General features: G+C 73.2%; 51 protein-coding genes, 1 tRNA gene and 1 pseudogene (1 of these 53 only partly in view). 22 read left to right on the forward strand and 31 right to left on the reverse strand.

Annotated elements, in window-relative coordinates; genetic code table 11:
• Positions 1-608: 608 nt before the first annotated feature.
• Positions 609-1,772 (forward strand): metallophosphoesterase family protein, encoded by a 1,164-nt coding sequence (locus ACZ7FF_RS29895; RefSeq protein ID WP_470815912.1) that lies wholly within the window; start codon positions 609-611, stop codon positions 1,770-1,772.
• 72 nt (positions 1,773-1,844) lie between these two features.
• Here the strand turns inward: ACZ7FF_RS29895 and ACZ7FF_RS29900 are convergent, their stop codons facing one another.
• Entirely contained in the window at positions 1,845-2,900 is a 1,056-nt protein-coding gene (locus ACZ7FF_RS29900; protein WP_470815913.1) for a zinc-dependent alcohol dehydrogenase family protein, read from the reverse strand.
• A gap of 249 nt (positions 2,901-3,149) precedes the next feature.
• Positions 3,150-3,560 carry a VOC family protein gene (locus ACZ7FF_RS29905; RefSeq protein WP_470815915.1) on the reverse strand — a complete coding sequence of 137 codons (411 nt, stop codon included), beginning with the start codon at positions 3,558-3,560 and terminating at the stop codon, positions 3,150-3,152.
• 260 nt (positions 3,561-3,820) lie between these two features.
• On the opposite strand from ACZ7FF_RS29905, the gene ACZ7FF_RS29910 reads away from it, so the two are divergent.
• Positions 3,821-5,092 carry a serine hydrolase domain-containing protein gene (locus ACZ7FF_RS29910; RefSeq protein WP_470815917.1) on the forward strand — a complete coding sequence of 424 codons (1,272 nt, stop codon included), beginning with the start codon at positions 3,821-3,823 and terminating at the stop codon, positions 5,090-5,092.
• 34 nt (positions 5,093-5,126) lie between these two features.
• Here ACZ7FF_RS29910 and ACZ7FF_RS29915 read toward each other — a convergent pair whose 3' ends face one another.
• Positions 5,127-5,711, reverse strand: a complete 585-nt coding sequence (locus tag ACZ7FF_RS29915) for a helix-turn-helix domain-containing protein (RefSeq protein WP_470815919.1) — start codon at positions 5,709-5,711, stop codon at positions 5,127-5,129.
• A 117-nt stretch (positions 5,712-5,828) separates the two neighbouring features.
• On the opposite strand from ACZ7FF_RS29915, the gene ACZ7FF_RS29920 reads away from it, so the two are divergent.
• The 4 genes from ACZ7FF_RS29920 to ACZ7FF_RS29935 all read left to right on the forward strand — a co-directional run bounded on the left by ACZ7FF_RS29920 (position 5,829) and on the right by ACZ7FF_RS29935 (position 8,593).
• Positions 5,829-6,665 (forward strand): EamA family transporter, encoded by an 837-nt coding sequence (locus ACZ7FF_RS29920; RefSeq protein ID WP_470816221.1) that lies wholly within the window; start codon positions 5,829-5,831, stop codon positions 6,663-6,665.
• 44 nt (positions 6,666-6,709) lie between these two features.
• A complete protein-coding gene (locus tag ACZ7FF_RS29925) occupies positions 6,710-7,357 on the forward strand; it encodes an FMN-binding negative transcriptional regulator (protein WP_470815920.1) in 648 nt (215 codons plus the stop codon).
• A gap of 49 nt (positions 7,358-7,406) precedes the next feature.
• Positions 7,407-8,114, forward strand: a complete 708-nt coding sequence (locus ACZ7FF_RS29930) for a B3/B4 domain-containing protein (RefSeq protein ID WP_470815922.1) — start codon at positions 7,407-7,409, stop codon at positions 8,112-8,114.
• Positions 8,115-8,188: 74 nt separating this feature from the next.
• Positions 8,189-8,593 carry a hypothetical protein gene (locus ACZ7FF_RS29935; RefSeq protein WP_470815923.1) on the forward strand — a complete coding sequence of 135 codons (405 nt, stop codon included), beginning with the start codon at positions 8,189-8,191 and terminating at the stop codon, positions 8,591-8,593.
• A 266-nt stretch (positions 8,594-8,859) separates the two neighbouring features.
• Here the strand turns inward: ACZ7FF_RS29935 and ACZ7FF_RS29940 are convergent, their stop codons facing one another.
• From ACZ7FF_RS29940 to ACZ7FF_RS29955, 4 genes are all read right to left on the reverse strand, one after another.
• Complete coding sequence (locus ACZ7FF_RS29940) at positions 8,860-10,218, reverse strand: Cys-Gln thioester bond-forming surface protein (protein WP_470815925.1); 1,359 nt, start codon at positions 10,216-10,218, stop codon at positions 8,860-8,862.
• A 354-nt stretch (positions 10,219-10,572) separates the two neighbouring features.
• Positions 10,573-11,031: a single-stranded DNA-binding protein gene (locus ACZ7FF_RS29945; RefSeq protein ID WP_470815927.1), complete on the reverse strand. Its 459-nt coding sequence runs from the start codon at positions 11,029-11,031 to the stop codon at positions 10,573-10,575.
• A 474-nt stretch (positions 11,032-11,505) separates the two neighbouring features.
• Positions 11,506-13,959 carry a YfjP family GTPase gene (locus ACZ7FF_RS29950; RefSeq protein WP_470815929.1) on the reverse strand — a complete coding sequence of 818 codons (2,454 nt, stop codon included), beginning with the start codon at positions 13,957-13,959 and terminating at the stop codon, positions 11,506-11,508.
• A 3-nt stretch (positions 13,960-13,962) separates the two neighbouring features.
• Positions 13,963-15,579, reverse strand: coding sequence for a dynamin family protein (locus tag ACZ7FF_RS29955; RefSeq protein WP_470815930.1), 1,617 nt, complete (start codon positions 15,577-15,579; stop codon positions 13,963-13,965).
• Positions 15,580-15,899: 320 nt separating this feature from the next.
• Between ACZ7FF_RS29955 and ACZ7FF_RS29960 the strand changes: the two genes are divergently transcribed.
• Positions 15,900-15,975 (forward strand) — tRNA-Arg (locus ACZ7FF_RS29960).
• A 165-nt stretch (positions 15,976-16,140) separates the two neighbouring features.
• Here ACZ7FF_RS29960 and ACZ7FF_RS29965 read toward each other — a convergent pair.
• The 5 genes and pseudogenes from ACZ7FF_RS29965 to ACZ7FF_RS29985 all read right to left on the reverse strand — a co-directional run bounded on the left by ACZ7FF_RS29965 (position 16,141) and on the right by ACZ7FF_RS29985 (position 19,580).
• Positions 16,141-16,530, reverse strand: coding sequence for a hypothetical protein (locus tag ACZ7FF_RS29965; protein ID WP_470815932.1), 390 nt, complete (start codon positions 16,528-16,530; stop codon positions 16,141-16,143).
• 233 nt (positions 16,531-16,763) lie between these two features.
• Positions 16,764-16,973, reverse strand: a pseudogene (locus tag ACZ7FF_RS29970) (replication initiator); the annotation flags it as partial.
• Between the two features lie 33 nt (positions 16,974-17,006).
• Entirely contained in the window at positions 17,007-17,414 is a 408-nt protein-coding gene (locus tag ACZ7FF_RS29975; RefSeq protein WP_470815933.1) for a DUF6416 domain-containing protein, read from the reverse strand.
• A gap of 264 nt (positions 17,415-17,678) precedes the next feature.
• A complete protein-coding gene (locus ACZ7FF_RS29980) occupies positions 17,679-17,915 on the reverse strand; it encodes a hypothetical protein (RefSeq protein ID WP_470815935.1) in 237 nt (78 codons plus the stop codon).
• A gap of 498 nt (positions 17,916-18,413) precedes the next feature.
• The gene (locus tag ACZ7FF_RS29985; protein ID WP_470815937.1) at positions 18,414-19,580 is read right to left on the reverse strand and encodes a PP2C family protein-serine/threonine phosphatase; all 1,167 of its coding nucleotides are present in this window, start codon (positions 19,578-19,580) and stop codon (positions 18,414-18,416) included.
• A gap of 490 nt (positions 19,581-20,070) precedes the next feature.
• On the opposite strand from ACZ7FF_RS29985, the gene ACZ7FF_RS29990 reads away from it, so the two are divergent.
• The 4 genes from ACZ7FF_RS29990 (at position 20,071) to ACZ7FF_RS30005 (ending at position 23,206) form a co-directional block, all read left to right on the forward strand.
• Entirely contained in the window at positions 20,071-20,913 is an 843-nt protein-coding gene (locus ACZ7FF_RS29990; RefSeq protein WP_470815938.1) for a hypothetical protein, read from the forward strand.
• A gap of 100 nt (positions 20,914-21,013) precedes the next feature.
• On the forward strand, positions 21,014-21,586 hold the full coding sequence (locus tag ACZ7FF_RS29995) for a hypothetical protein (protein ID WP_470815939.1): 573 nt from the start codon (positions 21,014-21,016) through the stop codon (positions 21,584-21,586).
• A gap of 199 nt (positions 21,587-21,785) precedes the next feature.
• A complete protein-coding gene (locus tag ACZ7FF_RS30000; RefSeq protein WP_470815940.1) occupies positions 21,786-22,745 on the forward strand; it encodes a D-2-hydroxyacid dehydrogenase family protein in 960 nt (319 codons plus the stop codon).
• Between the two features lie 170 nt (positions 22,746-22,915).
• Positions 22,916-23,206 (forward strand): chaplin, encoded by a 291-nt coding sequence (locus ACZ7FF_RS30005; RefSeq protein WP_470815941.1) that lies wholly within the window; start codon positions 22,916-22,918, stop codon positions 23,204-23,206.
• An 82-nt stretch (positions 23,207-23,288) separates the two neighbouring features.
• Here ACZ7FF_RS30005 and ACZ7FF_RS30010 read toward each other — a convergent pair whose 3' ends face one another.
• From ACZ7FF_RS30010 to ACZ7FF_RS30045, 8 genes are all read right to left on the reverse strand, one after another.
• A complete protein-coding gene (locus ACZ7FF_RS30010; RefSeq protein ID WP_470815942.1) occupies positions 23,289-24,155 on the reverse strand; it encodes a tyrosinase family protein in 867 nt (288 codons plus the stop codon).
• Positions 24,139-24,627 (reverse strand): tyrosinase cofactor, encoded by a 489-nt coding sequence (locus ACZ7FF_RS30015; protein WP_470815943.1) that lies wholly within the window; start codon positions 24,625-24,627, stop codon positions 24,139-24,141. Before ACZ7FF_RS30015 ends, ACZ7FF_RS30010 begins: the two co-directional genes overlap by 17 nt.
• 110 nt (positions 24,628-24,737) lie before the next feature.
• Complete coding sequence (locus ACZ7FF_RS30020; protein ID WP_470815944.1) at positions 24,738-25,256, reverse strand: hypothetical protein; 519 nt, start codon at positions 25,254-25,256, stop codon at positions 24,738-24,740.
• A 125-nt stretch (positions 25,257-25,381) separates the two neighbouring features.
• Positions 25,382-25,966 carry a vitamin K epoxide reductase family protein gene (locus tag ACZ7FF_RS30025; protein ID WP_470815946.1) on the reverse strand — a complete coding sequence of 195 codons (585 nt, stop codon included), beginning with the start codon at positions 25,964-25,966 and terminating at the stop codon, positions 25,382-25,384.
• The gene (locus ACZ7FF_RS30030; protein WP_470815948.1) at positions 25,966-26,457 is read right to left on the reverse strand and encodes a DUF5949 family protein; all 492 of its coding nucleotides are present in this window, start codon (positions 26,455-26,457) and stop codon (positions 25,966-25,968) included. The genes ACZ7FF_RS30025 and ACZ7FF_RS30030 overlap by 1 nt, the downstream gene beginning before the upstream one ends.
• Before the next feature lie 164 nt (positions 26,458-26,621).
• The gene (locus tag ACZ7FF_RS30035; RefSeq protein WP_470816223.1) at positions 26,622-26,912 is read right to left on the reverse strand and encodes a hypothetical protein; all 291 of its coding nucleotides are present in this window, start codon (positions 26,910-26,912) and stop codon (positions 26,622-26,624) included.
• Positions 26,913-27,108: 196 nt separating this feature from the next.
• Positions 27,109-28,323: a hypothetical protein gene (locus ACZ7FF_RS30040; protein ID WP_470815950.1), complete on the reverse strand. Its 1,215-nt coding sequence runs from the start codon at positions 28,321-28,323 to the stop codon at positions 27,109-27,111.
• A 170-nt stretch (positions 28,324-28,493) separates the two neighbouring features.
• Positions 28,494-28,733, reverse strand: coding sequence for a chaplin (locus ACZ7FF_RS30045; RefSeq protein WP_470815952.1), 240 nt, complete (start codon positions 28,731-28,733; stop codon positions 28,494-28,496).
• A 592-nt stretch (positions 28,734-29,325) separates the two neighbouring features.
• Here ACZ7FF_RS30045 and ACZ7FF_RS30050 point away from each other — a divergent pair.
• The 8 genes from ACZ7FF_RS30050 (at position 29,326) to ACZ7FF_RS30085 (ending at position 38,741) form a co-directional block, all read left to right on the forward strand.
• Positions 29,326-30,546, forward strand: coding sequence for a glycosyltransferase (locus ACZ7FF_RS30050; protein WP_470815953.1), 1,221 nt, complete (start codon positions 29,326-29,328; stop codon positions 30,544-30,546).
• Positions 30,543-31,967 (forward strand): exopolysaccharide biosynthesis polyprenyl glycosylphosphotransferase, encoded by a 1,425-nt coding sequence (locus ACZ7FF_RS30055; RefSeq protein WP_470815955.1) that lies wholly within the window; start codon positions 30,543-30,545, stop codon positions 31,965-31,967. The genes ACZ7FF_RS30050 and ACZ7FF_RS30055 overlap by 4 nt, the downstream gene beginning before the upstream one ends.
• A gap of 3 nt (positions 31,968-31,970) precedes the next feature.
• Complete coding sequence (locus tag ACZ7FF_RS30060; RefSeq protein WP_470815957.1) at positions 31,971-33,308, forward strand: O-antigen ligase family protein; 1,338 nt, start codon at positions 31,971-31,973, stop codon at positions 33,306-33,308.
• Positions 33,299-34,951 carry a murein biosynthesis integral membrane protein MurJ gene (gene murJ / locus ACZ7FF_RS30065; protein ID WP_470815959.1) on the forward strand — a complete coding sequence of 551 codons (1,653 nt, stop codon included), beginning with the start codon at positions 33,299-33,301 and terminating at the stop codon, positions 34,949-34,951. The genes ACZ7FF_RS30060 and murJ overlap by 10 nt, the downstream gene beginning before the upstream one ends.
• A complete protein-coding gene (locus ACZ7FF_RS30070) occupies positions 34,935-35,705 on the forward strand; it encodes a polysaccharide deacetylase family protein (protein WP_470815960.1) in 771 nt (256 codons plus the stop codon). Before murJ ends, ACZ7FF_RS30070 begins: the two co-directional genes overlap by 17 nt.
• Entirely contained in the window at positions 35,702-36,859 is a 1,158-nt protein-coding gene (locus tag ACZ7FF_RS30075) for a glycosyltransferase (RefSeq protein ID WP_470815962.1), read from the forward strand. Before ACZ7FF_RS30070 ends, ACZ7FF_RS30075 begins: the two co-directional genes overlap by 4 nt.
• A complete protein-coding gene (locus tag ACZ7FF_RS30080) occupies positions 36,856-37,512 on the forward strand; it encodes a YveK family protein (RefSeq protein WP_470815964.1) in 657 nt (218 codons plus the stop codon). The genes ACZ7FF_RS30075 and ACZ7FF_RS30080 overlap by 4 nt, the downstream gene beginning before the upstream one ends.
• Positions 37,513-37,655: 143 nt before the next feature.
• Positions 37,656-38,741, forward strand: coding sequence for a GNAT family N-acetyltransferase (locus tag ACZ7FF_RS30085; RefSeq protein WP_470816225.1), 1,086 nt, complete (start codon positions 37,656-37,658; stop codon positions 38,739-38,741).
• On the opposite strand, the gene ACZ7FF_RS30090 is transcribed toward ACZ7FF_RS30085, so the two are convergent.
• Positions 38,738-40,069, reverse strand: coding sequence for a glycoside hydrolase family 26 protein (locus ACZ7FF_RS30090; RefSeq protein ID WP_470815965.1), 1,332 nt, complete (start codon positions 40,067-40,069; stop codon positions 38,738-38,740). The genes ACZ7FF_RS30085 and ACZ7FF_RS30090 overlap by 4 nt on opposite strands.
• A 189-nt stretch (positions 40,070-40,258) precedes the next feature.
• On the opposite strand from ACZ7FF_RS30090, the gene ACZ7FF_RS30095 reads away from it, so the two are divergent.
• The gene (locus tag ACZ7FF_RS30095) at positions 40,259-41,515 is read left to right on the forward strand and encodes an NAD(P)-binding domain-containing protein (protein WP_470815966.1); all 1,257 of its coding nucleotides are present in this window, start codon (positions 40,259-40,261) and stop codon (positions 41,513-41,515) included.
• Positions 41,516-41,644: 129 nt separating this feature from the next.
• Here ACZ7FF_RS30095 and ACZ7FF_RS30100 read toward each other — a convergent pair whose 3' ends face one another.
• From ACZ7FF_RS30100 to ACZ7FF_RS30110, 3 genes are all read right to left on the reverse strand, one after another.
• A complete protein-coding gene (locus tag ACZ7FF_RS30100) occupies positions 41,645-42,472 on the reverse strand; it encodes a chaplin (RefSeq protein ID WP_470815967.1) in 828 nt (275 codons plus the stop codon).
• Positions 42,473-42,593: 121 nt separating this feature from the next.
• Positions 42,594-42,845 carry a chaplin gene (locus ACZ7FF_RS30105; RefSeq protein WP_470815969.1) on the reverse strand — a complete coding sequence of 84 codons (252 nt, stop codon included), beginning with the start codon at positions 42,843-42,845 and terminating at the stop codon, positions 42,594-42,596.
• Between the two features lie 294 nt (positions 42,846-43,139).
• A complete protein-coding gene (locus ACZ7FF_RS30110) occupies positions 43,140-43,553 on the reverse strand; it encodes a rodlin (protein ID WP_470815971.1) in 414 nt (137 codons plus the stop codon).
• Between the two features lie 263 nt (positions 43,554-43,816).
• Between ACZ7FF_RS30110 and ACZ7FF_RS30115 the strand changes: the two genes are divergently transcribed.
• Both ACZ7FF_RS30115 and ACZ7FF_RS30120 read left to right on the forward strand, forming a co-directional pair.
• On the forward strand, positions 43,817-44,227 hold the full coding sequence (locus ACZ7FF_RS30115) for a rodlin (protein ID WP_470815973.1): 411 nt from the start codon (positions 43,817-43,819) through the stop codon (positions 44,225-44,227).
• Between the two features lie 218 nt (positions 44,228-44,445).
• Positions 44,446-44,853: a rodlin gene (locus ACZ7FF_RS30120; RefSeq protein ID WP_470815975.1), complete on the forward strand. Its 408-nt coding sequence runs from the start codon at positions 44,446-44,448 to the stop codon at positions 44,851-44,853.
• A gap of 55 nt (positions 44,854-44,908) precedes the next feature.
• Here the strand turns inward: ACZ7FF_RS30120 and ACZ7FF_RS30125 are convergent, their stop codons facing one another.
• The 7 genes from ACZ7FF_RS30125 to iolB form a co-directional block, all read right to left on the reverse strand.
• On the reverse strand, positions 44,909-46,828 hold the full coding sequence (locus ACZ7FF_RS30125; RefSeq protein ID WP_470815977.1) for an AMP-dependent synthetase/ligase: 1,920 nt from the start codon (positions 46,826-46,828) through the stop codon (positions 44,909-44,911).
• 106 nt (positions 46,829-46,934) lie between these two features.
• Positions 46,935-47,789, reverse strand: a complete 855-nt coding sequence (locus tag ACZ7FF_RS30130; protein WP_470815978.1) for an ABC transporter permease — start codon at positions 47,787-47,789, stop codon at positions 46,935-46,937.
• Entirely contained in the window at positions 47,786-50,437 is a 2,652-nt protein-coding gene (locus ACZ7FF_RS30135) for a CocE/NonD family hydrolase (protein ID WP_470815981.1), read from the reverse strand. Before ACZ7FF_RS30135 ends, ACZ7FF_RS30130 begins: the two co-directional genes overlap by 4 nt.
• A 136-nt stretch (positions 50,438-50,573) precedes the next feature.
• Positions 50,574-51,971, reverse strand: coding sequence for an APC family permease (locus ACZ7FF_RS30140; protein WP_470815983.1), 1,398 nt, complete (start codon positions 51,969-51,971; stop codon positions 50,574-50,576).
• Positions 51,972-52,361: 390 nt separating this feature from the next.
• Complete coding sequence (mmsA, locus tag ACZ7FF_RS30145) at positions 52,362-53,864, reverse strand: CoA-acylating methylmalonate-semialdehyde dehydrogenase (protein WP_470815984.1); 1,503 nt, start codon at positions 53,862-53,864, stop codon at positions 52,362-52,364.
• 16 nt (positions 53,865-53,880) lie between these two features.
• Positions 53,881-55,758 carry a 3D-(3,5/4)-trihydroxycyclohexane-1,2-dione acylhydrolase (decyclizing) gene (gene iolD, locus ACZ7FF_RS30150; protein WP_470815988.1) on the reverse strand — a complete coding sequence of 626 codons (1,878 nt, stop codon included), beginning with the start codon at positions 55,756-55,758 and terminating at the stop codon, positions 53,881-53,883.
• On the reverse strand, positions 55,755-56,124 hold the 3' portion of the coding sequence (gene iolB / locus ACZ7FF_RS30155) for a 5-deoxy-glucuronate isomerase (RefSeq protein ID WP_470815989.1). 446 nt of this gene lie beyond the right edge of the window; only the last 370 of its 816 coding nucleotides appear in the window; its start codon lies beyond the right edge, outside the window — the gene reads right to left on this strand; the stop codon is at positions 55,755-55,757. The genes iolD and iolB overlap by 4 nt, the downstream gene beginning before the upstream one ends.

A 56,124-nucleotide genomic window follows, 5' to 3' on the forward strand; every position in this document is an offset into this window, starting at 1 on the left:
AGGCGAACAAGCCCTACAAGGTTTCCGATGTTGTCTAGGCCTACCGTCAAGCATCACCTGGGACCAGAACGTCAGCCATCAGCTGGGACTAGACAGGGATGAGGCGCTTGCCGTCGTGGCTGCGAACGTAGGGCAGTCAGATCATCGCGGTAGTGCCAGGCGCGCTCAGAACCTGCGGCACTCCGGGTCGTGGATGTCCTGGGCTGTCGGTCTGCGGGTGCGGCAAGGAGCCCACGTACCGTCCGCGAACACGGGCCGAACTGCGGGTGCGTCGGACCGTTGCCGCAAGGGACGGGCTGCCGCTGTCCGAGACGTTGTCCCGACCGGACCCTATGACCCCGCAGACGGGCTGACCTCACACCTCAGCGTGCCGGGCGGCGTTGTCCGATGAGGGCTGCTCCGACGCCGACGAAAGCACGCCCTCAAGGGCGGGCGGCCGCTGAAAACGACCGTCCAGAGGTCCCCTTGGACCCGGAGCTCCGTCAGGAACCGATGGACTTACCCAGCTGCGGACGGAGTTCACCGAGCCGTTGGAGCGCGTTTGTAGCAACTACCGGGCCGACTGCCTAGCGTGCGCTGGTCACCCCGGTACTTGGAAGGACACGCACATGAGACGCGCCACCAAGGTCTCCGCCGCCGCTGTCGGCCTGGCCGTCCTCGCGGTCACCGGCACCGCCGTCGCCGCAGCCGACCACAGCGACAACGACTGGCCCTACGCCCAGCACCGCGCGTCGTCGTACACCCTGGCGGCCGTCGGCGACATCGCCTGCGAGCCCGACGACACCGAGAACGCGGCCACCCCGGCGTCGCTCAAGTGCGGCAGCCCGACCCTGGGCGGTATGAGCGCCGAGTTCGCCACCGCCAAGCAGGCCACGGACATGCACCCCGACGCCGTGGCCCTGCTGGGCGACGAGCAGTACCAGGTCGGCAAGTTGAGCGACTTCGAGAAGTCCTTCGAGCAGGCGTGGGGCGGCCTGAAGATGCTCGAACGTCCGGCGCCGGGCAATCACGAGTACTACCCGTACGCCAAGAAGGGCGACAACGAGGCCGGGCAGAACGGTGCCGGCTACTTCGGCTACTTCAACGGCCACGACCAGGCCGGCACGCCGAACGAGCAGGGCCAGGCCGGCGACGACAGCGCCGACAAGCAGGGGTGGTACTCGTACAACCTCGGCAACTGGCACATCGTCTCGCTCAACGCCGAGTGCGACTCCGACGCGTTCAAGCACGACTGCTCCACGACGGACGACGGCCTCCTCGGCCAGGAGACCCAGTGGCTCTCGCGGGACCTGGCCGCCAACACGCGTCAGTGCACGATCGCGTACTGGCACCAGCCGACCTTCAGCGCCACGGCGACCTCGACCGCCACGGTGCCCGCGTCCGCGCCGGGCGCCGGCGGCACCGAGGGCGCGGCGGCCGACGCGTGGTGGAAGCTCCTCTACCAGCACCACGCCACGCTCGTCCTGAACGGCCACGAGCACGCGTACGCCCGGCTGCGCCCGATGAACCCGGCCGGCCAGTACGACCCGGCCCACGGCATCCCGGAGTTCATCGTCGGCTCCGGCGGCGAGGCCCTCGACACCCTCGCGGGCACGCCGGGCAACTACGACAACCCCAACGTGGTCACCGCCCAGGCCGGCGCCTTCGGTGGCATGAAGCTCACCCTCAAGTCCCACAGCTACAGCTGGGACTACAAGCCGGTCCTGCCCGGCCCCGGCTTCGACTCCACGGCGCTGCAGTACGACGATTCGGGCAGCGGCACCTGCAAGTGAGCCCGGCGTGGCCCCTCATCGGCGAAGGACCCGCCGGTGAGGGGCCGTACCGCGGGGCGTGACGGCCGCTTCCTACGTGTCCCCGGTTCGGTCGTCTTCGAAGACGAACAGCGGCTTGGTGCCATGGGCGGGTTTCTCGGCGAGGGAAATGGCTTCGGCGAAGCGTTCGAGCGGGAACGGGCGGCCCTCGGGGATGCTCAGCACCTCGTCGGCGACGAGACCGCGAACCCTGGACAGCGCGCGCAGCGCGTCCTCGGGTGAGGCGGCGCCGAACCAGCGGTTCAGCCAGAAGCCGCGGACCGTTTTCGTCTCGTAGATGACCGAGCGTGCCTGCAGCGGGATCGTCAGCGCTGCCGGGTCGGTCTGCCGGTGGGTGGAGAGCGCGCCGTAGACCACGAGCTCTCCTCCCGGAGCCAGCGCCTGGGACACCTGGGCGCCCACGGGGCCCGCGACACAGTCGACGGCCTTGCGCACGCCGGCCGGTCCCGCTGTCTCGGCCACGCGCTGCACCAGGTCCTCGTCCTCGGTGCAGACGACCACGTCACCGCCGAGCGCCTTGATCTCCTCGACGGCGGCGCGCCGCCGCACCACATTGATCGTGCGGATGCCCAGATGCCTGGCCAGCTGGATGACGAGCCGGCCGACGGTGGAGCCCGCGGCCGTCTGCAACAGCCATTCGCCGGGCTGTACGTCGAGTTCGCGCGTCACGAGGAGCAGCGCGGTCAACGGGTTGACCGCGAGCTGGCAGGCGCTGGAGTCGCTCAGATGGTCGGGGACCGGCAGGAGCCTGCGGGTGTCGGCGAGACGGTATTCCTGCCAGGTGCCTGCCACCTGGGGCCCCGGTACGGCCGGGATCGCGGCGGCCACCACCCGTTCGCCGATCTTCAGTCCGTCGGTGTCCGGGCCCAGGGCCTCGACGAGCCCCACGCACTCCATGTGACCCCCGACGGTGGGAAACTCGGCGGAGAAGCCGTAGCGGCCACGCAGCACGTGCAGATCGCTGGCGTGGATCGGGGTCGCCTTCACCCGGATCAGCGCCTGACCGGCTTCCGGCGTGGGAACGGGCCGGGTTTCCAGCCGCAGGACATCGACAGGCTCGCCGACCTCGGCGGCTACGAGCGCGCGCATGGATCGAGGCATCTTCGGCCCCCTTCACGCCTTCGTGAATCTGTCATTTCACGCTACGCCCGGCCCCGGAAAGATTCCCGGCGGCGGACGACGTGTGCCCTGGCCCGTCCTCGGCACCTGCCGCGGCCCCGGCGCCCTGACCTGCCGGGCGTGGTCGCGCGGCTGACCGGCGCCTTCACGACCGCTCCCCTCAGGTCTTCGCTCAGGCCTTACGCTCAGGTTTTCCGCTCGCGCGGGCCCTTTTTCCGCTCACGCGGGCAGGCTCAGTTGCCAGGAGACACCGAACCGGTCGTTGACCCAGCCGAACTTGGCGCTGAAGCCGTAGTTCCCGAGCGGCATGAGTGCACTGCCCCGCTCGGAGAGGGCCGCGTAGAGGCGGTCGATCTCGGCCTCGTTCTCGCACTGCACGAAGAGTGACATCGCGGGCGTGAAGGTGAAGTCGTGTTCCGCAGGGCTGTCGATGCACATGAACTGCCCGCCCGCGAGCGAGAACGTCGCGTGCTGCACGCTCCCCTCCTTGCCGGGGCCGTCGGTGCCGTAGCGGGTGATGCCGAGGACCTCGGCGTCGTCGAAGAGCGAGATGTAGAAGGTCATCGCCTCTTCGGCGTTTCCCTCGAACATCAGGAACGTGGTGATCTTCTGCGACGAAACGATCTCCATACCGTTTTCTCCTCCGGCGCTGTCGGACAGTCGACGCCCGGCAACGTTAGCGCCGGGACCGCGGGGTTCTCCGGATCATCCGGCTTCGATGCCCCAGGGCTTCGGCGACCCCGAGGTCCGGGCTGACCCTCCGTCACTCGTCGGGGTTCGATCAGGGGTCGCTCAGGGCCGTTCCCTGATGAGCCGGGGTGCCGGCGCGGCGGAGACTCGTGTCGGGCCGGCTGATCGCCGTCCCGGCCACGACGACATGGGGGAACACCGTGAACAGCTCCGCCCGACGCGCCCGTTGGACCACCCTGGCTGTCTCCGGCAGCGTGCTGATGACACTGGCCGCGGGCACGGCCGCTCCCGCCTCCGCCGCCACGTCGAGTCCGGCACGCGCGACCGCTCCGGGCGCGGCGGGCGCCGCCGCCTCCGCGCCGTTGCCCGCGCTGGATCCGAAGGCGCTGAAGGCGGCCATCGCCGGCCTGCCGAACGCGGACGTCACCGGCGCACTGCTGCGGATCACCGGCAGGTCGGGCCACTGGTCGGGCACGTCGGGCGTGGGCAACCTGGAGACCGGGCAGGGCGTGCCGCCCAACGCGCACATCCGCATCGGCAGCATCTCCAAGGTCTTCACCGCCACGATCGTCCTGCAGCTCGCGGCCGAGCACCGGATCAGCCTGGACGAGCCGGTCCAGCGGTATCTGCCGGGCGTCCTGCCCGCCGGTCTGCCGCCCGTCACGGTCGGCCAGCTGCTCAACCACACCAGCGGCCTGCCGCGGGGCGCCGACACCCCGGACTTCGGCGACGGCAGCCCCGAGTGGTTCGCCGCCCACCGCCTGAAGAGCTTCACCCCGCAGCAGGTGATCGACCTGATGGCGGGCCAGCCGATGCAGTTCGCGCCGGGCACCGCGCAGCAGTACAACGGCATGAACTACTACGTCGCCGGTGTGCTGATCGAGAAGATCACCGGGCACAGCTTCGCGGACGAGGTGCGCTCCCGGATCACCCGGCCGCTCGCCCTGCACGACACCTACGTGCCCGACGCCGACGACCCCCGGCTGCCGAGCCCCCATTCCGACGGCTATCTGACGGTCAAGTCCCCCGACGGCACCACGCATCCGGTGGACGTCACCGAGCAGAGCCCCTGGCCCTGGGCCGAGGGCGGGATGATCTCCACCCCCGCCGACCTGGACCGTTTCATCACCGCTCTGTTCCGTGGCCGTTTCCTCCCGCGGGCCGAGGAGGCCGAGCTGTTCACGGTTCCCGACGTTCCCAGCTTCCACAGCAGCCAGTGCCGGACCGAGACCGACGCCGGCCGGGCCTGCATGACCATGGGCCTGATGCGGGTCAAGGCGTCCAACGGCGTCGTGGTCTGGGGCAAGACGGGATCCCGCCCCGGCTACACCAGCGGTGTGTTCTCCACCCGCGACCTCTCCCGCAAGATCGTCTACTCCGTCAACCCGACCAACGTCGACGGCACCGAGATGCGCTACATCCTGCAGATCGCCGCCGCCTCCTTCGGCCCCCTGGTCCCGGCCAGGAACTGACCCCGGGCCCGGCACGTCCGGTAAGCGGCCGGGGTCAGGGCTGGGGCACGGGTCCGGGTGGCAGGTGGACCGTCATGATCAGGTGGCAGGTGCCGGAGCCGGAGCCGCGGTAGGTGTGCGGGGTGTCGCCGTCGAACGTGGCGGTCTGCCCGGCCTCGATGCCGTGCTCGGTGCCGTCGACGACCAGGGTCATACGCCCCGACGTGACGCTGACGGTCTCGACCACTCCGGCCTGGTGCGGGTGGCTGGGGTACTCCTCGCCCGGTTCCAGCCGCCAGCGCCAGACCTCGACGGGGGTCGGGCCCGACGTCGTCAGCATGAGACGGGCCTCGCTGCCCCGTTCCCCGGTCCACAGGGCGTCCACGGCCTCCTCGGACACGACGCGGACCTGGCCCCCGGAGGAGCCCTGCATCAGCGCGGACACCGAGACGCCGAGGGTGTCGGCCAGCCGGACGAGGGTGGCCAGGTTGGGGTTGCCCTGGGCCTTCTCCAGTCCCACCAGGGCGCCCTTGCTGACCTGGGCGCGGCGGCTCAGTTCCTCCAGGGACAGACCCGCGCGCGTGCGGGCCGCCCGGACGTTGTTCGCCACCGTCCGCAGGGCTGCGGCCGTCTCGGCCATGTGGTCTCCGTCCTCGGCACTGATCACTTCACTGCACCGCCCGGTCGATCGGTTGACACCGGCCGGTCGTTCTGTTGTACGGTTCGGTCGTTCCAATGATAGGGGATGCACCGAACCGTGATCGCTCTGCTGCTGGCCCTGGGCAGCTCACTCGCCTACGGATGCGCCGACTTCCTCGGCGGCCTCGGCGCCCGCAAGGCCCATGTGCTGCGGACCGTGCTGGTCGCGGCGCCGGCCAGCCTCGCCGTCGAGCTGCTGCTCTGGCCGGTCCTCGGCGCCTCGTTCAGCACCGCGGCCCTCGGCTGGGGCGCCGCGTCCGGGGTCGCCTCGGCCGCCGCGTTCGCCCTGCTCTACCGCACCCTGGCGATCGGCCCGATGAACGTGCTGTCACCGATCACCGCACTGGTGTCCGCCGCACTGCCCGTGGGGGTCGGTCTGCTGCAGGGCGAGCGTCTGGCCATCGCGGGGCTCATAGGCCTGCCGCTCGCGCTGGTGGCGGTGGTGCTGGTCAGCGCGGGACACGGTGCGGGCTCGGCACGCCCGTCGCGTACGGCGCTGCTGCTGGCCTTCGGCGCGGGCGCCGCCATCGCCCTCCAGCTGGTCTTCCTGCACCAGACGCCGTCCGACAGCGGGGTGGCTCCGCTGATCGTGGGCCGGGCGGTCTCCTCGGCCGTGGTCCTGGCCGCGGCCGGAGTGCTGCGCCACAGGCTGGGCTCCGCGCGGCCTGCATACTCGATGTCGGCGGCCGCGGGAGTGCTGGACTCGCTGGCCAACCTGCTCTTCCTGCTCGCCGCCCGCGGCGGGGACCTCACGGTCGTCGCCGTGATCACCGCCCTCTACCCGGCCGGCACCGTCCTGCTCGCCCGTGGTGTGCTCGCCGAACGCATCCACCGCGGACAGCTCGTCGGCCTGGGCACGGCCGCCGTCGCCGTGAGCCTGCTGGCCCTGACCTGAGCACCTCCCCGCCCCACCCGCACCACCGAACCGAGGAAAGCGGCATGCTGATTCACCCCTGGGACGCCGGCCTGGACGAAGAGGAATGGCAGACCTGGATAGCCGAGGGCCACGACTTCGGACAGCTCGGCGTCAACGGCCTGCCCGGCCGTCCGCCCGTCGTCGTACCCACCCACTTCGTCCGCGACGGCGGTGATCTCCTGGTCCACCTCGCCCGGCCCAACCCGGTCTGGCAGGCGATCGAGCACGACCCGAACGTCGTCCTCACCGTCATCGGCGACTACGCCTTCGTCCCCGGCCCCTGGCGCGCCCCGGCCGACACTCCGTCCCACGAGGGCGTCCCCACCAGCTACTACTCGGCCGTCCAATTCACCTGCCGGGCCGGCATCGTCGACGACCCCGAGGCCAAGGCCGAGCTGCTGCGGCGCCAGCTCGCCCACTTCCAGCCCGAGGGCGACCACGCCCCCGTCGCCGCCGACCAGCCGCCGTACGGGCGGATGCTGTCCGGCATACGAGGCCTGCGCCTGGAAGTCACCGAGGTACGGGCCAAGTTCAAGTACGACGACCACAAGCCCGTAGAGCACCGCACCGCCGTCGCCGACCGTCTCACCGCACGCGGCCAGGGCCTCGACCTGCCCACCGCCCGCCGGCAGCGCAGCCGCCTGGACCGCATGGGCCCCTGGAAGTCCTGAGCCACCGCCCTTCCACCCAACCGGCCCCAGGAAACGGAAACGCCCCCTCATGCCCGCATTCCGCATCGCCCCAGCCGTCGCGGACGCCTTCCCCGAGACCCTCGTCGCCCTGGTCACCGTCACCGGACTGCGCGGCCGTGAACCCTGGCCGCACACCGCGGACGCCCTGGAGGAGCTGGAGCGCCGGCTCGCCGACGGCACCTGGCACCCCGCCGACGAGAACGACCCCCGCGTCGAGACCTGGCACACGGCCTACCGCTCCTTCGGCACCAACCCGCGCCGCATCCGCCCCAGCGTCGACGCGCTCGGCCGCCGCCTCGCCAAGAAGGGCAGCCTGCCGCGCATCAACCCGGCCGTCGACTCCTACAACGCCGTCTCCGTCCGTCACGGCCTGCCCGCCGGCGCCTTCGACCTCGACCACGTCTCCGGTGACGTGGACATCCGCCCCGCGGACGGCACCGAGTCCTTCACCCCGCTCGGCGAACCCGGCACCGTCGAGAGCCCCAGGCCCGGCGAGATCGTCTACGCCGACACCGAGGGCGTGCTGACCCGCCACTGGAACCACCGCGACGCCCACCGCACCCGCGTCACCGAGGACTCCGCGCACGTCACCTTCGTCCTCGAGACCCTCCGGGCCGACCAGGACGGCGACCTCGTCAAGGTCGCGGCGGAGGAACTCCAGGGCCTGCTCGCCCCGCACGCCGACCGCACCGCCGTGCACTACCTCGGCCCGGCCCGGCCCCGCGCGGACGTCTGAGGCGCCGGCGTACTCGGGTGGAGTTGAGTACCCGTGCTCAGGCCGGCGACCGGGCGGGCCGCGACGCTTGAGGCATGAGCCGAGAACTGCGGAACCCCCTCTCCCCTCTTCTGTCGATACTCGGGCAGGCAGCGGCCGCGGCGGCGTTGTGGGCCGCGTGGCTGGGCTGGGACCAGCAGCGTGACGCGGGGCCCGACGGCACCACGACCGGGCCCTACGAGGCGTGGCAGGTGATCGGTCTGGTACTGACCCTGCTGGCGGCGGTGTGCTGGACGGCATCCCGGCGCCATGTCACGGGCGCCGTGGTCGGCACCTCGGGAGGCCTGACCGCCGCCGCCTGTTACGACTGGTCGGACGACTCCAGCGGCCTCTTCGTCATCGGTGTGGGCCTGGTCATGACGGGCAGCCTCGCCGCGACCGCCGTCGTCTCCGCCGTGATCTCCCGTGCGACACCTGACGGACGCCGGAGCGGAGTCTGACGGCACCCCGAGCCGCCACCCGCGCCCGGGTCAGCGGTCGGCGCCCCGCTCCTCTCGCGGAACCTCCCGGACATCGCACACCCGGTCGCTCCGGTCACGGGCCACGAAGGCCGGGCGGCCGAGGGCACGTCTCCGCCGTTCCGGACGCCCGGCACGAGGCCGGGTTCGCGTCCGACCGGAGGTCGCCGGACTCAGGTGGATCGACCCTCTGCGCGGCTGATTCGGGCCGCCGCCACCGGCCGCACCCGGGTGCCGGCCCGGCTCGGTCACTCGCCCGGCTGCTCCCGCTTGCGCAGCAGGACCAGGACCGCGCCGCCGATCACCACGAACCCGATGGCCACGCCCGCTATCAGCGGGGTGATCGCGGAGCCGCCCGTCGCGGCGAGGTCGGTGGCGTCCTCGGTGGCACTGGCGAGGGGGGTGGGCTCGCCCACGGTCTGGGCGGACTTCGTGGTGATCGTGCCCTGGGTCCGGCAGTCGAGGACACCGCTGAAGTGCCGGCTGAAGCCGTTCGGACCGGTGATCGTGAAGTCGTAGGCCTGGTCCTCCTGGAGCGGGACGCTCACCGTGCGGGTGGTGCCCGCGGGGATGGTGTGTCCGGAGCCCAGCAGGTCGAAGGTGAAGGGCTGGTCGCCCTTGTTGACGGCGGTGATGTCCACCGTGCCCTTGGCGCAGTTCTTTCGGGCCGAGACCGCCGGTACGGCGCCCTTGTCCGCCCAGGTGGCGGTCGTGGTCGCCGAGACCGCGGACTCGCTGGAACCGGCCAGGATCTGAGTCTGGCTGCGGGTGTCGGAGGCGAAGGCGCGGCCCACCGGGACGGTCGTCGAGGCCTGCAGGCTCAGCTCGGCGGAGCCGGACGTCGCGTCCTCGGGGACGTCGAAGTAGATGCGGCTGCCGTTCTTCGCCGACGTGAGCACCTTGCCGGTCCTGTCGATGATCCGCACCCCGCTGGTGGCCGCGTCCGCCGGCGGGATCACCGTGACGGAACTGGCGTTGGTGTGCACGGTCACCGGGCCGAGCAGGTCCCCGGGACGGCCGGAGACCGCGGGCGGGTCCAGGGTCAGGGAGGCCGGGGGCTCGGTGCTGTTCCGGGCGCTCTTCTGCAGGTAGTCGGCGAGCTTCTCGGCCTGCGGGTCCACGGCGTCGACCTTGGCGTGATCCGAGTAGCGCCAGATGGCCACCTGGGTGCCGGCCGCCGCGTCCTGCTCGGTGAGGGTGCTCACGCCGGCCCGGCGGGCGAGCGCGGCGAGATCGTTGACCTGGGGGTAGGAGTTGTCCAGGATCCAGCGGATGCGGCCGGCGTCCTTGTTGACGCCCAGCGAGGTGCCGCTCCAGGACGTCTCCTCGTACACGGCGTCGCGCTGGGTGGGGTTGTGCAGGTCGATGCAGTACGTCTGCAGGGTGCCGCCGCCGTCCACGGACATCTCGAAGAGCCCGGCGGCCACCCGCTGGTCGCCGCCGCCCTCGTGTATCACGGCCTCGCCGTAGGTCTTCAGGCCGTCGATCGTGGCCGTCGCGCCGCCCTGGGTCTGCGGTGTGCCGTCGGCCGCGGCCGTGCCCGCTCCGGACAGCACACCGGCCGCCACGAGGCCGGACACCAGCGTGGTGGCGGCGAGGCGGGTCACGGCGGTGGACCGACAGAACCCAGAGAGCGCAGCAGGCACAGATCTCCCCTTCGAGCAGGACCGTTGATGTGGGGGACGGTCCCACCAGCAGAATCAGCAGCCCCTTGGGGCACGCCCGGCATCCTATGGACCAGGCGGGACCTCACCTGCCGGTCCGATGATCCGATGGCCGATCCGATCCGCAATCGTTATCGCCGGGACCGTCCTTGAGCAGTGCATACCGACAAATCCCCCGGTCGGCGCGGGGTGTTCGTGACGTGCCGCACAGGCAGGGCGCGGTCCGGCAAAGGGCTGCCAAAGCCCTGCGGCCGTCCCTCCAGGCGGGGTTGACGTCGCGTCACCGGAGGCGTCAGGTCACGCCACCGGCTCCGCGACCGGTGGCGGCGGAACCTCCGCGGGCACCGGCGTCTCCCAGCTGGGCTCCGGGCGGGTCGCCGCGGGAGGTGCCTCCGGTTTCGCCGCGCGGCGGAAGACAGCGGTGCCCCGGGACAGGTCGTGGCCGATCGCCACGGCGTCGATGTCGGCCGAGGCCCACTGCTGCTGTCCCTCGCGCGCCTCCGTGCGCACCTTCAGCCGGCCCTGGACGACGACCGGCTGGCCCACCTCCACGGACGCGGCCACGTTCACGGCGAGCTGGCGGTTGGCCCACACCGTGAAGAAGTTGGTGTGCCCGTCCGTCCAGGTGCTCTTCTCCCGGTCCCAGTAGCGCGCGGTCACCGCCAGCCGGAACCGGGCCGACGGGCCCGCCGCCGACTCCCGGTAGACCGGCGGGGTCGCCACGTTGCCCACCACACAGACCACGGTCTCGTTCATGTCCTCGCTCCCCTCCCCCGCCCGGCGCGCTCCGGCCGGGCGGACGCGCGTACGGGCCCGTCCCGTACGGCGGTGTCTGCCGTGCGGGCGCGTACGACTGCCGTACGCGCCCGCACGTCCCGCCGACCGCGTGCGCCGTCCGCCGTCCCTCGGGACCCGGACCCGCCGCGCGATCGCCGTGACCTCAGACTGCCTCCGTCGGGCCGGGCCCGCCGAGCACTGTGGAAGGCCCCCTCACCTGTGGAAAACCCCGCCACCCACACGGGTGAGCGGGGCTCCCACACCCCCGTCGACCACCCCCGTCACTCGGCCGGACTCGCGGTCGCGTACCGCCCGTACCGCGGTCCCGCCGATACCGCCCGTACCGCTTGTCCCGCCTGTACCGCCCGTACCGCTGGTCCCGCCCGTACTGCTGGTCCCGCCCGAACCGCCCGTCCCGTCACCAGGCCGTTCCCGCGCCCGGGGCGCCCGTCCTCACCCCACCCCGGCTCCCGCCGACACGACCCGGCCGTACTGCTCCCGCACCTCCTGGTACCGCAGCAGCTCCGAGGCCACGGGGTCGAGCACACGGGCCCGGCCGCAGCTCGCGGACGCCTCCCGCAGCCGCCGTTCCGCGTCCTGGCCGTAGCGTCTCGCCGGTCCGCGGGCCGCCATCCGGCAGCCCCACTCCACCAGCGGCCCACCGACGATCCCGCACACCATCAGCAGCACCGGGACCCCCAGGTTGGGTGCCATGAAGCCCGCGATCTGGCCCACCAGCCACAGGCCGCCCACGATCTGGAGCAGGGTCATGGCCGCCTGCACCAGCACCGCCACCGGCCACCAGCCCGGCCGCGGTGGCCGCCCCGACGGAAGTCCGGCGTTCGCCGCGAGCTCGTCCAGCGCCTCCGACAGCCCCTGGGAGCCGCGTACGGCCGCCTCGCGCACCGCCTGCGCCCACGGCACCGGCAGCCCGGCCGAGGCCCGGTCGGCCACCGTACGGACCGCCTGTTCCACGCGCTGACGTGCCGTCGCCTCCTCGTCGGCCTGCGTACGCACCTGGTGGCGGCCCGTCGCAGCAGCCGCGCCACGCCGCTCGTACCAGCGCCACAGCCGCAGCCAGGGCGTGCCGCAGGCGCGGTTGGCGTTGCGCAGCCAGGCGCGCTCGGCGGCCTCGCCCGCCGCGGTGGCGCCCACCGCGTCCGCGAGCCGCGCGGCGAACTCCTCGCGTGCCTCCTCGCTGAGCCCGATACGGCGCCCCGCGGCGTAGACGGGCTTCAGTTCGGCCGCGGCGGAGTCCAGGTCGGCGGAGACCCGGCGCCCCGCGGCGCCGCGTTCCGCCACGAACTGGTCGAGGGCCTCGCGCAGTTCGCCGACGCCCTCGCCGGTGAGCGCGGACAGCGCGAGCACGGTGGCGCCGGGTTCGTCGTACTCGCCGAGCGCGACGCCGTCCTCGTCGAGCAGCCGCCGCAGGTCGTCCAGGACCTGGTCGGCGGCGTCGCCGGGCAGCCGGTCGATCTGGTTGAGGACGACGAACATGACCTCGGCGTGCCCGGCCAGGGGCCGCAGGTAGCGCTCGTGCAGGACCGCGTCGGCGTACTTCTCGGGGTCGACCACCCAGATCACCGCGTCGACCAGTTTCAGGATGCGGTCGACCTGTTCGCGGTGCTGCACGGCGGCTGAGTCGTGGTCGGGCAGGTCGATCAGGACCAGCCCGCGCAGGTGGGTGTCGCCCTCCGCGGCGTGCAGCGGACGGCGGCGCAGCCGGCCCGGGATGCCGAGCCGGTCGATGAGGCCGGCCGCACCGTCGCTCCAGCTGCACGCGATGGGCGAGGCGGTGGTCGGACGTCGTACGCCGGTCTCCGAAATGGCGACCCCGGCCAGGGCGTTGAACAGCTGGGACTTGCCGCTGCCGGTGGCGCCCGCGATGGCGACGACCGTGTGCCGGCCGGAGAGCTTGCGGCGGGCGGCCGCCTCGTCCAGGACGCGGCCCGCCTCGGCGAGGGTGCTGCTGTCCAGGCGGGCGCGGGAGAGCCCGACGAGTTCGCGCAGGGCCTCCAGGCGGGAGCGCAGCGGGCCGTCGTAGGCCAGCGGGGCGGGGAGGTGACCGCCGACGACCGGACCACGGCTCGTGGTCTCCAGGGCGGAGGCGCGTTCGGCGGCGAGCGCGGCCGCGTTGGCCTCCGTGATCCGCCGGGCGATCAGCCCGTCGTCCCAGGCCTCCGAGGATCCCGGCTCGGGAGCGTCGGCCGCGTCCGGCGCGGGGCGGTCGACCGCCGGCTCCGGTGCGGGGCGGGGGGCCATGGGCTCCGGTGCCGGGCGGGGGTTCGGCGACTGGGGGTGCGGCAGGGCGCCGACGACGGCGCGCACCTCGGGCGGCGCGGGCCTCTCCGGCTCCACGTCCTGGTCCCCGTCCACGCCCCCGTCGGACGCGCCGTCCCGGTTCGCGTACTGCGCGTACTCGGTGCCCGCGTACTCGGTGCCCACGTACCCGCCGCCCGTATCCTCCTCGCCGACGTCATCGGCGCCGTCGGCGCCGTCGGCGCCGTCGCCCACGCGCGCGTGCCGCTCGTCGGCCGGGTCCTCCTCGGGCCCGCCGAGGTACGACGCCGCTGCCGAGCCCCCGTCGCCGTCGTCGCCGGTGTCGTCATCGTCGTCCACGCGCGCGTGCTCGGCCCGGTCCTCGGGGCCGATGGCCGCTCCGCCTGCTGGAGGGCTCGGCTCCCCGGCCCCGAGGCCGCCGTCACGCTTGCCGAGGTCGACGGCGGCGCCCGCACCGGGCAAGCCACCCTCGTCCGGCTGACCGGTACCGGTACCGCTGTGCTGCGTGTGACCGGCGTAGTCGTTCCTGCCCTGCTGCATGTGAACGGTGTAGTCGTTTCTGCCGTGCTCCATACGCCCCATGTGGTCGGTGTGATCCGTGTGGTCCTGGTCAGTGATGGCGGTCACCGGTCACCTCTCCTTCTGCAGTACCGACAGCGCGGCGATGAGTTCGGCCTGGGGCTCGGGATGGACGTCGAGGGCGTCGAGCGGGGCGAGGCGCCGCTCGCGTTCGCGGAGCATGACGCGGTCCACGCGTTCGTTCAGCAGCCGCCCGGCGCGGTCGCGCAGGCGCAGCGCGCCGTGGGCGCCGACCCGCTCGGCGAGTCCCTCGCCCGCGCTGCGGGCCCGGCGCCCGCCCAGCAGAGCGGTGGCGACGAGGGCGGCCACGGCCTCGGGGTCGGGCGCGGAGTTGCGTTCCAGACCGCGCACCTCGTCCTCGGCGTACTCCTCCAGCTCGCGCCGCCAGCGCCGGACCGCGAGGCCGATGCGGTGCTCGGCGCTCTCCAGGGAGGACTCGCGGTCGGCGAGCCCGGGGGCGGCGGCCGCGGGCTCACGGCGCCAGGTCTCGTCCACCCGTTCGTCGGCGGCCGTGACGGCGCACAGCAGCAGGGCGGCCAGGCTCTCCACGAGGGCGTCGAGGAGTTCACCGGCGGCGCAGTCCAGGGGGAAGGCGCGCCAGCGTTTGAGGGCGTCCCCGGCGAGTACGGCGCCGGACTGGAGGCGGGCGCGCACGCGCGCGTGCTCGCTGTCGTAGGCGGTGTCCACGGCGGAGGTGAGCCGTAGGGCGGCCGCGTACTGGGCGGCGGCGGCGCCGGCCAGCTCCGGCAGGCGGGACTTGAGCGAGTCGAGGAGGCCGTAGACCGTGCGGGCCATGACATGCTGCCGCGCGGCGGGATCCTGGACGTGGTGGACGAGCCAGGCCCGCAGCGGCGCGACGGCGGTGGCGGGCAGCAGGCCCGCGCCCCACGCGGACTCGGGCAGCTCGGGCACCGTGAAGCGGGGTACGTCGCCGAGTCCCGCCTTCGTGAGCAGGGCGGCGTACTGCCGGGAGACCTCGGACACGACCTGGTGGGGCACCCGGTCCAGGACGGTGACGAGGGTGACGTCGTACTCCTTGGCGGTGCGCAGCAGGTGCCAGGGGACGGCGTCGGCGTAGCGGGCGGCCGTGGTCACCATCACCCAGATGTCGGCGGCGCAGATGAGTTCGGCGGCGAGCACCCGGTTGTCGGTGATCAGGGAGTCGACGTCGGGGGCGTCGAGGAGGGCGAGTCCGCGGGGGACTGTTTCGGCGGTCTCGACGCGCAGCACGCGCGCGGGGTCGTCGGTGGAGCTCTCGCCGTGGATCAGGACGTCGTCGCGGTCCTGGAGGGGCGCCCACACGCGTGTGAGGTCGGGCAGCACGCGCATCCCGCTGAACCAGTGATGATCCTCCGGGTGGCAGACCAGTACCGGTGTGCGGGTCGTCGGGCGGAGCACGCCGGCTTCGCTCACCCGGCGCCCGACGAGGGAGTTGACGAGGGTCGACTTCCCCGCGCCGGTGGACCCGCCGACGACCGCCAGCAGCGGCGCCTCGGGTGCCCGCAGGCGGGGTACGAGATAGTCGTCGAGCTGCGCGAGGAGTTCGTCGCGGTTGGCACGCGCGCGGGGGGCTCCGGCCAGGGGCAGCGGATAGCGTGCGGCGGCGACACGGTCGCGCAGCGCGGAGAGTGTGTCGAGCAGCTGAGGCCGTACGTCCAAGGTCACCACATGCGAAGAATGCCCAATTTTGAGGGAATTCTGAAGCATATAGACATGTCTGCGCGCCGACGGGACAGAACGGACGGAAGGGATGACCGGGACACGGGCTCGGTCGAGGCATAACGAGTGCACAACACCCGGTGCGTCAGAGGCCAAAAGCGGTGCACGATTCGTACCTGCCTGCGATTATCAGGACCGCTTCACTGAACCTCCACATCGAGCCACGGAGGCGAAGCGGCAGGGTCAGGGAACCGGGAGCCCTATCCTTGTCCCCGGCAACGTCAAGGATCGGCCCACACCAGGGCACCAGACACGAGGCCACACACCAGGCCCCCGTAGCTCAGTGGATAGAGCAGGCGCCTTCTAAGCGCTTGGCCGCAGGTTCGAGTCCTGCCGGGGGCGCCACTGAGAGCCCTCCCTCGGGGAGGGCTTTTTTGCTGCTCAGGGCGGGTGACACTCGACACGCCGAAGCCCCGCAAGCCCCCTTGACGATCAAGGGCGGGCTCCGGGGCCGTCCGGCTGTCACCGGGTTTTCGCGGGTGGCCGTGTCGAAGTTTCTCGCTCGGAGGGTCAGCGGGCGGACGGCCCTTCGGGTAAAACACCGGCAGCTTCCAGCCGCCGCTTCAGATCCGGCAGCTGCCCGTCCACGCACCGCGCGTAGGTCGCCAGGAGCACCACGACGCTGTTCCCGGCCCACTCGGCCACCTGAGCGGGCGGAATCCCGTCGTTGAGCCACTTCGTCAGGCGCGTGTTCCGGTTGTCGTAGACGCGCCGCCCAGTGGGCGACTCGAAGACGTGCGGCGGCAGCACGGCCTTACGGGCGCCCCGCCAGGCCCGGCGGATGACGGAGCCCGCGAGGATGCCACCCGACTCACCCTGGAACAGAAGATCACCCGGCTGGAGTCCCCCATCCGCGATGTGCTGCCGCAGGATGCGCGTCAGGGCGGGATGTCCCGGCACGGTGCGCGTCTCACCCTCTGCACGCCCTTTCAGGTCCCGGCGTTCGTGGATCTCCCCCGGTGTCGGTCCACTGCTTCCCGACCTCCGGCGTCGCCGTGTGGATCAGCAGCTCGCACCGCTGGTCGTCGGCCCCGGGCTCGGGCGGCGTCACGTCCTGCACCCGCATGGCCACGGCTTCCTCGGACCGTGGACCGCACAGCGTGGCGGAGAAGGCGTGGAGCCGGGGGCCACCGCGGGGCCTGGTGGCGGTCGAGTTCGGCGAGTTCGCCGATGCGGCGGTCCAAGGTGCCAGTGTTCTAGGCGGCCTTGGTGGCGTGCTTGGCTACGTACCTAGTGACGGCCTGCCTGTTCCGTGATGTCGGAGCCGTCACCGAAGGCTTCACGGGCCGGATGTCGAGCTGTCGGCCTCAGCGGAAGGTACGAGCGGACTGGTCTTCGGTGGCACGGCCACCTAGGGCCAGTTGTGGCTGTGCAGATCACGCAGCGTCGAGCTGAGCGGCCAAGAACACCGCTGCCACCGAGGGGTGGACTGCGTACGTTGCCCCCGCGCTCCCCTCGGGAGCCTCCCACCAGTAGAACGGAAGCCGCCGCTCACTGTTGCTGTGTCCCTTGCTCATCCCGGACAGCACCCCCGCCACGCGCCGCGCCGGATCACTCTCGTTCGGGCCGCCCAGTGCCTTGTCCACCAGCTCCGTGCAGTGGATCCTCCGGCCCGGGTTGCGCGCCAGGTACTCGAGCACCTGCCGGGCCTGCGGAGCGAGTTCAGCCAAGAACACTACGGCGCGCTGCACGTCCTTCGGACCCCATTCCGGGGCGCCGTAGTGCCCCTCTTCGCCGGAGTGCTCAGCCCACCGCGGATCGACCTCAGACAGATACTCCGTCATGCCCGCCCCCAACAATTGTCGCTCAGCGTGTGCGTCGTTGGCACCGTACAGAGCCACCGGGGCACTGCGTGTCGAATCCGCGTCGAAGAGGAGGACGGGACGCAGCCACAGGGCGCCCTCCAAGCGCTTGACCGCAGGTTCGAGTCCTGCCGGGGGCGCCACTGAGAGCCCTCCCTCGGGGAGGGCTTTCTTGCTGTTCGGAATGGGTGACGTCGGACATGCCGGGGCACGGGGTGGTGGGGCGGGATCCCTCGGGGAGAGCGGTCAGTGGGTGGTCCTGCCGAAGTGCTGGGCCAGCAGGCCTACCGCCACGCCGGCGGTGGCCACTGCCGCTGCCGGGATCGGCGAGTGGGCGTGCACTCCCGGGGTCCACGTCACAAGCATCAGGCCGGTGAGGAAGCTGGTCGCCCAACTGCACGCGGCGTCCAGCATGTTGTCGGCAGCGGGCGAAGGGCGGAGCGAGGCGCGCGCCAGGTGACGCGCCGGCACCGTGATCGCCATGGCCAGGGCCGCACACGGAGCCAGGAGCAGCAGCCCAGAACACGGGCGCCAGTCCCTCGCATTCGATCGTCTGCGGGAACGCGGCAGCGGTGACGAGCAGGACCAGGAGGTATACGACGCCTACGGGGACGAGCGCGAACAGCGTCAGTCCGCCGAGCACTGCTCCGGTGAGGAGTCTCTCCCAGGGAGACTTCGGTTCGTCCTCGCCATCCGTGTCATCGGCAGATGTGGATCGCTCCTCCATCGCAGCTCCGCATCAGTGGGAATCCCGCTCTGACCAAGACGAAGACCAAGGCGACGAGGAGGCGGTGACCCGCCTCTGGTCCTCGGCTCCGTCCGTCACGCCGGGGCCCGTGCCGAGGAACGGGAAAGGGCGTCAAGAAATGTGCGCCCAGCGGCGCGACTCGCTATTCGTAGCCGACATGGATCTTGTGCGGCAACAGTTTTGAGGCTCGCCTGAGCATCCCTGAGGTCGGCGGGAGGGAATCGTCCGCGGGCTCACGAACCGCGGCCGAACCAGTCCAGGCAGAGGACCGTGGCGTCGTCCGGGAGGTGTCCGTCGCAGGCGTCGATGGCCGCCGTGGTCAGCGTGCGGACGACCTCGCGGGGGTGGTCGGTGGCCGTGTCGCGGATGACGCCGGGCAGGTCGACGGTCTCCGCCTCGCGTTCCTGCATGCCGTCGGTGTAGAGCAGGAGGCGGTCACCGGGCCGCAGATCGAGATCCTGGGCCCCGTAGGGGGCGGGCAGCTGCATGCCGAAGGGCTGGTTGACGCGCAGGCGCAGTTCGTCGACCGTGCCGTCGCGCAGGCGCAGGGGCCAGGGGTGGCCGGCGTTGACGACCTGTGCGCCCGTGCCGTCCAGGGCGATGCGCAGCAGCTGGCCGGTGGCGAAGGCACTGCGTCCGTGGTCGAGGAGTGCCTGGTGCATCTGGCAGGCCTGCTCGACCAGGCCGGCTCCGGCCCGGCGCGCGCCGCGGGAGGCGTTGACCAGGAGGGTGGCCATGAGAGCGGCGTCGACGTCGTGGCCCATGGCGTCGGTGACGGACAGGTGCAGTGTGTCGAGGTCGAGGGTGTAGTCGTAGGTGTCGCCGGCGCAGTCGTCGGCGGGGACCAGGGTCGCGGCGAGGGCGAACTCGGGGGCCTCGCACGACGGCGCCGCGGGCAGGAGCTGGCGCTGGATCTCGGCGGCCAGGGTCACCGGCCTGGTGCGCTGGCCCCAGTGGTAGAGGTCGGTGAAGCGGCGGTCGGTCACCAGGACGTACGCCAGCGCGTGCGCCGTCTCCCTGACCTGCTCCAGCACCTCCTCCGTCACCTCGGGCAGGACCAGCTCCAGCACGCCGATGGCGTCGCCGCGGTTGGTGACGGGGGCGAGGACCCGATGCCCCGCACGGGCCTCCGGCGCCTGTACGAGCTTCTGGGTGCGCAGCACCTCGTCGTAGACGCTGCCCTTCAGCAGGACCTGCTCGGCCCGGCGGCCCCGCTGGGAGTCCTCGTCCTCCGTGACCCGCACCATCTCCCGGCCGACGATGTCGACGAACAGGAACGACACGTACCGCGCGTCGAACCGGTCGCTCAGGCTGCGCGCCACCACGTCCAGGGACGCCACCGGCGCCGCGTTCTCCGCCGCGGTCAGAATGTCGGCCAGCCATCTGCGACCCCGCGTCACATCGTCCTCCCGGGGTTCTGCCGTCTCCTCCCCGCAGTACCGCGGGATTCGCAGGTCCATGCATACGTGCCGCGCACGGCTCGGCGAGTAGACCGGTCGTAGGGGCGTTATCGCTGCTCGGAGCCAGTACGAGTCGGAGGCGGCGGGGGCTGCACGGGGCGGGCCGCCGGCTCGTGCGCGGCTCGGCGAAAGGTCTGGTCGTACGGGCGCTTTCGCTGCTCAGAGCGGGTGCGCGTCAGAGTCGACGGCTCGGCGAAAGGTCCGGTCGTACGGACGTTTCCGCTGCTCGCAGCCGGTGCGGACCAGAGCCGAGGGGCTGCACGGGGCGGGCCGCCGGCTCGTGCGTGGCTCGGCGAGAGGTCCGGTCGTCCGGGCGTTTTCGCTGCTCACAGCCGGTGCGGGTCAGAGCCGGCGGGGGCTGTGCGGGGGCGGGTCCTCGGGTGGCGTTTCGTGGGCCCTCGGAACGCCACCCGAGGTCTACGCTCGGGCCGTGGGGCAGCCGGAGCAGCGTGCCGAGGGCGCGGGACCGTTCACCACCAGGCTCACCTGGCACCTTCCCGGCGGTGGCAGCGCGGTGTGGGAGTCGCGGCTCGCACGGCGGCGCGGTGTGCTCGTCGTCCGTCCGCCCGGCGCCGTGGCCGGGCGGCACGCCCGCGCGGACGCCACCGCCATCGGCCGGCTGCGCAGGCTCAACGTCGTCGCGGCCGTCTCCTTCGTCATCGGCGGTGCCCTGTTCGCGGCCGGCGCCGCGGTCGCCCAGTTCGGCTCCGGGGACGCCACCGAGTGCGCCTCGGTCTACTTCGCGGGCGGCCTGTTCTTCAACACCGGCGGCTACGTCTCGCTGCTCCAGGTGATCAACGCGCCCCGCCATGTCGCCGGCGGCCCGGGCCGGCTGGTCACCCGCCGCTGGCGGTGGTGGAGCTACGAGCCGGCCCGCGTGGACTGGCTGGGCGCGTTCGTCCTGTTCGCGGGCACCCTCGTCTTCGCGGTCTCCCTGCTGAGCTCGTTGCTGCGGGGTCTGAGCGTCCGGCAGACCAACCGGCTGATCTGGGCGCCCGACGTGGTCGGCTGTGTGCTCTTCCTGGTCGCCGGGCACCTCGGCCTCGTCGAGATCTGCCACGGCCGGCCCCGCGTCCGCCCGCGCAGCCTCGGCTGGTGGATCGTCGCCGTGAACCAGCTCGGTTCCGTCCTCTTCATGGTGTCGGCGCTCGCCGCCTACACCCGCCCCGCCACCGGCAGCGCAGTCAACGCCGGCATCGCGAACTGGGGCACCCTCACCGGAGCGCTGTGCTTCTCGCTCGCCGGGCTCCTCCAGCTGCGTGAACGGCCCTAGGCTCTGGTCGAACGGCTTTCCGACCCGTGCGCGGGCGGGGAATGCGGCAGGACGGCCATCGCGCGGGAGGGGTGCGTGCGATCGGACAGGGAGGGGCGCCATGAGTGACACCAGGCAGACCGGCCGGCGGAGCGTGGATCCGGGCAGCCGGGGCCCGTGGCCCGAGCCCGCCTCGCGGTTCCCCCGTAGCCTGCGCATATCGATGTTCGCGGTGCTCGGGGCGTTCGGACTCCTCGCCGTTCCGGTCGTGTTGTTCGGCGGCCTGATCCTGTTCGTGGTCGTCGGGCGGGTGCTGGCCCCGCCGCCCGTACCGGAGGGCCACCCCCTCGTGCTGCCGAAGGGTGCGGTCGTGGGCACCTGGCGCGACGACCGTGGCGGGCGGCTGCTGGTCGGCGCCGACGGCACGTTCACCTCGGACGGGGCGTGCGGCGACTTCTCCGACGCGGACCTGAACAGCGTCACCGCCCCGGACTCGGGTTCCGGTTCCTGGCACCGCTCGACGAACATGCCCGGGAGCGGGCACGGCCGCGTGACGACGGTCCAGCTCGAGTTCGCGCCGAGTGCGATGTGGACCGAGTACGAGGTTCGCGGAACGGCCCGGCGTCCCGTCCTGTGGCAGTACATCGGTGATCCGGACGACGGCGAGCTCTGCGTGCTCAGGAAGGAGTCCTGAGCCACGGGGCAGGGCGGGGGGCGGCCCGGCCGGAAGGACGGCAGCAGCGCGCAGACGGGGAGCGCGGCGAAGGAGCCGCCGAGCAGCAGCACGAGGAGCAGGTCGGTCGCCCCGCGCACGCGCAGGACGCCGTCCGGGCCCGCCTCCGGGCGGTGGTTACAGTCACCGCGGGACCGACGGAGGGGAAGGGAGAGACGACGTGCGACTTCGCTGTGCGGTGCTGGACGACTTCCAGGGGGTGGCCACCGAGCTGGCCGACTGGTCGGTGATCGGGGACGAGGTGGAGGTCGTCGCGCTGCGCGAGCACCTCGACGGCGAGGACGCCCTCGCCGCCGCCCTCGCCGATTACGACATCGTCGTCACCCTGCGCGAACGGGTGGCCTTCCCCGGCTCGTTGCTCGCCCGCCTGCCCCGGCTGAGGCTGCTGATCGCGTCCGGGATGCGCAACGGCGTCATCGACTACGCCGCCGCGGAGGCGGGTGGCGTCACCGTGTGCGGTACGCGGAGTTCGGGCACCCCGCCGGTCGAGCTGACCTGGGCGCTGCTGCTGGGACTGGCCCGCGGGATCGTCGAGGAGAGCACCGCGCTGCGCACGAACGGCCCCTGGCAGTCCACGGTCGGCGCCGATCTGCACGGCCGTCGGCTGGGTCTGCTGGGGCTCGGCAGGATCGGCAGCCGGGTGGCCGCGGTCGGGCTGGCCTTCGGCATGCGGGTCTCCGCCTGGAGCCGGCACCTCACCGAGGAGCGCGCGGCCGAGGTAGGCGTCGAACTCGCCGCTTCCAAGGAGGAGTTGCTGAGCGGCAGCGACTTCGTCTCCGTCCACCTGGCCCTCGGCGAGCGCACCCGGGCGCTGGTCGGGGCCGCCGAACTCGCCCTGATGAAGCCGACCGCCTACCTGATCAACACCTCGCGCGCGGCGATCGTCGACCAGGACGCCCTGCTGGCCGCGCTGCACGGGGGCCGGATCGCGGGCGCCGGTGTCGACGTCTTCGACGTCGAGCCGCTGCCCGCCGGTCACCCGATGCGCACCGCGCCACGCCTCCTGGCCACCCCCCACCTCGGCTACGTCTCGCACGCCAACTACACGGCCTACTACGGCCAGGCGGTGGAGAACATCCAGGCGTACCTGGCGGGCTCGCCGCTACGACGGCTGCCCTGAGCGCCGGTCCGGACCTGACCCCGGGGAGCCGCCGCCCCCTCGCCGGGCGGCACCTGCGAAAAGGGTGATCCGGGGGCGGCCCCCGTGACTCGTCCCGCGTGCCGCCGTTGAACGGGGAGTGCGGCTGCTGGTCCTGCCGCCGCGCTTTCCCAGCGACAAAGGAGAACGTGATGTCTCGCATCGCGAAGGCAGCCGTCGTCACCCTCGGCACCGGCGCCGTGGTGATGAGCGGGGCCGGGCTGGCCCTGGCCGACGCGGGTGCCACGGGCGCGGCACTGAACTCGCCCGGCGTGCTGTCCGGCAACACGGCCCAGGTGCCGGTGAACATTCCCGTCAACGTGTGCGGGGACACGGTCGACGTGGTGGGCCTGCTGAACCCCGCCTTCGGCGACAGCTGCGGCAACCTGAGCAGCCACGGCGTCCCCGGCAACCCCGGCCCGGGCAGCAGCTACGGCGACTGATCCGGCCGCCCGGACAGGGAAGGGCCCCGGCACTCGAGGTGCCGGGGCCCTTCGCATGCGCGACGGCGGAACGCCGGCGTGCTCACGCGTACCGGTAGATCCGGCTCAGGTCCTCCAGCTGGTCCGGGGTCTCGCTCCACGGCGGCAGCTTCTGGTGCCGGGCGACGACCCGCGCGTGCTGGGCGTCCCCGGGGCCGGGCGGCGCGGCCGGCAGATAGCGGTGCTCTCGGTGGGCCCGCTGCCAGCGCTGCCACTGCAGGTCCAGGAAGGCGTGGTGCAGCCAGAACACCGGGTCGTTGACGGAGGCGGCGCCCAGCATCGCGCCCCCGACCCAGCGGTGCACCCGGTTGTGGTTGTGCCAGGAGGCACTGCCGCCGCCGGTCCCCCAGCCCTCCAGCTTGTTGCGGAAACCCCGGGCGACGGTCGAGTCCCACGGCCACACGTCGTAGACACGGTCGTCGAGCGCCCAGCGCACATCGTTCTTGGTGGGCAGCTGGATGGGCGCGGCGGCGCGGCCCAGGTCCCGGGTGAGGTACCGGCCGTCGGTGATCCCCTCCTTGATGGTCCAGTGGCCCGCCGAGTAGGCGAACGGCCCGGTCATCACCTGCTGGTCCGAACGCCGCCCGTTGCCGCCGAGCAGGTCCTTCGTCCAGGGCACGGAGGTCGTTCCCCGGTCCCGGGTCCAGTCCCAGTACGGCACGGTCACCGAGGAGTCGACGCGGCGCAGCGCCCGCTCCAGCTCCAGCACGAACCGGCGGTGCCAGGGCAGGAAGGACGGCGCCATGTGGGCGGTGCGCAGTCCGGTCTCGCCGTCAGGGGTGTAGAAGTCGATGTGCATCCGCACGAACTCGTCGTACTCACCGCTGCGTTTGACCGCCAGCAGCGCGTTCACGAACCGGCGCCGCTCGCTCGCGGTGAGCGTCCGGACGTCCTTACGCACGTACGTCATGCCGGTCCCCCATGTCCATGCGCAACCCCGGCAGCACCGTGTCCATCGGCCCCGGGGCCATGTCGCGCAGCCGCTGGCCGGGGCCGATCTCGTCCACCGCCGCGCGGGCCGCCTCCAGCGGGGTCCGGTACGAGGTGTAGTGGTCGACCATGCTCAGCCAGGTGCCGTCCGCCCGGCGCATCAGGTGCAGCGGGCAGCCGTCGATGGTGATCCGCCAGTCGCCGCCGGAGGTGTCGCGCCCTTCGGCCGGTACCTGGACGCCCTGGATGCGGCGGCCCCGGTAGGTCTCGTCGAAGGAGCCGGCGCCGACGCCCTGGGCCGCGGGCCGGGAGGCGGCCACGACCGGGGCAAGGGCCAGGGCCGCGACGGAGGCCAGCAGCCCCCGCGTCACCTCTCTCCGCGCCGGTGCCGTCGTCCCCACTCTGGTCCCCCGCTCCGCGTCCACCGCCGCTCCGCCCATTTCGACGACCATCGCTCGCTCCTCGTCCGGGTTCAGATGTCCGTACGGGCTAACCGATCAAGGGCGTGGGGGGTCACCGCGGAACGGCCATCCGGTGGGTACGGGCGCGGGTGCCGCCGTCCTTACAGCCCGGGGCCCGTGCCGAGGTTCCCGCCGGCGACGGTCCGCAGGACCGGGGCGGCGAGGCCCGCCTGGGGGAGCCTGAGGCCGGGCAGACCGAAGTTCCGCGCGTCGGGCGCGGTCAGTGGGGCGTCCACGTTCAACCCGGGGCCGAGCGTGTGCAGGCCGGATGCGGGGGCTTCGACGCCGACGTGGTCGAACCGGTCGCCGAGCAGCCGCGGCAGGGGCGCCCGCACGCCCCCGCCGGGCAGGGCGCCCTCGACGGGCAGCCGGGGGACGGTCCGGTCGGGCAGCAGCCGGCCGGTGACATAGCGCGGCCCCTCGGGCGCGCCCGGAGTCAGCAGCGGCAGTTGGAGCCCGGCCTTGGGCATCTCCGTGCCGAGGGACTGGGAGACGCCGTTCAGCGGCACCGGGACGGGGACCGTGCCGACCGCGGCGGCGGCGGGGGTGGCCCCGGCGCCCACGGCGGCGGCGACGCCCGTGACGACGGCGGCAAGGGTTCCTCGGGTGGTCGTCTTCATGTCAGGTACGGTCCCTTTCGAGATACGGGTTCGACGTCCGTACCGCACAACTGGCCTGCCACGAACCGGAAAACGGCGTCGGTCCGCAATTCCCCCGACCGCCGTAATGGTCGGTTCGTCATTGTTCAGCTCGTCCAGAAGTCCCACCAGCGCGTCAGGACGAGCATTCCGACGACCCCGATGTGCAGAAGCGGCAGCACCCAGGTGAATTCGGCGAAGAAACCCTTCAGCCAGGCGGGCGCGGGCACATAGCCGCTGCGGACGACGAGGGAGGTGGCGTACCAGAACATCAGGATCGTGGCGACCCAGGCCAGACAGCACCACAGGCACAGCGCGTTGATCCGGTACAGCGACTGGAACTGGAGCCAGGAGACGAAGCAGATGCCGAACAGGCACCCGGCCTCGAACAGCAGCCAGTACCAGCCGGGGAAGCGGGCCCCGGCCAGCAGGCTCACGCCGAGGCAGACGACGACGCCGTAGGCCACCAGGCCCAGCATCGGGTTGGGGAACCCGAAGACCGAGGCCTGCTGGCTCTTCATCACGCTGCCGCAGGACACCACCGGGTTCAGGCTGCACCCGGGGACGAAGTTCGGGTTCCTGAGCAGCTTGAACTCGTCGAGGGTGATGACCCAGGAGGCGAGCAGCCCGGCCGCCCCGGTGAGCGCCAGCAGCAGGCCCAGGGCCTTGCCGCCGGCCAGGGGCGCGCGCATCAGCCGCGCAGGCTGCGGGCCGGAAGGACGACGTGCGCGGCAGCGGTCAGGGTCTCCTCGGCACCGGCGAACGCGGCCAGCGCGGCCGGTTCGACGGTCTCGCCGGGCCGGCCCTCGGGCCAGGCGCGGGTGGTGAAGACGAGATAGGCGTAGCCGCGCTGGGCGACGGCCGCGAGCCACTCCGGCGGCGCGTCGGCCTGGGCGACCAGCTGCGGCATCCGGACGACGGCCTGGCCGGCCTCGACCAGGAGGCCGACGGGGAGGCTGGGCCTGGCGGTGCCGTCGACCACGTCGCCGCCGACCGGCAGCCCGTTGCTCACCAGCAGCTGCTCCACCGCGGCCGCCGTGGCCCCCGGACCGCCCTCGGCGTCCCCGAGGGAGTAGGCCAGCAGGTAGGGCATGTCGGTGCCGTCGGGCGCCTCGCCGCTCCAGGCCAGGACGACGAGCGTGCCGAGGTCGGCAGGACGGATCTGGGTTGAGGTTGAGGTCACCGCGCGACCTTATCGACGGGTCGGCGCGTCGCCCGGCGGCTTCTCACCCTTCCGGACCAGTGGCCCGGGGGGCTCCACACGATTGAGGGAAACGCCCTCGAACGGGCCGGGGCCGGTGCCGCGGGTGCGGTACCGGCCCCGTTCCTGGTGCGGGAGCTGGGGTGTCAGCTCTGCAGGGGCAGGCCGCCGAGCAGCGGGTTGTGCTGGTTCACCGCGCCGGTGGCGCCCTTGACGGTGTTGAGCAGGGAGTCCTTGTTCTCGGTGTCGAGCGCGTCCGACTGGTGCTGCAGCGGCATCACGTCGTGCAGGGTGAGGGGGCCCTTGGTGAGCTGGTTGACGGCGCCGTTGAGGCTGGTGGGCGTCAGGTCGGCGGTGTTGTAGGCGAACGCGGGCGCGGTCACGCCTGCGAGGGCCACGGAACCGGCAACGACGGCGGCAGCCTTCAGGGACTTCATCATGTTCCTTTCTTCGGCAACTCAAGTCTCCCCAGGTATTTCTGGCGTCGTGCCTAACGAGTCCCCGCCGGACCGGAAACCCCGAGCTGAGAAGACATATGAGATCCCCCGGGACTTCCGGAACCTGCCCGCCGGAAAAGCCCTCAGCCGTCGTACCCGGTGGCACGACGGCTGAGAGGGATCGGGCGGTCTCGCGTCACCCGGTCGTGGGCAGGCTCGGCGTCGCCGGCAGGGAGGGCAGTGAGGCGCTGGGGGTCGGCAGTTTGGTGGCGCCGAGAACGGACGACGTCAGCAGGTCCAGCAGGCTGTCCACCACGCTGGTGGCGGACGAGACCACCTGGCCGACGTCGGAGGTGAGCGCCTTCACCAGATTGTCGATCGCGGTGTCCAGCGCGTTGACCGCGTCGCTCGTCGCGTCGCGGGCCACGCGCGCCTTGCCGTCGTCGAACTGCTTGGCCGCGGGGGCCGCGGACGCCGCGGGGGTGGCGGCCGATGCCGACGGGGTGGCGGGGAGCACGGACGGGCTCGCGGACGCCGGCGGCTTCACGGGCGCGGCGGGCTTCGCCGGGGTGGCCGAGGTGGCCGGGGCCGTGGTGGCGGTGGGCGTCGCGACGGCGGCGGGGGACGCGTGCGCCGCGGGGGTCGCGGCGGCCGTCGGCGTGGCGTGGGCGGCCGGAGTCGCCACCGCGGGCTTCACGGGCGCCGCAGGGGTCGCGGTGGCCGCCGCGGGCTTCGCCGCAGCCGCCGCCGGAGTGGCGGTCGCGGCCGGTTTCGCGACCGCGGCCGGGGTCGCCTGAGCGGCAGGAGTGGCGGTGGCCGCGGGCTTCGCGGGTGCCGCCGGGGTCGCGGTCGCCGCGGGTGTCGCCTGCGCGGCCGAAGTCGCCGTGGCCGCAGGCTCGTTGGCGGCCGCCGGGGTCGCGGCGGCGGGCTTCGCGGGTGCCGCCGGGGTCGCGGTCGCGGCGGGAGTGGCCGCCGCGGGAGTCGCCGTGGCCGCGGGGGTCGCGGTCGCGTGTGGCTTGACGGCGGCCGTCGAGGTCGGGGCAACCGTCGGCGTGGCAGCGGCAGTCGGGGTCGCAGCGGTCGGCGTGGCCGGGGAGTGGGGGTTCGCCATGGCGTCGGCGATGGACCTCTTCGCCGCGTCACCGAGCTGCTGGGCCTCGGTGGCGGGCAACCTGCCCTTCATCAGCGACTGGTTGAGCAGATCGACGACCGGGCGGGGAACGGAGCCGGTGGCGCTCAGGGCACTGACCTGGGCGAGCAGCTTCTCCGCTCCGGGGACGACCGCCCGGGGGGCGGTATGGGAGCGTTCGTGCGCCGAGTCGGCCGCGATGGCGGCCGGGCCGGTGACGCCGACCAGGACGGCGGCACAGAGGGTGGTGGACGCAAGACGCCACGCGGGTTGACCACGCATGGGTGTTCCTTTCGGTGAACATCGGGACCTGAGTTCACCGTCGATTCACCGATCGCTCTCCGCAACCGCTCGCTACTTTATGTGATCCGTACGAGGGAGACACAAACCGGCCGCCCGCCCCGCGACGGACACGCGGGACCGGCGGCCGGTCGAAGGGCTGGGCCCTGGCGTCAGTCCGCGACGCAGGTGTCCCCGAAGGCGGGGTTCAGCAGGCCGATGACGTCGACGGTGTCGCCGCAGGCGTTCACCGGCACGTGGACCGGGACCTCGACGACATTGCCCGACAGCACACCCGGGGAGGTGGCGGCGGCGCCGTGCGCGTCGGAGTTGGCGGAGGCCAGGCCGGCGCCGCCGGCGACGGCCGCCACGGCGGCGGAGGTCAGGACCAGACCCTTCGCGATACGCGACATGGAGAGGTGCTCCTTGTAATCGACACAAACATGCGGGCGGGATGCCCGGCGCTGTGTCAACGCGTGGCGCCCCAAGGGGTTGTGCCGCCAAAGGGGTGATGCGTGAGGGACCGGGCCGCCTTCACGTTTCCGACACACTTGACCCTATTCTCCTCATTGGTCCGGTTGGCCACTACAGTTGCGGACCTCTCCAGCACGCGCGAAGGGGCACCGCCGGTCATGTGCAAGTTCCCGGTTCCGCCGCCGAGTTCGAGGGAGGACTCGCGCACGCTCTCCCCCGGCCGCCGGCGTACGCCGGTCGCGCGGCGCGACACCGGCGGTCCCACGGATGACGTACGGAGCACCACGATCGGTGGACCCGGTGGCGTACCGGCCCGGCACCATCCGGCATACGCCGGCACGCCCGGGAGGGACGCCGATGTGTTCGATCCCGGGCCGGCCCGGCGGCCCGGTGGTGACCAGCCGGGCTTCCGGCTCGTTTCCCACCCGGACGCGGTGTGGGCCGGCGCGCGCTTCGCCGCCGTCCACGCGCACGTGTGAGGCGCGTTCCCGACCACACTCCCGAGCGCCCCGTGAGCGAGGTATCCCGCGAATGCACCAGTCAGCACCCGGCTCCCGGCCGCGGATCCTGCACCTCGCGCAACCCGTCGACGGCGGTGTCGCCCGGGTCCTGCTGGACCTGGCCAAGGCCCAGCTCGCGGCGGGCCTGGGGGTGGCGGTGGCCTGCCCCGGCGGCGAACTGGCCACAGAACTCGCGCACATGGGCGCCGAGGTCCGCGAGTGGCGGGCCGGCCGGTCCCCGGGCCCGGGGCTACCGGGCGAGGTACGACGGCTCGCACGTCTGGTCGACGAGGTACGGCCCGAACTGGTGCACGCGCACAGCGCCAAGGCGGGACTGGCGGGACGGCTCGCCGTCCGCGGCCGCGTGCCGACGGTGTTCCAGCCGCACGCCTGGTCGTTCGAGGCGGTCGGCGGAGTCACGCAGGCGCTGGCACTGCGCTGGGAGCGGTGGGGGGCGCGCTGGGCCGACCGGGTGCTGTGCGTCAGCGAGGCAGAGCGCGCGACCGGTCTGCGCGCCGGGGTGCGTGCCGCGTACGCGGTCGTCCCCAACGGCGTCGACGTCGACCGCTTCTCCCCGGCGCCCGCACCGCGCACCGCCGAGGACGCCCCGCACGGGCCACCTGGGGAAGGCGAACCCGGGGCGGCCCCCCTCGTCGTCTGCGTCGGGCGCCTCTGCCGCCAGAAGGGGCAGGACGTGCTGCTGCAGGCCTGGGAGGAGGTCCTCGCCGTGGTGCCGGGGGCCCGCCTGGCGCTGGTCGGTGACGGCCCGGACGGCCAGGCCTTACGTCAACTGGCCCACCCCGCAGTGCGGTTCGCCGGCGCCGTCGCCGATGCCGTGCCCTGGTACCGGGCCGCCGACCTGGTGGTGCTGCCCTCGCGCTGGGAGGGCATGGCGCTCGCCCCGCTGGAGGCGCTGGGCTGCGGGCGGCCCGTCGTGCTCACCGACGTCGACGGCGCCCGCGAGAGCCTTCCGCCCGCCCTCGCCGCACACGGCCTGGTCCCGCCGGACGATCCGGGGGCGCTGGCCGCGGCGGTCGCCCGGCTGCTGTGCGATCCGCCGCTGCGCGCGGCGCTCGGCGACCAGGGGCGCCGGCACGTCCTGGCCACGCACGACGTGCGGCTCACCGCCGGGCGGATCGCGGCCCTCTACAGCGAACTCCTCGGCCGCGAAGCCGGGTTGAACGAGGCCGCGTCGACCGGCGAAACAGCCCCGTCCGTGCCCTCCGAGTGCAGGGAGTCCATCCACTCGTGACTGCGGAAAGCACCGTCCCCTCCCCCGGCGCGCAGCCACGGGACCACGGACTCTCGCCCGTCGCGGTCCTGCCGCGCCGCCGTGCCGCCGGCGGCTTCCGCTTCCCGCTGCGGCGGCCGCCGGCCCGGCCCGCCTCACCGCTGCCGCTGCTCGCCGCGGACCTGGCCGCCGCGCTGGCCGGCGCGGGCGCGCTGCACACGGCCACCCGCCGGCCGCTGCTGGTCGCCGCCCTGGTGACCGGCACGCTGCTGCTGCGCCCGCGGCCGGGCCGGCCGGTACCCGGCGTCCTCGACGAACTGCCCGCGGTGTGCGGCCGGATCGCGGTGGTCTGGCTGGCCGTGGCCGCGCTGCTCGCCGCCCACGACCCGGGGCGCGCTCTCACCGCCCGCGGCCTGCTGCTCGGCTGGGCGCTGCACGCCGGGGCGGCCTGCGCGGGCCGGGGCGTGGTGCACTGGCGGCGCCGGGTGGCGCTGCTGCGCAGGCCGCGCACCGCGCTGGTGATCGGGCCCGCCGCGACCGCGCAGCGGGTGGCCGCCGCGCTGCTGCGGCACCCGCGCTGCGGGGTGCGGCCCGTGGGCGTCGTCGCGGACCACCCCGACGGCAGCGGTGGGCTGCCGCTGCTCACTGCCGGCGAGGAGGTGGAGCGGGCGCTCATCCAGAACGGGGTGCGGGTCGTGCTCACCGTCCACCCGGCCGTGCGCACCGGACAGGAGCCGCTGCTGCGGGCGCTCGCCGAGTCCGGCTGCACCCTGTGGGAACTGGACGCGGACTGCCCGGCGTACGAGATGCGCGACCAGCTCGCCGGGTTCGCCGTACGGCGTCTGGACCTGGGCACGCGGCGGCGGACGAGCCTCGCCAAGCGGCTGCTGGACCTGCTGGTGTCGGGGGCGCTGCTGGTCCTGGTCAGCCCGGTGCTGCTGGTGTGCGCGGCCGTGCTGCGGATCACCGAGGGGCCCGGGGTGGTCTTCCGGCAGGAGCGCATCGGCAAGGACGGGCGGCCCTTCACCCTGCTGAAGTTCCGCACCCACCGCCCGGTCGACGAGCACGAGGCGGCCACCCGCTGGAGCGTGGCGGGCGAGCACCGGATGGGCCGCTTCTGCCGCCTGCTGCGGCAGACCTCGCTGGACGAGCTGCTCCAGCTGTGGAACGTCTTCTGGGGTGACATGAGCCTGGTCGGCCCGCGGCCCGAACGGCCGTACTTCGTCGCACAGTTCAGCGGGACCTACCCGGGCTACGCGGCCCGCCACCGCATGCCGACCGGCATCACCGGGCTCGCCCAGGTCAACGGGTTGCGCGGCGACACCTCCATCGAGGACCGGGCCCGCTTCGACAACGCCTACATCGACAACTGGTCGCTGTGGCAGGACGTCTGCATCCTGCTGCGCACCGCGGCCGCGCTCGTGCGCTCCACGGGGAGCTGACCGATGGCCCTCGTCCTGCCGAACCGCCGCCCCCTGCGGCTCTCCCCGGTGCTGCCCGTGGCGGCCGTGGTCGCCCTGCTCGCACTGCCGGTACCGCCCGACGGCGAGGGCGGCGCGGGCCCCGCCGACGCGCTGTCCGCGCTGGTCGTCGCCTACTGCGCCGTACGGCTGCTGCGCACCCGCGCCCGCCCGCTACCACGGACCGCCGGCGTGCTCCTCGGCCTGCCGGTGGTGGGTGTCTCGGTGGCCGCCGTGAACGCGGTCTCGCCGGGCGCCGGGATCGCCGGACTCGGCCGCTATCTCCAGATCTTCGTGCTGGTCCCCGCGGCCGTGCTGCTCCTCGTCCGCGACCGGCGCGACCTGCGCCTGCTGGCCTGGTCGCTGGTGGCGCTCGCGGGGTGGCAGGGCGCCCTCGGCGTGCAGCAGTACGCCACCGGGACCGGCGCCTCCTACCAGGGCGAGGACATCCGCGCGGTCGGCACCTTCGGCGCGACGGACGTGATGGGCATGGCCACGGTCGTGTCCCTCGGGCTGGTGTGCGCGGTGGGGCTCGCGCTGGGCCGCAGGCCGGTGCGGGAGCGGGTGGTCGCGGCGGGCTGCGCCCTCGCCCTCCTGCTGCCGCTGGCGCTGTCCTTCAGCCGCGGCGCCTGGATCGCCACCGCCGTCACCTTCGCCGTCCAGCTGGTGCTGGCCGGGCTGCGCCGGGCACTGAGGGTCGGCGCGGTCGTGGTGGCCGCGTGCGTGGTCCTGGTGGGCGGCCTCGGCGTCGGTACGGCGATGCTGCAGGAGCGGATCGACAGCATCGGCCAGGTCACCGACGCCCCCGACCAGTCGGTCACCGACCGGTACACGATGTGGGCGGCGGCCGTAGACATGTGGCGCGAGCACCCGCTGACCGGCGTCGGTCTCAAGGGCTTCCCCGACTACCGCGACGGGCACGCCTCGCTCGCGCTGTCCTCGGGCAGCGACACGGAGGGCGCCGGCGTCTCGTTCCACCGGCAGCCGTTGCTCTCCCCGCACAACATGTATCTGCTGGTGCTCGGCGAACAGGGCCTGACCGGGCTGCTCTGCCTCGCGGGCGGCTGGCTGGCGCTGCTGGTGTGCGCCCTGCGCGGCCTGTGGCGCTCCCGCGCCCTCGGCGGCCGGGGCCTGGACTGCGCGCTGGTCGCCTGCGGGCTCCTGGTCTGGCAGCTCGTCGACTTCCTCTACGCCGACATCGGCGGCCCCTCGACCGTGCTGAGCGCCGTCTGCCTCGGCCTCACCGCCTGGTGGGCCCTGGTGGGCGGCGACGCCCTGGCCGACGAGGCGCTGCCGGGGGAGGCCGCCCTCCGATGCCGCTGAGCGCAGGCGGTCCCGCCCCCGCCGCCCCTAAGCCGCACGCCGGCCAGCCGGCCTCCTCCCCCGCCCCCGAGCACGCGCCGCCCACCCGGCGGTTTCTCGCGAAGGCCGCGCTGGTCACCGCCTCGCTGTCGGTCGCGGGGGCGCTGCTGGGGCTGGTGCGGGACCAGTCGCTGGCGCGGCTGTTCGGGGCCGGGCGGGACACGGACGCCTTCCTGGTGGCGTGGACGGTGCCGGAGTTCGCGGCCACGCTGCTCATCGAGGACGGGCTGGCCTTCGCGCTGATCCCGGCGTTCAGCGCGGCGCTGGCCCGCCGCGCCGAGGGCGCCCCCGGGAACCCGGTCCGCTCGCTGGTCGCAGGGACGCTGCCGAGGCTGGCGCTGGCGTTCGCGGCGGCGGGCGCGCTGCTCGCCCTGGCCGCTCCCCGGTTCGTGGCGGCGCTCGCGCCGGGCCTGCGCGATCCCGGCCTCGCCGTGGACTGCACCCGACTCACCGCGACCTGCGTGCTGAGCTTCGGTCTCGCCGGGTACTGCAGCGCGGCCCTGCGCGCCCACCGCCGCTTCCTGGCACCGGCCGCGATCTACGTCGCCTACAACGTCGGCATCGTCACGGCGATGTACGCCCTCGGCGGTCGCTGGGGCGTGCGCTCGGCCGCGTTCGGGGTCGCGGCGGGCGGCTGCCTGATGGTCGCCGTCCAACTCCCCTCCCTGATGAGGCAGTTGTTGGGCAGGCGCGGTGCGGAGGCCTCGCAGGAAGCCGTCGGCGGGGCGCAGCCCGTGAACACCGTGCTCATGGCCACCGTGCTGCTGTTCGCGCTGTGCCGGCAGTCGCAGGTGCTCATCGAGCGGTTCCTCGCCTCCGGTCTGCCCGTCGGCGCCATCTCGCATCTGAACTACGCGCAGAAGGTCGCCCAGATCCCGATGACGCTGTCGATGATGCTGTGCACGGTCACCTTCCCGGTGGTGGCGCGGGCGCTGGCCGAGGGCGACACCGAGCGGGCCCGGCGCCGGGTGGAGCGGGACCTGGCGCTGGCGGCCGGGGTGGTGCTGCTCGGCACGGCCGTGGTCGTGGCGTGCGCCCCGCAGCTGATCGGACTGCTGTTCCAGCGGGGCGCGTTCACCGCCGGGGACACCGCGGCGACCGCCGGGGTGATGCGGGTCTACGCGCTCGGGCTACTCGGCCAGACCCTGACGGGCGTCCTGGTCCGGGCGTACTTCTCGGCGGGCCGCGCCACCTGGTACCCGGTCGGCGCCATGGCCGTGGGGATCGCCGTGACCTCCTGGATCGGCGCCGGAACGGTCGGCTCCCGGGGGGTCACCGGGATCGCCGCCGCGAACGCCGCCGGCATCACCGTGACCGCCGTCCTGCTGCTCGCCGGCACCCGGCGCCGGAGCGTGCCCGTCCGGACCGGGCCCGTGCTGCGCGCGCTGGTCCGGCCGCTGTGCGCCGCGTCGGCCGCCACCGCGGCCGGCGCCCTCGTCGCGGGCCTGCCGGCGGCACCGCTCGGCGGACTCGCCGCCGGGGGCGCCACCGCGACCGTCGTGTTCGTCCTGCTCGGCCGGCCCCTGAGCGCCCGGGACCTGGCACCCGCACTCCGTTCCGCACGCACCCTCACCCGAAGGCTCGCCCATGTCGTCCTCCGTTGAGTCCCCCGCCCGCGCGGGCCGGCCGACCCCGGCCCGGCCCGGTCCGGTCCCGTGGATCGCCATGTACCACTCGGTCGGCGACTGCTCGGACGACCCCTACCGGGTGACGGTCGGCCCCGGCCGGCTGGAGCGGCAGCTGCGCTGGCTGCGCGGGCGGGGGCTGCGCGGGGTGTCGGTGGCCGAGCTGCTCGCGGCCCGGGCGCGGGGCGAGGGCCGGGACCTGGTCGGCCTCACCTTCGACGACGGCTATGCCGACTTCCTCGCCAACGCCGTTCCCCTGCTGGTCCGTTGGCAGTGCACAGCCACCCTGTTCGTGCTGCCGGGGCTGCTGGGCGGCGACAACGCCTGGGACCCCCTCGGCCCGCGCAGGCCGCTGCTGACCGCCGACGGCATCCGGCGCGTCGCCGACGCGGGCATGGAGATCGGCTCGCACGGCCTCACCCATGTGGACCTCACCCGGGCCGACGACGACCTGCTTCGGGCCGAGACCGCGGAAAGCCGCGCCGTCCTCGCCGAGTTGACCGGCCGTCCCGTCGCCGGGTTCTGCTACCCGTACGGCACGGTCGACGGGCGCGCCGTGGCCGCCGTGCGCGAGGCGGGCTACGGCTACGCCTGCGCCATCGACCCGGGCGCCCTGAACGGCACGCACGTCCTGCCGCGCGTGTACGTCGGGCAGCGGGACAACGCCGTACGCCTGTATCTGAAGTACCGGCTGCACCGCTTGCGCCGCCGTCCCGTCGAGGGGCTGCGGTGAGGGCGCTGCACGTCATCACGGGCCTCGGGGTGGGCGGCGCCGAGCAGCAACTGCGGCTGCTGCTGCGGCACCTGCCCGTGGCCTGCGACGTGGTGACGCTCACCAACCCCGGGCCGGTCGCCGAGGGCCTGGCGGCCGACGGGGTGCACGTGGTGCACCTGGGCATGACCGGCAACCGCGATCTGACCGCGCTGCCCCGGCTGGTCCGGATCATCCGGCGCGGCCGGTACGACCTCGTGCACACCCATCTGTACCGGGCCTGCCTGTACGGGCGGATCGCCGCCCGGCTGGCCGGGGTCCGGGCGGTCGTCGCCACGGAGCACTCCCTCGGCGACTCGCAGATGGAGGGCCGGCCGCTCAGCACCGGTGTCCGCGCGCTGTACCTCCTGGGCGAGCGGCTGGGCCGGTCCACGGTCGCCGTCTCCCCCACGGTCGCCACCCGGCTGGCCCGCTGGGGCGTGCCGAGGCCGCGGGTGGCGGTCGTGCCCAACGGCGTCGATCTGGCGCGGTTCGCCTTCGACCCGGCGGCCCGGCGGCACACCCGCGACCTGCTCGGACTGCCCGCCGACGCGTTCGTCGTCGGCGGCATCGGGCGGCTCGCGCCCGGCAAACGCTTCGACGTCCTGATCCGCGCCTTCGCCGAACTCCCCGACGAACCATGGCTGCTGCTGGTCGGCGGGGGCCCGCAGGAGGACGCCCTGCGGCGCGTGGCGCGGGCGGCCGGGGTCGCCGGGCGGGTGCTGTTCACCGGCGAACGGCCGTACCTCCCCGACGGCTCGCCCGGCCCGGGGCTGCCCGCGCTGGCCTGCGCGATGGACGTGCTCGCCTCGCCCTCCCCCGAGGAGGCGTTCGGCCTCGCGGTCGTGGAGGCGCTCGCGGCCGGCCTGCCGGTGCGCTACACCTCGTGCCCGGCCCTGGAGGACCTGCCGCCCGCGGCCGCCCCGGACGCGGTGCGCGTCCCGTGCGAGCCCGGCGCCTACGCCCGCGCGCTCGCCGGGGTCCGCGCCACGGGCCCCGGCCCGCGCACCGCCGGCGCGGCGGCCCGCCACTACTGCATCACCCGCAGCGCCGCCCGCCTCATGGAGGTCTACACGGCGGCCCTCGCCCGCACGTCCCCCGAAGTCCCCATCCAGCAGGGAGCTGGCCCGTCATGATCGACACACACACCCGGCATCACCGCACCACCCGTCTCGCCCGCGTCGGCGCGCTGCCCGCCTGGTCGCTGGTGGCGTCCGGCGTCCTCGCGGGCGGGCTGCTCGGCGGCGGGTACGGCGTGCTGAAGACCCCGACGTACACGGCGACCAGCTATGTCGTCGCCGTGCCCACCGCGGGTTCCGACACCGCCACGGCGCTCGGCTTCGCGCAGGCCTACGGCCGGGTCGCCACCCAGCTCGCGGTGCTCGGGGACGCGCAGACGCGGGCCGGGGTGCCGGTGGGCACCCTGCGCGACAGCGTGCGCACCGCGACCTCGCCGGACGCCCCGATGGTCGCCGTCTCCGCGACCTCGGCCCGGCCGGCGCAGGCGGCGGGCATGGCCGACGCGGTGGCCGAGGCGCTCACCCGGCACGCGAACGCGACCAAGGCCGACACGCACGTCCAGCTCCTGCAGTTCTCCCGGGCGGTCACGCCCACCGCGCCGAGCTCGGCCTCGGCCGGGATGACCGGGCTGGTCGGGGCGAGCGCGGGCGGGCTGCTGGGCGCCCTCGCGCTGCTGGTGCGGCCCGGACGCCGGCCGGAGGACGAGCCCCTGCGCGCGGCCACGGTGCCGGGTCCGGCGCTCGCCGCCGACGCGCACGGCCGGCTGTGACCGCCACGGACGCGGCGCGCACCGCGCGTCCCGCCCCCACCACCGACTCCGCCACGGAACCGGGCACCGGCATCACCACCGATCCTGCCGTCGAACCGGGCGCCGAACTCGCCCCCGGACCAGGCGCCGAACTCGCCACCGAACTGGTCACCGACGCGGCCGGCTTCGCCGCGCTGGCCCCGGCCTGGGAACGGCTGTTCGGGCGGTGCGCGGCCGCGACCCCGTTCCAGAGCCACGCCTGGCTGCACTCGTGGTGGCTGTCGTACGGCGGGCGCGGGCGGCTGCGGCTGCTGGTGGTGCGTTCCGGGGACGAACTGCTGGCCGTCGCGCCGCTGATGCTGGTCCGCCGGCCGCTGCCCGCGCTGGTCCCGCTCGGCGGGGCGATCTCCGACTACGCGGACGTGCTGCTGGACGACGCCGACGACGGGCGCGCGGCCGACGCGCTCACCGGGGCACTCGCGGCGGCGGCGCGCACGGCGCTGATCGACTTCCGCGAGGTGAGGCCGGGCGGCACGGTGGAGCGGGTGTACGACCGCTGGCGCGGCCCGCGCCGTACGCTCCGCGACTCCCCGTGTCTGGAGCTGCCCGCCGTGCCCATGGACGAACTGGTGGCCCGGCTGCCGTCGAACAGGGCACAGCAGCGGGTGCGGGCGAAGCTGCGCAGGCTGACCGCGCTGGGCGTCGAGCGGCGGGCGGCCGGCCCCGGGGAGGTGGACGCGGCGCTCGGCCGGATGCTGGAGCTGCACCGGCTGCAGTGGCAGGGGCGGAAGGTGACGGGTGAGCACCTGCGCCCCCGGTTCCGCACCCACCTGGTCCGGGCGGTCGGTGCGATGGTGCGCTCCGGGAACGCGGTGGTCACCGAGTTCCGGCTCGACGGCGAGGTGGTGGCCGTGGACCTGACCCTGCTCTCGCACGGCCTGGCCGGCGGCTATCTGTACGGCGCCCATCCGCGGCTGCGCGAACTGAAGGCGGACGTGGCCGTGATGCTCCTCGACGCCTGCGCCCTCAACGCGGCGGCCGCGGGCACCGGCGGGCACGGCACGCTGAGCCTGCTGCGCGGCGACGAGCCGTACAAGCACCACTGGCGACCCGAACCGGCCGTCAACCGGCGGCTGTTGCTGGCCCGGCGGCGCACCACCCCGCTGCTGGGGGCCGCGCTGTGCGAAGCGGCCGCCCGGCAGCGGGGCAAGGAGGTGCTGCACCGGTGGCGGGAGCGGGGCCGGGACTAGCCGCCGCGCGACCACCAGCCGGAGTGGAGGCAGAGCTTTCCGCCGAGCCAGTACTCGATCCAGACATCCAGGTTCAGCGGCGAGCAGTCGGCCGGGGGCTGCGGGGTGGGGGTCGGCGTCGGGGTGGCGGGTGCCGTGGGAACCGCGGGAAGGCCGTTCAGGGCGGCCCGGTAGACCTGCGAGGACCTCGGGTTGTCCGCGCACTGCCACACGCCGTGCGGGCAGTAGTCGGTCAGCGTGTTGTACAGCGGCTTGTGCTCGTCGATCCAGGCGAGCATGCGCCGCATGTACTCGGGGTCGTCGCCGTTGCGGAAGAGCCCCCATTCCGGATACGAGATGGGCTTGCCGTGGGCCTTCGCGAAGTCCACGTGCTGCCTCAGGCCGTAGGGCTCGGTGACCTGTTCGTCGAAGGTCTCCCCCGTCGGCTGGTCGTACGAATCCATGCCGATGATGTCGACCGTGTCGTCCCCGGGGTAGCACGCGGTCCAGGGCACGGCGTCCCGGCCGCGGCTCGGCGCGAAGTCGAACCGGAACCTCTGCCCCGGCACCGAGCGCATCGTCGTGACGATCCGGTTCCAGTAGCTCTTCCAGGCCTCCGGGTCCGGACCGCAGCGGTGGGTGTAGGTGGTGCCGTTCATCTCCCAGCCGAGCACGATCACCGTGTCCGGCACCCGCAGCTCCACCAGCCGTTCGGCCAGGGCGCGGAAGTGCTGGTCGAACGCGCCGGACGCGCCCGCCCGCAGCAGCTCCCGCACCTGGTCGTCCGGGACGTCCTCCTCGTTGTGCTCCTGCATGGGCACGTTGAGGACGAGCATCCGGTCGGCCTTCTCTCGCCGCCACCGCGCCCACACGTCCAGGAAGCCGGGCGGACCCTCGATGTCCCGCCAGCTGCCGCCGGGCAGGTAGGTGTGCCCGACCTTCAGCTCGGTGCCGCCGAGCCAGTGGCTCAGCCCGGCGATCCGCGCGACCCCGAGCGGCCCGGAGTCGAGAAAGGCACCGAAGGGCGGAGCCCCGGCCTTGGCGGGCACCGGCACGGCCGACGGCGTGGAGGTGGGTGCCGGGGCGACCGGTGTGGCGGTGGCGTGGGCCGCGGTGGTCGGCGCGGGGGTGACGTGTGCCGGAGTGGTCTGTGCCGCCGTGGTGGACGACGGGGTCGTGGGCGCGGGGGCGGTGGACGTGGGCGCCGCCGGTTCGGGGGCGGGGGGACCGGGGCTCCGCACCCCCTCCGCCGCGAATCCGGGACCGGCCGCAAGGGCGACCGTCACGGCGGCCGAGACCGCGGCCACGGTCAGCCGCCGGGAGCGGTCCCGCCGCTGCTGTGGAGCCATGCCTGCTCCTCTCTCCACTCGGCTGCGTCCTCACCTGTTCCTGCCTGTCACTGACAGGCAGTCATATCGACGGGTTTTCCGCCACTGCGGCTACGGCTTTCAGGTGGGCCCGGCCCCCGCACGGGCGAACGGACGGGAAGGAGCGCCCCGCGGGCCGTTCCTTGACGACGAGAAAGCGAGCAGTTGCTGATGTACGACCTGCTGGTGGTGGGCGCGGGCCCCTACGGCCTGTCGATCGCGTCGCACGCCGCGGCGGCCGGACTGGCCTTCCGCGTCCACGGGCGGCCCATGGCGACCTGGCGCGACCACATGCCCCGCGGAATGCTCCTGAGGTCGGAGCCGTGGGCGTCCGACCTGTCCGACCCCGAGGGCCGCTGGCGGCTCGACGTCTTCCGCGCCTTCCGGGGCATGACGGCCCGCCACGCCGGGCCGCTGCCACTGGAGGTGTTCACCGAGTACGGCCTGTGGTTCGCGCGCAACGCCGTGCCCGGGACCGACGAGCGGACGGTGACCCGGGTGGCGCCGTGCACCGGCGGCTTTCGGGCCGTCACCGAGGACGGGGAGACACTGACCGCAAGGACGGTCGCGCTCGCCGTCGGGGTGCTGCCGTTCGCCTCCGTCCCGGCCGTGCTGCGCGGCCTGCCGCCGGCGCTGGTGTCGCACAGCGGCGACCACGTCCGCCTCGACCGGTTCCGCGGCGGGGACGTCACCGTGATCGGCGGCGGGCAGGCGGCCCTGGAGACGGCCGCGCTCCTCGCCGAAGGGGGCACCCGGGTACGGATCGTGGTCCGCGCGGACCGGCTGCGCTGGAACGACGCGCCCCCTCCGTGGAACCGTCCCCGGTGGCGTTCGGCCTGCTCCCCGCGCGGCGGCCTCGGCACGGGCTGGCGGAACTGGTGCTACGCCGAGCGGCCCGGCCTGTTCCGGCGGCTGCCGGACCGCACGCGGGCCCGGATCGCGGCCGGTGCGCCGGCTCCCGCGGGTGCCTGGTGGGTGCGCGAAAGGGTGGAGGGCCGGGTGGAGGTGCTGCTCGGCCGTGAGGTGGTGGCGGCCCGTGCGGTACCGGGCGGCCTGCGCCTGGAGACGGCGGGACGGCGAGGGGGTACGGCCACGCTGGAGACCGGGCACGTCATCGCGGCGACGGGCTTCCGTGCCACCCGTGAGCGGCTCCGGCTGCTCTCCCCCGACCTGCGCGCCCTGCTGGCCACGGGCGCCGACGGGGCGCCCGAGGTGGGGCCGGGCTTCGAGTCGTCGTATCCGGGCCTGTTCCTGGCCGGCCTCGTCACGGCCGGGAGCTTCGGCCCTGCCATGCGGTTCGTGTACGGCGCGGGCTTCACGGCCGGCGCCCTGGTGCGCGGGGTCGGGCACCGCCTGCGCACGGGTCCGGCCGGCTGGCCCGTCCCGGCTGCCCGCCCCGCCGGACCACCGCACCAGGTACGGCACTGAGAGCGGTGTCCCGGCAGGGGGTCGGACGGCTTGCGGTACCGGAGGTGCCGTCGGCCGAAGTCGGCCTGCCGTCCGATGAGTTCGTGTCGGCTGCGGGGTGCCGGCCGCTCGGGTCCGGCACCCGGCGCGCTACCGACGGGCGGCCGTCCGGCCGCGGCGGTACAGGATCGCACCGGCCGCGATCAGTGCGGCACTGGCGGCCGAGGTCCCGATCATCTCCTCGGCGTTGCTGCCGGTGTGCGAAAGGCTCGGCCGCGACCAGTGGTGGTGGTGGTGTTCCCCGCCCCACGAGGGCGGGGAGTCGTCGCCACCGGACGGGGGCGGGGTGTCCTCGCCGCCGTAGGGAGGCGTGCTGTGGTCGTCGCCGTAACCCGGCGGCGTGCTGTGGTCGTCGCTGGGCGGGGGCGTGGTCTCCTCGTTGCCGTAGCCGGACGGAGTGGTCGGGCCGCCGGTGGGCGGGGGCGTGCTCTCCTCGTTGCCGTAGCCGGACGGAGTGGTCGGGCCGCCGGTGGGCGGGGGCGTGCTCTCCTCGTTGCCGTAGCCGGACGGAGTGGTCGGGCCGCCGGTGGGCGGGGGCGTGCTCTCCTCGTTGCCGTAGCCGGACGGAGTGGTCTCGTCGTCGCCGGGCGGAGTGCTGTGGTCGTTGTCCGGAGGTGTGGTCTCGTCATCGCCGGGCGGGGTGCCGGGGTTGGCCGGCGTGCTCCGTGAAGCACCGGGGTTCGCACAGGAGTTGCCGAACGCCGGGTTCAACGCCGCGACCACGTCCACGGAGTCGCCGCAGACGTTGACCGGGACGTCCACCGGGACCTGGACGGTGTTGCCGGACAACACGCCGGGTGAACCCTGGGAGGTGCCCTGCGCATTGGTGTCCGCGAGCGCGGAGCTGCCGTACAAGGACAGCACGCCGGTCGCCGCGGCGGCGGCCACGACCATGCCCTTGCTGAGGGTCTGTCGCAATCTCGTAGTCTTCCTGCTCGTAGAAATGGAAAAGCCGGCCCCGGAACGAAGAATCGACAGATCGACGGTCCGAGGCCGGCCAGAACTCAGCCGGTGGGGCTGGTGCGATGCGGGACGAACGTCAGTGGTTCGCGCAGCCGTCGCCGAGCGCGGGGTTCAGCAGGCCGATGACGTCGACCGTGTCGCCGCAGGCGTTGACCGGAACGTGGACCGGCACCTCGATCACGTTGCCGGAGAGGACGCCCGGGGAGTTGCTGGCGGTGCCCTGAGCCCCGGAGTCGGCGAAGGCGGGGACAGCTCCGCCCAGGACCAGGATGGCGCCGGCGAGGAAAGCAGCGCTCTTCTTCATGAGGTTTCCCTTCTCTGCGGTCATGCCCCTATTGACGGCCGAAACCGAGCGAGCACAGCTTGAACGGCTCGCATCATGACCGGCAGTTGTAAAACGAGGGATAGACAGCGGAAGAAACCGTGGAACGCATACACCCACCGAATTCACTCGAACGCCTTCACAGAATTGACACAACGGCCGATCTGATGGAGAAACAGCGGCGGAGAATCGGGCGGGACCGCGGATGGGGAAAGCACGGTGAAAAAAGCGACGAAGGCCGCCCGGACGGCGGCGCAGTACGCCTGCACACCGCCCGGGCGGCCTCGGAACGGGACCTGCTCAGCTGTTGGCGGCGCCGTTGCCGGCCAGGACCGAGACGTCGTCCACGAGGTGCGAGAGCGCCTCGTCGTCCTTGGCCTGGGTCGAGTTCTCGGCGCACTGCTGGTTCTGCGGCGAGGACAGGACGTTGACGTCCTGGACACCGACGTTGGCCAGGATGGCGACCAGCGACTGGGCGTTCGCCTTCGCCGGCAGGCCGACGCAGAGCTTGTTGAGCGAGCTCTGCACCAGGGTGGCCTGCGGGCTCAGGTTGCCCCGGGTCACCTGGTTGCCGAACGTCTCGTGAGCGGCGTCGCCGCTGAGCGACGTGGTGCCCGTGTCGTTGCCGATGGCAAGCGCCTGGGGGGCTGCCGCCGCCGACACACCGACGAAGGACGCGGCGACCGCCGCCGCGGCCATTGCCTTCTTCAACATTTCGCTTTCCTTTCCTGGCTCTTCGCCAAGACGCATGTTCCTGCCACGCATCAACCGGACCGGCGCCGATTGGTTGCGGGGCGTCACCCGATCGGATCGTTCGGCGGCGCGAGATCGGTGGAATTCAGGTATGCGGCGCCCGGAGAGCCGGGTCACGCCCCCCGTGTGGGCCATCGGAGTGAACCGGTGCAACCCATTGGTGGGATGGCCAGTTGAACCAGATCGCTCCGGTGGACGGGGTTTCTTCAGAAGGGAATGCGCAAGTGATCAAGAAGGTTCTGGCCTCCGCCGCGGTCGCCGCCTCCGTCGTCGGTGTCTCCGCCGCGGCCGCGTCGCCGGCCCTGGCCATCGGCAACGACACGGGTACGACGTCCTTCGCCGGCAACAACGCCACCCAGTCGTTCGGCAACTCGGCCACGTTCGGGAACATGAGCCCGCAGATGGCCCTCATCCAGGGCTCGTTCAACAAGCCCTGCATCGGCCTGCCGGCGAAGCTCAACGCCCAGTCGCTGGTCGGTCTGCTCAATGTCGGCGTGCAGGACATCCCGGTCCTGTCCTCGCCGCAGAACCAGCAGTGCACCGAGAACTCGACCCAGGCCAAGGGCGACGAGCCGCTCTCGCACCTCGTCGACGACGTGTCCGTCCTGGCGGGCAACGGCGCGACCGGGAGCTGAGCCCCCGGGTCCGCACGAGCCCACGACGGGTCGCCGAGCCGATCGGCGGCCCGTCCGCCGTTCCCCGCCCACCGTCGCTCCGCGCCGGGTGGGGGCGCCTGTGCACTCATCCGACTGCACTACTCCAAACGGGGCAAACGCCGCAACCCCGGCGGGGTTTCGGCCGTTGACGATCACGCAGCTCCTCCCCGGAGTCCGCCTTTCGAAAGGGAATGAACATGAAGAAGCTGTGGGCAACCGCGGCTGTTGCCGCCTCCGTTGCCGGTCTCGCCGGTGTGGCGGCTCCCCAGGCCCTCGCCATCGGTAACGACCACGGCACCACGTCGCTCAGCGGCAACGACGCCACGTCGTCCTTCGGCAACTCGGCCACGCTCGGCGACATGAGCCCGCAGCTCTCGCTGGTCCAGGGCTCGCTGAACAAGCCCTGCGTCGGCCTGCCTGCCAAGGTCAACGCCCAGTCGATCCTCGCCCTGGTCAACGTCGGCGTCCAGGACATCCCGGTCCTGTCCTCGCCGCAGAACCAGCAGTGCACCGAGAACTCGACGCAGGCCAAGGGCGACGAGCCGCTCTCGCACGTGCTGGACGACATCTCGGCCCTGTCGGGCAACGGCGCCACCGGCAGCTGAGCAGTCACTCCGCGGCGGCGGGTCACCGGTTCTCCGGTGGCCCGCCGCTTTGCGTCTACTTCCCGTACAGGGCGTCGATCTCCTTCGCGTACGCGACCGTCACCGCGTGCCGCCTGACCTTCAGCGACGGGGTCAGCAACCCGTTGTCCTCGGTGAACTCACCCTCCACCAGGGCGAAGGCCCGGATCGACTCCGCCCGGGAGACGGCTTCGTTGGCGTGGTCGACCGCCTTCTGCACCTCGGCGCGCAGCCGTTCGTCGTGGACCAGGCCGGCGAAGGGGGTGCCGGCCGGCATCCCGCGCACCGCCAGCCAGTGCGCGAGGGCCTCCGGGTCGAGGGTGATCAGCGCGGCGACGAAGGGCCGGTTGTCGCCGACGACCACGCACTGGCCGACGGGCGACCGGCTGCGCAGCCGGTCCTCCAGGACGGCGGGCGAGACGTTCTTGCCGCCGGAGGTGACGAGGATGTCCTTCTTGCGGCCGGTGATGGTGAGGTAGCCGTCCTCGTCCAGGGAGCCGAGGTCACCGGTGGCGAACCAGTCCTCGTGCAGCACCGCGTCGGTGGCCCGCTCGTTGTTCCAGTACGACCCGAAGACCACCCCGCCCCTGACCAGCACCTCGCTGTCGTCGGCGATGCGCACGGACACGCCCGGGACGGGCAGGCCGACCGTGCCGGGGCGGGGCCCGAGCGGGGGCACGATGGTGGCGGCCGCCGTGGTCTCGGTGAGGCCGTAGCCCTCGTAGACGACGATCCCGGCCGCGTGGAAGAACAGGTTGAGGTCGCGGTCCAGCGGGGAGCCGCCGCTGACGGCGTACCGCATGCGGCCGCCCAGTTCCTTGCGGATACGGCGGTAGACCAGCAGGTCGTACAGGGCCCAGGCGGCGTACAGGCCGGGGCCGGGGCCCTTGCCGGTGCCGAGGAACTTCCGCAGGTAGGCCTCGCCGAAGCGGACGGCCACGCGCTCGGCGCGGTCGAAGGAGGCGGCGCGGCCGATCTTCTCGGCGGTGGCGCGCCCGGTGTCGTGGATCTTCTCGAAGAGGTACGGCACCCCGACGAGGAAGGTGGGCCGGAACTCCCTGAGCGCGGGCCTCAGTTCGTCGGGCCTGACGCTCGGGAAGTGGCCGATCTCGATGCGGGCCATCAGACAGGCGAGCTGGAGGGTGCGGCCGAGGATGTGGGCGAGCGGCAGGAACAGCAGGGTGGAGGCGGCCTGGCCGGTGACGGCGCGGAAGACCGGGTGCAGCAGCTCCACGGTGTTGGCGGCCTCGGCGTGCAGGTTGGCGTGGGTGAGGACACAGCCCTTAGGCCGGCCGGTGGTGCCGGAGGTGTAGCAGAGGGTGGCGATGGTGTCGGGGGTCAACGCGTCGCGCCGCTCGGCGAGTTCGTCGTCGGAAATCTCCCGGCCGAGGACGGCGAGGTCGTCGAGGGCGTGCGCGTCCAGCTGCCACAGGCGCGGGGGCCTCGGGTGCCGGGCGGTCGCGGTGGTGACGGTGGCCGCGTTCCGGGCGGTCTCGGTGACGGCGAACCGGGCGCCGGAGTCCCGGACGATCCACTCCACCTGCTCGGCGGAGGAGGTGGGGTAGACCGGCACGGACTGGCCGCCGGCCGCCCAGATCGCGAAGTCCAGGACGGTCCACTCGTAGCGGGTGCGGGACATCACCGCGACCCGGCCGCCCGGTTCCAGTCCGGCGGCGATCAGCCCCTTGGCGACGGCGGCGACCTCGGCGGCGAAGGCGGCCGCCGTCACCGGGCGCCAGCCCGGCCGCTCGCGGCGGCGCAGCAGCACCGCGTCCGGGGCCTCGGCCGCGTGGGTGAACGGCAGGTCGGCCATCGAGCCGCTGGTGAGCGGGGGCGCCAGGGGCGCCGCATGCACCTCGCGCACGGTGCCGCCGGCGTCCCTGACGATCTCCACCGAGGCCCGGTCCGCCAGGTCGGTGCGCTGCCGTGCCCGTTTCAGATCCCTGCGTACGCCCATGACGGCTCCCGGTCGCGGCTCGCTGCTGCAAGGGCCTTGCCGAGGCGTCAACTTACTCGCAAGTAAGGAAAGGTCAACGGGGTGGGCGGGATCGGGTGCGGCCGGGTCAGGAGACGACGTCCTTGCGGGCGAACCCCCTGAAGGCCAGGGCGAACAGGACCAGGGCGTAGGTGACGGAGATCGCGGTGCCCTGGATCATGCCGGACCACTCGGGGTGCGGCTGGACGGTGTCGGCCCAGGCGAACTGCCAGTGCGCGGGCAGGAAGTCGCGCCAGTGGCCGAGGGCGGTCACCGCGTCCAGGACGTTGCCGACGATGGTCAGGCCGACCGCGCCGCCGACCGCGCCGAGTGGCGCGTCGGTCCTGGTCGACAGCCAGAACGCGAGCCCGGCGGTGACCAGTTGGGACACGAAGACGTACGCCACGGTGACCACGAGCCGCTGCACCGCGGTGCCGGTGTCCAGCGCGCCCCCGGTGGGGATCTGCAGCGGGCCCCAGCCGTAGGCCAAGGTGCCGACCGCGAGGGCCACGACCGGCAGCAGCACCATCGCGGCCAGGCTCAGCCCGAGGGCCACGACCAGCTTGGACCACAGCAGCCGGGCCCGGGGCACGGGCGCGGCGAGCAGATAGCGCAGGGAGGACCAGCTCGCCTCCGAGGCCACCGTGTCCCCGCAGAACAGGGCGACCGGCACGACCAGCAGGAAGCCGGCGGAGACGAACAGGTTCACCGCGGCGAAGTTGGCGCCGGACGCGGTCGCCGTGTCCATCAGGGTGATCCGGCCGTCGCGGCCGGACGGGTCGCCGCCGATGGCGAAGGCGATCGCCAGGACGAACGGCAGCACGGCGAGGATCGCGCCCATGACCAGGGTGCGGCGCCGCTTGAGCTGGCGGAGCAGCTCGACCCGCAGGGGCAGGGTGTGACTCGCCCGGTAGCCGGAGGCGACCTCGGTGAGCGTGCTCATGCGGAACCTCCGATCAGGGTGAGGAAGGCGTCTTCCAGACGGCGGTGCGGGCCGACCGAGGCGACCGGCACCTCCAGGCGGACCAGCTCCACGACCAGTTGTTCGGCGGTGCCGCCGGGGTCGAGGCGGACCAGCAGCCCGTCGTCGGTGCGTACGGCGGAGGCGACGCCGGGCAGCGCGGTCACCTTCTCCACGACCGGCTCCTCCACCGGCATGGCGGTGCCGACGAGGAGGGTGTCGCCGGAGCCGATGATCTCCCGGACGGGTCCTGCCTGGACGAGCCGGCCGCGGTCCATCACCACCAGATGGGTGCAGGACTGCTCGACCTCGGCGAGGAGGTGGCTGGAGACGATCACCGTGCGCCCGCCGGCCGCGTAGCGGATCATCACCTCGCGCATCTCGCGGATCTGCGGCGGGTCGAGGCCGTTGGTGGGCTCGTCCAGGATGAGCAGGTCGGGCATGCCCAGCATGGCCTGGGCGATGGCGAGGCGCTGGCGCATGCCCTGGGAGTACGTGCGCACCGCGCGGGCGAGCGCGTCGCCGAGCCCCGCGATCTGCAGGGCCTCGTCCAGGTGGGCGTCCTGCGGCGGGCGTCCGGTGGCCCGCCAGTACAGCTCCAGGTTCTCCCGGCCGGACAGGTGCGGCAGGAAGCCCGCGCCCTCGACGAACGCGCCCACCCGGGACAGCACCGGGGCGCCGGGCCGGACGGCGTGGCCGAAGACGCGGATCTCGCCGTCGTCCGGGGTGATCAGGCCCATCAGCATGCGCAGGGTGGTGGTCTTGCCCGCGCCGTTCGGCCCGAGCAGGCCGAGCACCTGGCCCCGCTCCACGCGGAAGGACAGCTCGCGCACCGCGTACCGGTCGCTGGACCCGGCGTACCGCTTGCTCAGGTCCGCGATGACGAGCGGGACGTCGGCGAGGGCGGGGTCGGGGGCCGGGCCCGCCGTACCGCGGCGGCCGGTGAGCAGGAGGGCGAGGGCGGCGACCGCGCCGGCCAGGGGCAGCCACCACACCCAGGTGGGCAGCGGTGCGGCGGCGGTGGTGACGGCGGGTGCCGTCGGCACGCTCAGGCCGCCGTCGAGGGAGACCGCGTAGGTGGCCGCGGCGGCCGGTGAGGCGTAGCCGAGGTCGGTGGAGGCGAGGACCAGGCGGAGGCGGTGGCCCTTCTGCACCTCGTGGTCGATCGCCGGGAGGGTGACCGTGACGCCCTTGCCCGCCCTCGCGCCGGTGACCCGGAAGGGGGCGACGAGCTGGGAGGGCAGCACCTCCCGGGTGCCGCCGGGGCCGACGTCGTAGACCTTGCCGAACAGGACGGCGTCGTCACTGGTGGAGGTGAGGTGGATCCGGGCGGTCGGTGAGCCGGTGATCTGCAGGTCGCGGGTGAGCGGCGCGGAGTCGAACCTCGCGTACTGGCCGGGGAAGTCCAGGGAGACGCCGACGCCGAGCGCGGAGAGCTGGGAGAGGCCGCCGGAGCCGCCGAGGCCGGGCAGCGCGGAGACGCCGGGCGGGCTGGCGCCGGCCGGGTTGGTGACGCGCTGCCGGCCGCCGGTCAGGGCGACCTCGCGCCGGTGGTCGTGCAGCCCGGGGTAGGCGCCGGCACTGGCACCGCGCAGCTGGGCGGTGCCGTCGGTGGAGTTGACGCCCCCGGTGCGGGTGATGCGGAAGGCGGGGCCGGTGCCGGTGCTCCTGTCGCCCTTCAGGTACCGGTCGAACCACGAGCGCACGCGTGCCTGTACCCGGGCGGTCTCCATGTCGCCGCCGTCGTGCCCGCCCGCGATCCAGTCGACGTCCACCGGGGCGCCGTTGGCGCGGATGGCCCGCTCGGCCGCGTCGGACTGGCCGAGCGGGAACAGCGAGTCGGTCTGGCCCTGCATCAGCAGGGTGGGCACCTTGATGCGGGTGCCGACGGCGGACGGCGAGCGCTCCTCGAGGAGCGCCCGGGCGGCGGCGTCCGGGGTGCCGGACTCGGCGACCCGGTCGTACATCCGGCACAGCTCGGGCTCGAAGCGGGCGCAGCCGCCGCCGGTGTTGAAGAAGACGCCGGCCCACAGCTTCTTGAACACGCCGTCCGGGAACAGGGCGTCCGCGAGGTTCCAGTAGGTGATGGCCGGGGCGATGGCGTCCACCCGGTGGTCGTAGCCCGCGGCGAGCAGGGAGATCGCGCCGCCGTAGGAGCCGCCGGCCACGCCCACGCGCGGGTCGCCGGGGTGGTCGAGCCGGACCTGGGGCTGGCGGGCCAGCCAGTCGATGAGCCGGGAGACGTCGGCGACCTCGTGCTTCGGATCGTTGAGGCCGATCTTGCCGGTGGACTTCCCGAAGCCGCGCGCGGACCAGGTCAGGACCGCGTACCCGTCCCGGGCGAGGTCCTCGGCCTGCCCGCGCATGTCGTCCTTGCTGCCGCCGAAGCCGTGCGCGAGCAGGACGGCGGGACGGCGGCCGGTGGCGCCGGAGGTGAAGTACGAGGTGTCCAGGCGGGCGCCGTCGGCCATGGTCATCACCCGGTCGGTGCGGTGCACCGCGGGCGCGTCACCGGAGGCGGCGGCCGTCCAGGTGCCGGCGCCGGCCAGCACCACGACGGCGGCCGCGGCGGCCATCAGCCGCCGCGGCCCCTTGAGCAGCCCTCGCAGTGCGGGCACGCGAAGATCCATGCCTCAACGGTACGGGCCCCCTCTGACATCCGACGGACCCCCCGGGCTGAACCCCGTGCCCTCCTTGGGGAGTACGGACCGGCCCCGGCCTACTTCGGCCGTGGTATCCGCGGGCCCCGGGACGGCCGGGTGCCCCTCAGGCCTCGGCGTCCTCGGGGATGGAGACCAGCCAGCGGGTCGCCTGGCGCGGGCGGAGGTAGAAGGCCCAGTAGAGGGTGGCGACGGCGGTGATGCCGCCGGTCCACAGCAGGTAAGAGACGTCCTGCTCCACGAGGATGTAGACGAGGACCGCGATCAGCAGGACCGGCATGGCCGGCCACAGCGGCATCCGCCAGGCCTTCCGGGCGCCGTGCGAGCCGCGCCGGGCGAGCAGGGCGGCGATGGCGACCAGCAGGTAGAGGCCGGTGACCGCCACGCCGGTGACGCCGTACAGCGTGTCCAGGTTGACGAAGCAGAGGAAGGCGCCGGGGACGCCGACGACGAGGGTGGCGACCCAGGGGGAACCGAACCGGCCGAGCCTGGAGAGGGCGTTGTTCACCGGGGCGGGCCAGGCCTTGTCGCGGGCGGAGGCGAACAGGACGCGGGAGTTCTGGATGACCATGACGATGCCCGCGTTGATGATCGCGAGGGCGACGCACAGGCTGACGAAGGTGCCGACGGCCGAGTTGCTCCAGGCGATGACCATGCTGCTGATGTCGCCGCCGGTCAGGGCCTTCAGGTTACCGGCGCCCAGGGTGATCGCCACGACCGGCACCAGGATGACCACGCTGGAGATGGCGAGCGTCGCGAGGACGGTGCGGGCGACGTTGCGGCGCGGGTTCTCCAGTTCCTCGGAGAGGTAGACGGCGGTGGAGAAGCCCTGCGTGGCGAAGAGGGCGATGGCGAGTCCGGACAGGACCATCATGGCCGTCACCGGGTTGACGTGCGCGTGCTCACCGGCGATCCGCAGGCTGCCGAGGCTGCCGAGGCCGCGGTGGGCGTGGGTGAAGCCGAGCATGGCGACGACACCGGCCGCGATGACCTCGAGCACCAGGAAGATGCCGGTGATCCAGGCGTTGGCGCGCAGGTCCAGCAGGCCCGCGAGGGTGGCCGCGAGCATCACGCCGGCACCCGTCCAGGCGGGGTCCAGGTGGACGACCGGGGCGAGGTAGTCGGCGGTGCCCATCGCGATGACCGGAGGGACGATCATCACGACGAGGAGCGACATCACGAAGGCCAGCCAGCCCGCGAGCCGGCCGGCGAGGCTGGAGACGATCGCGTACTCGCCGCCCGCGCTGGGGATGAGGGTGCCCAGCTCCGAGTAGCAGAAGGCGACCGGGATGCAGAGCAGCGCGCCGATGGCGAGACAGAGTGCCGTCGCCGTGCCCAGGCTGGAGAACAGGTCGGGCACGATCACGAAGAGCGTGGAGGCGGGTGTGACGCACGAGAGGGTGAGCAGGGTGCCGCCGACCACTCCGATGGATCGCTTGAGCTTCTGAGGGCTGTCAGCGACCTCTGGGAGGGTCGTCTCGACAGGGCGGAGCGTGTCGGTCATGCGGCGGAATCCGATCGACTCGTGCGACTGAGGTGGGGGGTCGGGAGCGCTATCGCCTCCGGCGGCTCGTCGTACGTTCATTTCGTCCGCTCCCGGCGTGCATAGAGAACCCCGACGAAAACCACCGCGTCAATGGCGGTTTACCTTCGAAATCCGCACCCTCGCCGATCTTTGCGCCGCATCGCATTCCCAGGTCGCGAGGCCATATTGACGCATCCATCAAGCCTCTGTGTGATGTGACCTTGCTTTCCAAGGTCATCTTCTCTTAACCCCTTCGCCATCCGTTTCATCCCGCCTGAACGGGAACCGCAGGCGACGCGTCAAAAAAATGTCAGGCCGTCCGCTATGCGGACGGCCTGACGGGGGTGCGGCGAGCGGTTCAGGTCACTCTCAGTGGTTGCGCGGGAACCCGAGGTCGACGCCCGCGGGGGCGTCGGCCGGGTCGGGCCAGCGCGTGGTGACGACCTTGCCGCGGGTGTAGAAGTGGGTGCCGTCGTTGCCGTAGATGTGGTGGTCGCCGAAGAGCGAGTCCTTCCAGCCGCCGAAGCTGTGGTAGCCGACGGGGACCGGGATCGGCACGTTCACGCCGACCATGCCGGCCTCGATCTCCAACTGGAAGCGGCGGGCCGCGCCGCCGTCCCGGGTGAAGATCGCGGTGCCGTTGCCGAACGGCGAGGAGTTGATGAGGGCGACGCCCTCCTCGTAGGTGTCCACGCGCAGCACGCACAGCACCGGGCCGAAGATCTCGTCCTGGTAGGCCTTCGCGGACGTGGGCACCTTGTCCAGCAGCGAGATGCCGATCCAGTGGCCGTCCTCGAAGCCCTCGACCGTGTATCCGGTGCCGTCCAGGACCACCTCGGCGCCCTCGGCGGCCGCGCCGGAGACGTAGGAGGCGACCTTGTCGCGGTGCACCTTGGTGATCAGCGGGCCCATCTCGGAGGCCGGGTCGTTGCCGGGGCCGATCTTGATCTTCTCGGCGCGCTCGCGGATCTTCTCCACCAGCGTGTCACCGACCGCGCCGACCGCGACGACGGCCGAGATCGCCATGCAGCGCTCGCCCGCCGAGCCGTAGGCCGCGCTCACGGCCGCGTCGGCCGCCGCGTCCAGGTCGGCGTCCGGCAGCACCAGCATGTGGTTCTTGGCGCCGCCCAGGGCCTGCACCCGCTTGCCGTTGGCGGAGGCGGTGGTGTGGATGTAGCGGGCGATCGGGGTCGAGCCGACGAAGGAGACCGCCTTGACGTCCGGGTGCTCCAGCAGCCGGTCGACGGCCACCTTGTCACCCTGCACCACGTTGAAGACGCCGTCGGGCAGACCGGCCTCCGCCAGCAGCTCCGCGATCTTCAGGGAGGCCGACGGGTCCTTCTCCGACGGCTTGAGGACGAAGGTGTTGCCGGTCGCGATGGCGATGGGGAACATCCACATCGGGACCATCGCCGGGAAGTTGAACGGCGTGATGCCCGCGACCACGCCCAGCGGCTGACGGATCGAGGAGACGTCGACCCGGCTGGCGACCTGCGTGGACAGCTCGCCCTTCAGCTGAACGTTGATCCCGCACGCCAGGTCCACGATCTCCAGGCCGCGCGCGACCTCGCCGAGCGCGTCGGAGTGCACCTTGCCGTGTTCGGCGGTGATCAGCTCGGCGATCTCGTCGCGGTGCGCGTCCAGCAGCGCCCGGAACCTGAACAGGATCGTGGTCCGCTGCGCCAGCGAGGACTGGCCCCAGTGCGCGAAGGCGTCCTTGGCCGCCGCGACGGCCGCGTCCACCTCCTCGACCGACGCGAACGCGACCTTGGTGGTGACCGCGCCGGTCGCCGGGTCGGTGACCGGCCCGTACGTACCCGACGCGCCTTCGACGGACTTCCCGCCGATCCAGTGGTTGACGATCTTCGTCATGCCCAGAGACTCCTTATTACAGATGGCGGCGTCGGGTCGAGACGTGCCGTTCGTACAGCTCACGTGCCTTGACCGCCGACGGTCGGGTCGCGGTCTCGGCCACAGGAACATCCCACCAGGCCTGCGCCTCGGGCGCGCCCGACACAGTGTCGGACGTTTCGGTCTCCACGTAGACACATGTGGGAGTGTCGGCGGCCCGCGCCTCGGCGAGCGCCGTGCGCAGGTCCCGTACGGTCTTCGCGCGCAGCACGCGCATGCCGAGGCTGGCCGCGTTGGCGGCCAGGTCGACGGGCAGCGGGGCACCGGTGAAGGTGCCGTCGCCCGAAGCGAACCGGTAGGCCGTGCCGAACCGCTCGCCGCCCACCGACTCCGACAGGCCGCCGATGGACGCGTACCCGTGGTTCTGCACCAGCAAAATCTTGATCGCGACGCCCTCCTGCACGGCGGTCACGATCTCCGTCGGCATCATCAGGTACGTGCCGTCGCCGACCAGCGCCCACACGTTCCGCTCCGGCGCGGCCAGCTTCACGCCGAGCGCGGCCGGGATCTCGTAGCCCATGCAGGAGTAGCCGTACTCCAGGTGGTACTGGTCGTACGAGCGCGCCCGCCAGAGCTTGTGCAGGTCGCCAGGGAGCGAGCCGGCCGCGTTGACGATGATGTCCGACTCGTCGACCAGGGCGTCCAGGGCCCCGACGACCTGCGTCTGGGTCGGCCGTACGTCCGGCTCGCCGGCCCCCAGGCAGGCGTCGACGCGCTGCTCCCAGCGCCGCTTGTCCCGCGTGTACCGGTCGACGTAGGCGTCGGCGACCCGGTGCCCGTGCATCACCAGTGCCTCGGTCAGCTCGCCCAGGCCGCTGCGGGCGTCCGCGACCAGCGGCAGCGCGCCCAGCTTGTGGCCGTCGTAGGGCGCGATGTTGAGGTTGAGGAAGCGGACGCCGGGGTCCTGGAAGAGGGTGCCGGAGGCGGTGGTGAAGTCCGTGTACCGGGTGCCCACCCCTATGACCAGGTCCGCGGTGCGGGCCAGCTCGTCGGCGGTCGCGGTGCCGGTGTGGCCGACCCCGCCCACGTCCTGCGGGTGGTCGTGGCGCAGGGAGCCCTTGCCGGCCTGGGTGGAGGCGACCGGGATGCGGGTCGCGGCCGCGAACTCGGCGAGGGCCGCCTCCGCGCGGCTGTGGTGGACCCCGCCGCCCGCGATCACCAGGGGCCGCCGCGCGGCACGGACCGCCCGCACGGCCTCGGCCAGCTCGGTCGGGTCCGCGCCCGGCCGGCGCACGGTCCACACGCGCTCGGCGAAGAACTCCTCCGGCCAGTCGAAGGCCTCCGCCTGCACGTCCTGCGGCAGGGCGAGGGTGACCGCGCCGGTCTCCACCGGGTCGGTGAGGACCCGCATCGCCTGGAGCGCGCTCGGGATCAGCTGCTCGGGGCGGCTGATCCGGTCGAAGTACCGCGACACCGGGCGCAGGGTGTCGTTGACCGACACGTCGCCCGCGTACGGCACCTCCAGCTGCTGGAGGACCGGGTCGGCCGGGCGGGTGGCGAAGACGTCGCCGGGGAGGAGGAGCACCGGCAGGTGGTTGATGGTGGCGAGGGCGGCGCCGGTCACGAGGTTCGTCGCGCCGGGGCCGATCGACGTCGTCACCGCGTGCGTCGACAGGCGGTTCGACTGGCGGGCGTAGCCCACCGCCGCGTGCACCATGGACTGCTCGTTGCGTCCCTGGTGGTACGGCATGGCATCGGCGTACTCGATGAGCGCCTGGCCGAGGCCGGCGACGTTGCCGTGGCCGAAGATGCCCCAGGTGGCGCCGATCAGCCGGTGCCGCTCGCCGTCGCGTTCGGTGTACTGGGCGGCGAGGAAACGGACCAGCGCCTGCGCGACGGTCAGCCGGGTCGTCATCGGTAGCCCTCCGTGTGGTCCGGGTGGAAGCAGATCCGCCACTCGCGGGTCTCCCCTGGGCCCGCCATGACGTTCAGGTAGTACATGTCGTGCCCGGGCTGGGCGATCGACGGGCCGTGCCAGCCGTCGGGGACGAGCACCGCGTCGCCGGTGCGGACCTCGGCGAGGACGTCGGCGCCGCCCTCGCGGGAGGGGGACACCCGCTGGTAGCCGAGCGCCCCGGTGCCGTCGATCTCGAAGTAGTAGATCTCCTCCAGCTCGGCCTCCTCTCCCGGCCGGTACTCGTCGTGCTTGTGCGGCGGGTACGAGGACCAGTTGCCGCCGGGGGTGATCACCTCGACGGCGATCAGCCGGTCGCAGTCGAAG

This window comes from Streptomyces sp. NPDC037126 (genome assembly GCF_055605965.1).

Bases quoted from the DNA above. Each gene is read 5' to 3' on its own strand.
- ACZ7FF_RS30025 (WP_470815946.1), bottom strand. From the start codon at position 25,966: ATGCGCGCGCCCCTGGCCGGCGGCAAGGCCCTGGGCCTGCTGCTGGCG.
- ACZ7FF_RS30120 (WP_470815975.1), top strand. From the start codon at position 44,446: ATGAAGAAGCTGTGGGCAACCGCGGCTGTTGCCGCCTCCGTTGCCGGT.
- ACZ7FF_RS29980 (WP_470815935.1), bottom strand. From the start codon at position 17,915: ATGGCGATCACGGTGCCGGCGCGTCACCTGGCGCGCGCCTCGCTCCGC.
- ACZ7FF_RS29995 (WP_470815939.1), top strand. From the start codon at position 21,014: ATGAGTGACACCAGGCAGACCGGCCGGCGGAGCGTGGATCCGGGCAGC.
- mmsA (WP_470815984.1), bottom strand. From the start codon at position 53,864: ATGACGAAGATCGTCAACCACTGGATCGGCGGGAAGTCCGTCGAAGGC.
- iolD (WP_470815988.1), bottom strand. From the start codon at position 55,758: ATGACGACCCGGCTGACCGTCGCGCAGGCGCTGGTCCGTTTCCTCGCC.
- ACZ7FF_RS30015 (WP_470815943.1), bottom strand. From the start codon at position 24,627: ATGGTCGTCGAAATGGGCGGAGCGGCGGTGGACGCGGAGCGGGGGACC.
- ACZ7FF_RS29935 (WP_470815923.1), top strand. From the start codon at position 8,189: ATGAGCCGAGAACTGCGGAACCCCCTCTCCCCTCTTCTGTCGATACTC.
- ACZ7FF_RS29905 (WP_470815915.1), bottom strand. From the start codon at position 3,560: ATGGAGATCGTTTCGTCGCAGAAGATCACCACGTTCCTGATGTTCGAG.
- ACZ7FF_RS29915 (WP_470815919.1), bottom strand. From the start codon at position 5,711: ATGGCCGAGACGGCCGCAGCCCTGCGGACGGTGGCGAACAACGTCCGG.
- murJ (WP_470815959.1), top strand. From the start codon at position 33,299: ATGCCGCTGAGCGCAGGCGGTCCCGCCCCCGCCGCCCCTAAGCCGCAC.
- ACZ7FF_RS30140 (WP_470815983.1), bottom strand. From the start codon at position 51,971: ATGACCGACACGCTCCGCCCTGTCGAGACGACCCTCCCAGAGGTCGCT.
- ACZ7FF_RS29925 (WP_470815920.1), top strand. From the start codon at position 6,710: ATGCTGATTCACCCCTGGGACGCCGGCCTGGACGAAGAGGAATGGCAG.
- ACZ7FF_RS29945 (WP_470815927.1), bottom strand. From the start codon at position 11,031: ATGAACGAGACCGTGGTCTGTGTGGTGGGCAACGTGGCGACCCCGCCG.
- ACZ7FF_RS29895 (WP_470815912.1), top strand. From the start codon at position 609: ATGAGACGCGCCACCAAGGTCTCCGCCGCCGCTGTCGGCCTGGCCGTC.
- ACZ7FF_RS30035 (WP_470816223.1), bottom strand. From the start codon at position 26,912: ATGAAGTCCCTGAAGGCTGCCGCCGTCGTTGCCGGTTCCGTGGCCCTC.
- ACZ7FF_RS29975 (WP_470815933.1), bottom strand. From the start codon at position 17,414: ATGACGGAGTATCTGTCTGAGGTCGATCCGCGGTGGGCTGAGCACTCC.
- ACZ7FF_RS30110 (WP_470815971.1), bottom strand. From the start codon at position 43,553: ATGTTGAAGAAGGCAATGGCCGCGGCGGCGGTCGCCGCGTCCTTCGTC.
- ACZ7FF_RS30080 (WP_470815964.1), top strand. From the start codon at position 36,856: ATGATCGACACACACACCCGGCATCACCGCACCACCCGTCTCGCCCGC.
- ACZ7FF_RS30130 (WP_470815978.1), bottom strand. From the start codon at position 47,789: ATGAGCACGCTCACCGAGGTCGCCTCCGGCTACCGGGCGAGTCACACC.
- ACZ7FF_RS30125 (WP_470815977.1), bottom strand. From the start codon at position 46,828: ATGGGCGTACGCAGGGATCTGAAACGGGCACGGCAGCGCACCGACCTG.
- ACZ7FF_RS30135 (WP_470815981.1), bottom strand. From the start codon at position 50,437: ATGGATCTTCGCGTGCCCGCACTGCGAGGGCTGCTCAAGGGGCCGCGG.
- ACZ7FF_RS30105 (WP_470815969.1), bottom strand. From the start codon at position 42,845: ATGACCGCAGAGAAGGGAAACCTCATGAAGAAGAGCGCTGCTTTCCTC.
- ACZ7FF_RS30095 (WP_470815966.1), top strand. From the start codon at position 40,259: ATGTACGACCTGCTGGTGGTGGGCGCGGGCCCCTACGGCCTGTCGATC.
- ACZ7FF_RS30070 (WP_470815960.1), top strand. From the start codon at position 34,935: ATGTCGTCCTCCGTTGAGTCCCCCGCCCGCGCGGGCCGGCCGACCCCG.
- ACZ7FF_RS30010 (WP_470815942.1), bottom strand. From the start codon at position 24,155: ATGACGTACGTGCGTAAGGACGTCCGGACGCTCACCGCGAGCGAGCGG.
- ACZ7FF_RS29900 (WP_470815913.1), bottom strand. From the start codon at position 2,900: ATGCGCGCGCTCGTAGCCGCCGAGGTCGGCGAGCCTGTCGATGTCCTG.
- ACZ7FF_RS30050 (WP_470815953.1), top strand. From the start codon at position 29,326: ATGCACCAGTCAGCACCCGGCTCCCGGCCGCGGATCCTGCACCTCGCG.
- ACZ7FF_RS30090 (WP_470815965.1), bottom strand. From the start codon at position 40,069: ATGGCTCCACAGCAGCGGCGGGACCGCTCCCGGCGGCTGACCGTGGCC.
- ACZ7FF_RS30060 (WP_470815957.1), top strand. From the start codon at position 31,971: ATGGCCCTCGTCCTGCCGAACCGCCGCCCCCTGCGGCTCTCCCCGGTG.
- ACZ7FF_RS30005 (WP_470815941.1), top strand. From the start codon at position 22,916: ATGTCTCGCATCGCGAAGGCAGCCGTCGTCACCCTCGGCACCGGCGCC.
- ACZ7FF_RS30020 (WP_470815944.1), bottom strand. From the start codon at position 25,256: ATGAAGACGACCACCCGAGGAACCCTTGCCGCCGTCGTCACGGGCGTC.
- ACZ7FF_RS30040 (WP_470815950.1), bottom strand. From the start codon at position 28,323: ATGCGTGGTCAACCCGCGTGGCGTCTTGCGTCCACCACCCTCTGTGCC.
- ACZ7FF_RS30045 (WP_470815952.1), bottom strand. From the start codon at position 28,733: ATGTCGCGTATCGCGAAGGGTCTGGTCCTGACCTCCGCCGCCGTGGCG.
- ACZ7FF_RS29930 (WP_470815922.1), top strand. From the start codon at position 7,407: ATGCCCGCATTCCGCATCGCCCCAGCCGTCGCGGACGCCTTCCCCGAG.